The following is a 55,009-nucleotide window of genomic DNA, read 5'->3' on the forward strand; positions in this document are numbered from 1 at the left end:
CCGGCACCATCTTCTTTTGCGCGAAAGCCGGGCAAAAACCGAACAATATCTTGACGTTCCAAGCCCTGTTTCGCATACACCCCGCCAAGGGGTGGAATCCGCGCGCGGCATCCGTCCCCGATCCAACGGCCCAGGGAGGGGTTCTTTTGGGCCAACAATCGAGGAAAATCCGGCAATGACCATCATTACCGCCGTCATCGCCTGCGGCCTGCTGTCAGTTCTGTACGCCATCTGGGCGACACGTTCGGTCCTTGCGTCCGATCAGGGCAATCAGCGCATGCAGGAAATCTCAGCCGCCATCCGCGAAGGCGCCCAGGCTTACCTGGCGCGCCAGTACACGACCATCGCGATCGTCGGCATCGTCGTTCTCCTGCTTGCCTGGTGGCTGCTTTCGATCACCGCCGCCATCGGCTTCCTGATCGGCGCGGTGCTGTCGGGCGCCGCCGGTTTCATCGGCATGCATGTCTCGGTGCGCGCCAATGTGCGAACCGCGCAAGCCGCTTCGAACAGCCTTGCCGCCGGCCTCGACATCGCCTTCAAGTCGGGTGCCATCACCGGCATGCTGGTCGCGGGCCTGGCGCTGCTTGGCGTCTCGATCTACTACTTCATCCTGACCGGCCCGATGGGCCTGCAGCCGAACGACCGCGTCGTCATCGACTCGCTCGTTGCGCTCGGCTTCGGCGCCTCGCTGATCTCGATCTTCGCCCGTCTCGGCGGCGGCATCTTCACCAAGGGTGCGGATGTCGGCGGCGATCTCGTCGGCAAGGTCGAGGCCGGTATCCCGGAAGACGATCCGCGCAACCCGGCCACCATCGCCGACAATGTCGGCGACAATGTCGGCGACTGTGCCGGCATGGCCGCCGATCTGTTCGAGACCTATGCGGTGACCGTCGTCGCCACCATGGTGCTCGCCGCTATCTTCTTCGGCGGTACCGCGGTGCTGGGGGCCGCGATGCTCTACCCGCTGGCCATCTGCGGCGCCTGCATCCTGACCTCGATCGTCGGCACATTCTTCGTCAAGCTGGGTTCCAACGGCTCGATCATGGGCGCGCTCTACAAGGGCCTGATCGTCACCGGCCTGCTGTCGATCGTCGGCCTCGCCGTCGCTACCTCGGCCACGCTCGGCTGGGGCGAGGTCGGCACCGTCGCCGGCATCGTCATCACCGGCAAGAACCTGTTCACCTGCGGCCTGATCGGCTTGGCTGTGACCGGCTTGATCGTCGTGATCACCGAATACTACACCGGCACCAACAAGCGTCCGGTGAACTCGATCGCTCAGGCGTCGGTGACCGGCCACGGCACCAACGTCATCCAGGGCCTCGCGGTCTCGCTGGAATCGACGGCGCTGCCGGCCATCGTCATCGTCGGCGGCATCATCGCCACCTACCAGCTCGCCGGCCTTTTCGGCACAGCGATCGCCGTCACCACCATGCTCGGGCTAGCCGGCATGATCGTGGCGCTCGACGCCTTCGGCCCGGTCACCGACAATGCCGGCGGCATCGCCGAAATGGCCGGCCTGCCCAAGGAAGTCCGCCACTCGACCGACGCGCTCGACGCGGTCGGCAACACCACCAAGGCGGTGACCAAGGGCTATGCCATCGGCTCGGCCGGCCTCGGCGCGCTGGTGCTGTTCGCCGCCTACTCGAACGATCTCAGGTTCTTTGCCGCCAATGGCGACAAGTACCCCTACTTCCAGGGCATGGGCGAGATCTCGTTCGATCTCTCCAACCCGTATGTCGTCGCCGGCCTCATCTTCGGCGGCCTGATCCCCTATCTGTTCGGCGGTATCGCGATGACCGCGGTCGGTCGCGCCGCAGGCTCGATCGTCGAGGAAGTGCGCAAGCAGTTCCGCGAGGACAAGGGCATCATGGCCGGCACCTCGAAGCCGAACTATGCGCGCGCCGTCGATATCCTGACCAGGGCGGCGATCCGGGAAATGATCATTCCGTCGCTGCTCCCGGTGCTCGCGCCGCTCGTCGTCTATTTCGGCGTGCTTCTGATCTCGGGCTCGAAGGCCTCGGCCTTCGCGGCGCTCGGCGCCTCGCTGCTCGGCGTCATCGTCAACGGCCTCTTCGTCGCCATCTCGATGACCTCCGGCGGCGGCGCCTGGGACAACGCCAAAAAGTCGTTCGAGGATGGCTTTACCGACAAGGACGGCGTCAAGCACCTGAAGGGTTCGGAAGCGCACAAGGCCTCGGTCACCGGCGATACCGTCGGCGATCCCTACAAGGACACCGCCGGCCCGGCCGTCAACCCGGCGATCAAGATCACCAACATCGTCGCGCTGCTTCTGCTCGCCGTGCTCGCGCACGGCTGATTGCGGCTATTCCAGGACAAAGCCCGCGGGATCGCTCCCGCGGGCTTTGTGTTTCGGCATGACATCATGCATTCCGGGGCACTCAACTAGCTTCCGGCCCTTCGCCGCCACGGCGATAGCGGGCCAGCAACGCGTCGGCGTCTGGTTCTCGTTCGGGCATCGGCGGCAAGCCGCGTGTCCGGCGCAACATGGCAATGAACGCGCCGCGGCGATATTGGCGGCGGAAGGACCGCGCCCGCGGATGCATGCCAAGCATGGCCAGAAGCCTGCGTTTGACATAGCGGGAGCGCTTGAGGGGGGCAGGTTCCTCGGCGTTGCCGAGAATCCTGACCCGCAACGCGTCTGGCGCATCCATCGCGTCCATCAGCTCTTCCTGCTCCCGCGCCGTATCTCGCGCATAGCTGCCTTCGCGCTTGCCCGAATGCAGCATGAGCACGGTTAGATGGGGCATTGTCGCAATCACAGCACCCTTGCGCCAGGCACGGAACAGCCAGTCCTGGGAACTCTCGCAAACGCACTGGCTGGCCGGTCGCCATGGCCCAAGCCTTGGCAGCGACGTCCGCCGGACCATTTGCGCGGAACCGAATCCGACTGTGGTTACCGGGTCATAGAAGCCGTCCCGGCCCATCCCGAGGATCATATGCCTGGAGCCTTTGCTCGCGGACGACTCGATGACTGCACCTCGGGCGATCACCACATCGGCACCGGTGGCGTCGATCCAGCCGCACATGGACGCCAGATGGTCGGGAAACCACAGATCGTCATGGTTCAAGATGGCGATGAAGCGGCCGCGGGCCCGGGCAAAACCGATATTGTTGGGACCCGACTGCTCGCCGAAGTTCACCGGAAGATCGATATAGGAGATGCGGGCGTCTTCGAATGCAGCGACCGTGGCCGCGGTGTCAGGGCGGCACCCGTCGCCGACGACTATGGCTTCCCAGTCCTGCAGGGTCTGACCAATGAGGCTCTTCAGCGCCTGATGCAGCACCGCCGGACGGTTGTGCGTGGCTATCACGATCGAGACCAGCGGTTCGATCGGTCCAATTGGCGCGCCTTGACCGCCCTTTTCCACACTACACCAGCTTGTAGGGGATTTGTTCCGTATCGGGCGGCAGGCGCCAATGGTCGGGCGCGTCATAGGCGTAAGCCTTGTCGACGAGGTTGAGCAGCAACGCTGTCTCCGGTCCGAGGGCGACGACACCGTGCCAGACGCCGGGCGGAATGGTGACGATTGCCGGTCGCGAGGCGCCGACGATCTTGTGCCAGACCGTGCCGAAACTGGGCGAGGCCTTGCGCCCGTCGAAAAGCGATATCCGCACGCTGCCGGCGCAGCAGAACAGGCGGTCGAGAGTCGCCGCATGTGCGTGCCAGCCCGTCACCGCGCCCGGATACATGGTGCGCTGAAACACTTGCCCGACCGGCGATTGATCGAGAGCCCATTCCTCGCGAAAGATCTCGGTCAGGTAGCCGTTGGAAGTCGCGACGGGTCTGATTTCCTTGAATGCGACGCCCTCGATCGGCGGCGCATCGACGGCGAGCCAGTCCGGCGTCACCGTCTGTTGGTCAGGCGTGCCGGTCGCCATCCAGCCCTGCGGTACGGTACGATCGTTGTTGCTCATATCCAGCCCCCCGGAAATCGCCAAAGCGTCATACGTGGCTATGCGGGCATAGGCAAGCGCGGTCGGACGGTCGCTGGCAAGCGACGAAAGACCGTCGATCGAAGTCTTTCGTTCAATCAGGTTGCCGGGCGAGCGAACTCAGGGCGTACCGCCGCTACCGCCGCCGGGGATGCCGGGCGCCAGCTTGCTGGCGCCGCTGATGACCTGGCTCAGGAAGTTCTGGTCCTTGCCGCCGGTCGGCGTCGTCCGCGAGATGAAGTCGAAGACCTTGCCGTCCTTGAGACCGTAATTGGCGATCTGGGTAACGCGACCGTCAGCGCCGAAATAGACCGCCAGCACGTGCTGGTCGACGATGCGCGGGTTATCGAAGGCGACGTAGCGCTTGCGCGTTTGCGAGATGTAGTAGAAGGCCTCGTTGTCGAAGGTCGCCGTCGTCGACGGCGTGCCCAGCGCCAGAAGCACCTGCTCGCGGCTCGATCCGACCGGCACCGAATCGATCGCCTGCTGGTCGATGACGTAGCCTTTCGTCAGCGTCTCGCTCGGATGGAGATCTCCGAACATCTTGGACGAATTGCAGGCGGAAAGCGCTGACACCATTACCAGCAGCGAAGCCGCGCCCACTGGGGCGGGCGCAAAGAACGACTTGAATTTCAGCGCACCCAACAACAATTCTCCATCACATCCCCGCAACTTGCGCTGGGCCGCAAAACCGGTAAACCAGCTTGCATGCCGATGCAACAAGGCCAAATCAAACAACAGGTCCCCGGGAGACCGCCCTCAATGTTCCAGCGCCTTTTTGGCCGCGAACGCAATGCCAACCGCGCTATCACCGACGCGCTCTACGCACAAATCGTGGCGGCGGCGCGGCAAACGGTGTTTTATTCCGACTGGAATGTGCCGGATACGCCGCTCGGCCGCTTCGAGATGCTGTCGCTGCACATGTATCTTGTCCAGCACCGGCTGCATGGCGGGCAAGGCGTGGCCGCCGAGGTCGCGCAAGTGCTGATCGACGAGTTCTTCCTCGATGTCGAGCATTCGCTGCGCGAACTTGGCATTGGCGATGTCGGCGTGCCCAAACGCATGAAGAAGCTGGCAAAGATGTTTTACGGCCGTACGGCTGCCTATGACGAAGCGCTCAAGGAAGACGATCGGGTGGCGCTTGCGGCGGCGCTCGCCCGCAACGTCAGGCCGGACTCCGGCCCCTGGCCGCAGGCGCCGCTGCTGGCGGACTATGTCTGCGAGGCCTCGCACAAGCTTGCCGCGCAGCCGACCGAATCGATCGCCGCCGGCACCGCCGCGTTCCCGGCGGCCGGGGCAGCGTGAAGGAGGCCGGCATGAAAGACGCCGAACTGCGCAGCCCGGTATCCTTCGTCGCCAATGTCGCGCGCTTGCCGCAAAAGGGCCTGCCTGTCCTTGTCGAGGCCGACGAGCGCCAGCGCGAGGCGCTTGCTGTCGAATATGATCTGCTTTCGGTCGAGAGCTATCGCGCCGAACTGCTTGTGGCCCCCTGGAAGCGCAATGGCGTCAAGGTCACCGGTCGCGTCGCGGCCGACATCACGCAAGCCTGCATTGTCACCCTGGATCCGGTCGCCGCGCATATCGACGAGCCCGTCGAGGCGCTGCTGCTGCCCGAGCAGTCGAAGCTCGGGCGCGAAGGTTTCGAAGGCGGCGGCGAAATCGTCCTCGACGCCGACGGGCCGGACAGTCCGGAGACATTTTCCGGCGACACCATCGACGTCGGCGGGCTGGCCGAACAGTTTTTCGGTCTGGCTATCGACCCTTATCCGCGCAAGTCGGGAGCCTCGCTCGACGTCGCTGGCGACGATCAGACCGAGGAAAGCGAGTTCCAGAAAAAGCTGCGTTCGCTGCTTGGAAAATCCTGAGGTGGTCCGGATTTTGGAAAAGTTGGTTGTGCGCAGGCACAAAACCGTTATTTTCGCCGAACCTCCGCGAGGCCCCTTACCTCGGCAGGCGTCCGCCGCAAGCCAGGCAAACCGTGAGAAAAGCACTACGTGATCAGGATTTCCATCGATGCCATGGGCGGCGATCACGGACCGAGCGTGGTCATCCCGGCGCTGATGACCGTCGCCATCCGCCGGCCTGACATCCGCTTCGTCGTCTATGGCCGCGAGGACGTGGTGCGTCCTGAACTCGCCAAGTTCCCGAAACTCGCCGAGATAAGCGAGTTCGTCCATTGCGAGATCGCCGTGCGCATGGATGACAAGCCGAGCCAGGCGCTTCGCCACGGCCGCTGGAAGTCGTCGATGTGGAAGGCCGTCGAAGCGGTCAAGAACGGCGGGGCGCAGGCCTGCGTTTCGGCCGGCAACACCGGCGCGCTGATGGCGATGTCGAAATTCTGCCTTCGCACGATGGCCACCATCGACCGTCCGGCGATCGCAGCGCTCTGGCCGACGACGCGCGGCGAAAGCGTGGTGCTCGATGTCGGCGCCACTATCGGCGCGGATGCGCATCAGCTTATCGATTTCGCCATTCTGGGTACCGGCATGGCTCGCTCGGTGTTTGGCGTCGAGCGGCCGAGCGTCGGTCTGCTCAATGTCGGCGTCGAGGAGATCAAGGGCCAGGAAGAGGTCAAGGAAGCCGGCCGCATGTTGCGCGAGGCCAACATGGCCTCGATGAATTATCGCGGCTTCGTCGAGGGCGACGATATCGGCAAGGGCACGGTCGACGTGGTGGTCACCGAGGGCTTCGCCGGCAACATCGCGCTCAAGACCGCCGAGGGCACCGCAAGGCAGATCGCCGGCTATCTGCGCGCCGCCATGAGCCGCACGCTCATGGCCAAGATCGGCTACGTCTTCGCCAAGGGCGCCTTCGACAGGCTGCGCGAGAAGATGGATGTCGGTCGCTCCAATGGTGGCGTCTTCCTGGGGTTGAACGGCATCGTCGTGAAGAGCCATGGCGGCGCCGATTCGGACGGATTCGCGGCCGCCATCGAGCTCGGCTACGATATGGTACGCAACAATCTGCTTGACCGGATCGAGGCCGACCTCGATCTGTTCCATGCGCGCAACCCGACCGCGCAGGCAAACAGGAAGTCCGGCGTCGCCGACGCCGAGGAATAGGAAAGAGCCTTGATCAGATCAGTCGTGCGCGGCAACGGTGCCGCGCTGCCCCGCCGCATCATGAAGAATGCCGACTTCGAAGGCATGGTCGAGACCTCCGACGAGTGGATCGTCCAGCGCACCGGCATTCGCCAGCGCCACGTCGCCGCCGACGACGAGACGACTGCCTCGCTTGGCGAGGATGCGGCGCGCGCCGCGCTCGACAGCGCCGGCATGACGCCCGTCGATATCGATCTCATCATCCTGGCGACCTCGACGCCCAACAACACGTTCCCGGCGACGGCTGTCGAAATCCAGAACCGGCTCGGCATGCATCACGGCTTTGCCTTCGACCTGCAGGCCGTGTGCTCGGGCTTCGTTTACGCCGTCGCCACTGCCGATCTCTATATACGCGGCGGCCTGGCCAAACGCGTCCTGGTGATCGGCTCGGAAACATTCTCGCGCATCCTCGACTGGAGCGACCGCTCGACCTGTGTGCTGTTCGGCGACGGCGCCGGCGCGCTGGTTCTCGAAGCGGAAGACGGAGCCGGCGCGATCACCGATCGCGGCGTGCTGGCCGCAAGCCTGCGCTCCGACGGCGTGCACAAGGACAAGCTCTTCGTCGACGGAGGCCCTTCGACCACGGGAACCGTCGGCCATCTGAGGATGGAAGGCCGTGAAGTGTTCAAGCATGCCGTGGGCATGATCACCGACGTCATCGAGGCGACCTTCAGCGAGGCCGGCATAACGGCCGAGGACCTCGACTGGTTCGTGCCGCATCAGGCCAATAAACGGATTATTGACGCTTCCGCCAAGAAGCTCGGGATCGCCGAAGAGAAAGTGGTGGTCACCGTCGATTTACACGGTAACACCTCGGCTGCTTCGGTGCCGCTCGCCTTGTCGGTGGCCGTCGCCGACGGTCGCATCAAGAAGGGCGACCTGGTTCTTCTCGAGGCGATGGGTGGAGGCTTCACCTGGGGCGCGGTGTTGCTCCGCTGGTAAGTGCCGAACTCGCCGGTTCGGTCCTTGACCTTGCCGGATCAATTACTTAGGCTCAGCCTTTGCCTGTATCGATTTACGTTTTTGCGAGCAGATGGGACGGTCGCATGGGGGGAAAGACACTTACGCGTGCCGACCTTGCTGAAGCCGTTTACCGGAAGGTTGGTTTGTCGCGAACGGAATCGGCGGAACTCGTCGAGGCTGTGCTGGACGAAATCTGCGAAGCCATCGTTCGCGGTGAGACGGTCAAGCTGTCGTCCTTCGCCACCTTCCATGTCCGCTCCAAGAACGAGCGCATCGGCCGCAATCCCAAGACCGGCGAGGAAGTACCGATCTTGCCGCGCCGGGTGATGACGTTCAAGTCCTCGAACGTGCTCAAGAACCGGATCCTGCGTTCGCATCAGAACAGCAAGGGCAAGGGCGGCAAGTAGTTTGCTGGCGAATGCGGTTGAAAACCGCCGGCGGTTTTGACGCTGGGCTTGAATATCGTTTCATAAATCGCTGAAATAGATGCGATTCGGCACCATGCCCGGATCGTGGTCCAGTGTGGAGGATTGGCCCATGGACAAGAGCCCCGATGCTTTCCGCACCATCAGCGAAGTCGCGGAAGATCTTGATCTGCCGCAGCACGTGCTGCGTTTCTGGGAGACCCGCTTCACCCAGATCAAGCCGATGAAGCGTGGCGGTGGCCGGCGCTACTACCGGCCGCAAGACGTCGAGCTCATCAAGGGCATCCGGCATATGCTCTACGATCAGGGCTATACGATCAAAGGCGTGCAGAAGCTGTTGCGCGAGAACGGCAACCATTTCCTGGTCGCCATCGGCAATGGCGACATGGCCGCGGTAGAGGCCATCGCCCAGCGCCGCCAGGCCGAGCAGGTGCCGCTGACGGCGGCCGCGCAGCCGCGGGGCGACGAGGACGCGCTGGTTGGCCAGCCGAAGGTGAAGCCCAGCCGCCGTTTCTTCGGCCTCGGCAAGAGCGACGACGAAGGCCCGGTTCAACCCGACTCGTCGAAATTGTCGCGTGACAATCGCGCCCTGCTGCAGGAGGCGCTGTTCGACTTGCTGGAATGCAAGCGCCTGCTCGACCAGGTTCGTTGAACGGTCATATTCGTTTTAACCGCGCTCGGTCGGTCGGCCGGAACGGGCCCTTCGCCCGTGCGTTAGGCCTTCTCGAAGAGAAGGACAACAAGCATGGCATCGTTTTCGACCCTCTCCGACGGTGATATTGACAAGCAGGTCGCGGCGCTTTCGCGACAACTGCACGACCTGAAGAAGGTTTTGGCCAGGCGCGGTGACGCCTATTACGAGGATGGCCGCGAGGCGGCGTCTGACTATTATTCGCAACTTGCCGATCTCTTCCACGAGGCGCTGCCGACAATAAGGCGCAGGGGCAGGGCGATCGAGCGCACGGCGCGCGATCATCCGGCGACGGCCGCCGCCGTCGGGCTGGTTGTGGTCGGACTGCTTGCCGGCCTCCTTATCAGCCGGCGCTGATCTTTTCGGCACCGCTATGGAAATGGCGGCCGCGTTGCGGCCGGCGATATCGGCGGATTGGGAAAGCCGGGCGCGGCTCTCCTCGGCGCGCCACGCATCCGGCGCGCGGCTCCTCGGCATGGAAGCGGCTCGCTTCGCGATGCCGCCGCCTCAGATAGGCCGAGTCTTCAAGTCGCCAAAGCTGTTCGAGCTGCTTGCTGCCCTCCTCACATCGGCGGCGCGATGCCGTGATTCCCGACAACGACCCGGTTCGCGACCAGCTTGCCGTCGCCGCTGCGCTCGGCATTGACGAACACTGCGATGCCCGGCGTGAGATCTGCCGGCGTGGCGGTGGCGAATGTCACTATCGGTGTCGTCTGCGGGATAGCGATCTGCTTCTTCTGGCCGTTGTCATAGGTAAGCGTGACGGTGCGGCCTTCGATCTCGGCGACGTCGGCGACGGTGCCGTTGGTCATGCGGCTGTTGGGCTGCAGATCCCAGTCGCGATCGCCTTCTCCGGTACCCTTCAGCGCGGCTGGAAAGACCACGACTTCCAGCGCGCCGCTGCCGCCGTCGGCCTTGGATGTCGAGGCGATGCCGAGAAAATCGCCTCGTTTGATATCGGCTGCCGACGCCTTGGCGACGCCAGAAATCTTCCATCCGTTGGCGAGCGTGATCGCATCTGTTTTGCCATCGCGATCCTTCACCGTTAGCGTCGATCCGGCAACGCTGACGACAGTGCCTCGAACACGTATGGCATCTGCGGCCCACGCTTGCGTCGCGCCGATGGCGCTTGAGACTGTGCCAAGCACAATTGCGAACGATTTCAAATTCATGGCATCTGATCCCTCCGAGAAACGTCCGGCGCCGGTCTGTCGGCCACCACCGGTGACGGCAAGCTAACGAACCGAGACGCCGAAAATGCCGGAGGATCCGGCCGCGAACCTTCAAAAGAACTTGATTGAGCGCTCCGCGGTCTTACATATACGCAGCCCGAGACATCAGCCGAAACGCTGCTTCACGATGGCGTGACGCCGTATGGGGTGCTCTTGGCAAATCATTTGTTAACGAGCATTCTCCCGCCCGTCTCAGGCAACACCACATTTCATCCGACCCTGTTTCATCTCAAGGAGTTGCCATGCCCAACACCGTACGAAACGCTGTTTCCAACGACATTATTGCCGCGTCCGGCCTCAACCCGTTCAAAGCCGCGCGCGAAACCAGGGGATACACGATCGAGGAACTCTCTTTGACCTGCGGCCTGGCCGTGGGCGAGATCGTCGACATCGAGGACGGCAAGGATGCCGACCCCGCCAAGCTTCGGCGCATCGCTTCCGCCCTGCAGGTGCCGGAAGAGGAATTGATCAGAGTGCCGGCCGCCGAGAACCGGCCCACGCAGCAATAGGGACGCAAGCAAGCGTCCATGTGAAAGCCCGCCAAGGCATGCCTGGCGGGCTTTTTGATGCATGTCGCTCAACAGTGCGCTGCGGTTTTGGGGAAACGACAGGCACCAAGACAAGGGTGCGCAACGCGCGGCCGTGGCTCTTGTCAATGACCGCGCCGCCATGCGATTCGCGAGCCGGTGTTCGACAGTCTGACGAGGGGTCGCCATGAGTTTGGAATCGGTTCGCGCCTTTTTTGCCGAGCACGCGCCCGACATCGAAGTCATCGTCACCGAGGCAAGTTCCGCAACAGTGGCGCTGGCGGCGGAGGCGCACGGCGTCATGCCGGCGCAGATCGCCAAGACGATCTGCCTGCGCGTGGGCGACGAGGCCATGCTGGTCGTGACCAGCGGCATCGCCAGGCTCGACAACCGCAAATTCAAGGACAGCATGGGCGGCAAGCCGCGCATGCTGGGCGGCGAGGAGGTGCTGGCAATCACCAGCCATCCGCCTGGCGGCGTCTGCCCGTTCGGCCTGCCGTCACCGCTACCCGTCTATTGCGATCTGTCGCTCAAGGCCTTCGATGAGGTCGTTCCCGCAGCCGGCGCCACCAATGCCGCGGTGCGCATCACGCCGGCGCGCATGGCCGATCTGGTCGGCGCCCTCTGGGTCGACGTTTGCCAATAGCAATTGCCGCCTAGATATCTCGTCATGGTTCGTCGCAGGCCGTTGTCCGGCTTTGACCGACATTCGGCGCGGCCCCGCTCGCTTCCATTTGGTTTGATATAGGCATCCGCGCCTTTCGCCGTTGCGCGTCAACCGACTCGAAAAGCGTCGAGGACGGCCAAAGATTTGGACATTAGTCTTGACAGAAATACAGATGTTCAATACGCGTCAAGCAGTCAAACAGCATGCGATGTGGGAGGAATAAGCGGCATGGCTTCCAATATTTCGTTGACGGGCCTTGCCCGTGACCTCGAAGAGCGCGCCAAGTCCGGCAAGCCCATCCGCATCGGCCTGATCGGCTCGGGCGAAATGGGAACCGACATCGTCACCCGCGTCGCCCACATGTCCGGCATTGAGATCGGCGCCATTTCCGAACTCAACCTGCCGGCGGCCGGCAAGGCCGTCGATATCGCCTTCCAGGAAACCGGTCATGCGCGCGAAGTTTCGAGCGCCTCGGCGATGACGTCGGCCATGGAGGCCGGCAAGATCGCCGTCACCAGCGATTCCAGCCTTGTCATCGGCAACGACCTCATCGACGTCGTGATCGACGCGACCGGCGTTCCGGCCGTCGGTGCCGAGATCGGCCTACGCGCCATGGAGCATGGCAAGCATCTGGTGATGATGAATGTCGAGGCCGACGTCACCATTGGCGCCTATCTCAAGAGCGAAGCCGACCGCCTCGGCGTCACCTATTCGCTGGGCGCCGGCGACGAGCCGTCTTCCTGCATGGAGCTGATCGAGTTCGTCTCCGCCATGGGCCACCCGATCGTTGCCGCCGGCAAGGGCAAGAACAACCCGCTCAACATCGACGCCACGCCTCCCGACTATGAGGAGGAGGCCAAGCGCCGGCACATGAACGTGCGCATGCTGGTCGAATTCGTCGATGGTTCGAAGACCATGGTCGAGATGGCGGCGATCGCCAATGCGACCGGGCTGGTTCCCGACAAGCCCGGCATGCACGGTCCGGCGGCGACGCTCGGCGAATTGTCGAAGGTGCTGGTGCCGCAGAAGGACGGCGGCGTGCTGTCGAAGGTCGGCGTCGTCGACTATTCGATCGGCAAGGGTGTGGCGCCCGGCGTCTTCGTCGTCGCCGACATGTCGCATCCGCGCATCTCGGAGCGCATGGAAGACCTGAAGATGGGCAAAGGCCCTTATTTCACCTTCCATCGTCCCTATCACCTCACCTCGCTGGAAGTGCCGCTCACCTGCGCCCGTGTCGTGCTCAACGGCAAGGCGGACATGGTGCCGCTGGCCAAGCCCGTGGCCGAAGTCTGCGCCGTTGCCAAGAAGGATCTGAAGCCCGGCGACAAGCTCGACGCCATCGGCGAATATTGCTACCGCGCCTGGATCATGACGGCGCCGGAAGCCCATGCGGCGCGCGCCATTCCCTGCGGCCTGCTGCAGGGCGGCTCCGTGACTGCGCCCATCAAGAAGGGCGAGCTCATCACCTATGCCAACGCGGCGCCCGCGCCGGGCTCGAAGATCGCCGAGCTGCGTGCCCGCCAGGACAAGCTCGTTTACGGTGCCGTGGAGGCGTGATCATGGCTGGAGCCAGCAAAGCCGCCGTCGTGGACAGCCGGGCCAACCTGCCTTTCGTCTATCGCCAGTACAGCCCGGAGCAGCTGAGGGAGGTGCTTCACAAGATGTACCTCATCCGCCGCTTCGAAGAGGGCGCGGAAGAGTGCTACACGCGCGGCCTCATCCACGGCACCATGCACCTGTCGATCGGCCAGGAAGCCAGCGCCATGGGCATCTGCATGCCGCTCGCCGAGGACGACCAGATCACCTCGACGCATCGCGGCCATGGCCATTGCATCGCCAAGGGCGCCGAAGTCAGCCGGATGTTCGCGGAGTTCTTCGGCAAGACCACCGGTTACTGCAAGGGCCGCGGCGGCTCCATGCATATCGCCGATGTCGCCAAGGGGAATCTCGGCGCCAATGGCATCGTTGCCGGCGGCATTCCGATTGCGGTAGGTGCCGCGCTCTCGTCCAAGATGATGAAGACCGGCAAGGTCGTGGTTTCCTTCTTCGGCGACGGCGCCAACAATGAGGGCGCCTTCCACGAGGCGCTGAACATGGCGGCGGTCTGGAAGCTGCCGGTGATCTTCGTGTGCGAGAACAACGGCTACGGCATGTCGACCTCGACGGCGCGCTCGACCGCGGTGAAGAACATCGCCGAACGCGCGGCCGCCTATTCGATGCCCGGCGTCATCGTCAACGGCAATATCTTCTCCGAGGTCGCCGAGGCGTCCTTCAAGGCGGTGGAGCGGGCGCGGGCCGGCGAAGGGCCGACGCTGATCGAATCCAAGACCTACCGCCATCGCGGCCATTCCAAGAGCGACCGCAACCGCTACCGCACCAAGGAAGAGATCGAGGATTGGATGGCGAACCGCGATCCGATCACGCTTTTCGAGACGGAACTCCGCGATTTCGGCTTCATCGACGACCAGGGCATCCAGGCGATCCGCGACGCGGTCGCCAAGGAGATCGCCGACGGCATCGAGTTCGCCAAGGCGAGCCCGGCGCCCGAGATCGCCACCCTTCAGAACTACGTTTACACGGAGCCTGCGTGATGGACGCCGCGCTGCGTGAACTGAGCTACGCCCAGGCGATCCAGGAAGCCATGGCGATCGCCATGGACATGGACGAACGCGTCTTCCTGATGGGCGAGGATATCGGCGTCTATGGCGGCGCCTTCCAGGTGACTGGCGACCTCGTCGAGCGCTACGGCACCGAGCGGGTGATAGACACGCCTATCTCCGAACTGGGGGGCGCCGGCGTCGCAGTGGGCGCGGCCGTCACCGGCATGCGGCCGATCTTCGAATTCCAGTTCTCGGATTTCGCCACGCTCGGCATGGAACAGATCGTCAACCAGGCGGCCAAGATGCGCTTCATGCTCGGCGGCGAGGTCTCGGTGCCGGTGGTGATGCGTTTCCCCGCGGGCTCGGGCACGGGTGCCGCCGCGCAGCACAGCCAGAGCCTCGAGGCCTGGCTCGGCCATGTGCCTGGCCTGAAGGTCATCCAGCCTGCGACGCCGCACGATGCCAAGGGCATGCTGCTTGCCGCGGTCGCCGATCCGGACCCGGTTATGATCTTCGAGCACAAGCTTCTCTATAAGATGAAGGGCCATGTGCCGGAAGGCCATTACACCGTGCCGATCGGCAAGGCCGAGATCCGCCGCGAAGGCCGCGACCTCACCATCGTCGCCACATCGATCATGGTGCAGAAGGCGCTCGACGCCGCGGCTGTGCTTGAAGGCGAGGGCATCGACATCGAGGTGGTCGATCTGCGCACGATCCGCCCGATCGACAGGCAGACCGTCATCGACAGCGTGAAGAAGACATCGAGATTGCTCTGCGTCTACGAAGCGGTGAAAACGCTCGGCATCGGCGCGGAAGTGAGCGCGCTCGTCGCCGAAAGCGAGGCGTTCGACTATCTCGATGCGCCGATCGTGCGCCTTGGCGGCGCCGAGACGCCGATCCCCTACAATCCGGATCTGGAAAAGGCGACGGTGCCGCAGGTTCCCGACATCATCGCCGCTGCGCGCGACCTCGTGAAAGGGGTCCGCTGAGCGATGCCGACCGAAGTCATTCTTCCCAAGGTCGACATGGATATGGCGACCGGACAGATCTCGCGCTGGTTCGCCGAGGAGGGCGCGCACGTCAAGAAAGGCGACGTGCTCTTCGAGATCGAGACCGACAAGGCGGCGATGGAGATCGATGCGCCGGCCAGCGGCACGCTGCGCGACGTCACCGGCAAGGAGCGCGTCGACATTCCGGTCGGCGAACCGGTGGCATGGATCTATGCCGATGACGAGGTCTATGAATCAGGAACGACGCCGCAGAACGGAGCGCCAATCTCTCCCCAAGCGGGGGAGATGTCGGCGAAGCCGACAGAGGGGGGCGCTGTCCCGCCAACCTCTCGTTCCGTCGCGCCCCCCTCTGGCCTGCCGGCCATCTCCCCCACAAGGGGGGAGATCAGCCAATCGCCGACCGTTGGGCGCGCGACGCCGCTTGCGCGCCGTTTGGCTCGCGAAGCCGGTCTTAAGATAGCCGAAATACAAGGCAGCGGTCCGCGCGGCCGCGTCGTGCGTGCCGACGTTGAGGCCGCAGTCGCCGCAAAAGGCGCTGCCGTCCCTGCTCAACCGGCCGCCGAGATCTCGGCCGCCGCGCCGTCCGCTCCGGCCGCAGCACTCAAGCCGATGTCGGACGACCAGGTGCTTAAGCTGTTCGCCGAAGGCTCCTACGAGCTCGTGCCGCACGACAACATGCGCAAGACCATCGCGCGCCGCCTGGTCGAGGCAAAGTCGACCATTCCGCATTTCTATTTGACGCTGGACTGCGAGCTCGACGCGCTCCTGGCGCTGCGCACGCAGCTCAATGCCGCAGCCCCGATGCGGAAGACCGACAAGGGCGAGGCGCCAGCCTACAAGCTCTCGGTCAACGATATGGTCATCAAGGCCATGGCGATGGCGCTGGTGGCGGTGCCGGATGCCAACGCCTCCTGGACCGAGAGCGCCATGGTCAAGCACAAGCACGCCGATGTCGGCGTGGCCGTGTCGATCCCCGGCGGCCTGATCACGCCGATCATCCGGCATGCGGACGAAAAGACGCTGTCGGTCATCTCCAACGAGATGAAGGACCTGGCCGGCCGTGCCAGAAGCCGCAAGCTGAAGCCGGAAGAATATCAGGGCGGCACGACGGCCGTGTCCAATCTCGGCATGTTCGGCGTCAAGGACTTTGCCGCCGTCATCAACCCGCCGCATGCGACGATCCTGGCGGTCGGCGCCGGCGAGGAGCGGGCGGTGGTCAAGAAGGGCGAGATCAGAATAGCCACCGTGATGTCGGTGACCTTGTCGACCGATCACCGCGCCGTCGACGGTGCGCTTGGCGCGGAGCTGCTCGGCGCCTTCAAGCGCCTGATCGAAAACCCGATGGGCGTGCTGGTGTAAAGCAATCCCTGCAGGGCCTTGATCCAGCTTGCTTACGGCCACAGCCCTCCGATCACCGACTTGTCAGGCCGGCAGCTAGCGCAAATCCCGGCCCGGTGCTTGAAGCCGCCGTCATTTCGTTCCACATCGGGCGCAATGAACGGCAAGATGCGGGAATGGTTTCGGAATTGGCGATGGGCCTTGGCCGCATCGTTATTCCTGCATGCCTTGATCGCAGCGTTCTTGTTCTTCGGCTTGCCGAGACCCGAGCAACAGCCGGACCAACAGGAACAGCCGGTCAATGTCGCGATCGTGCCGCCGCCCGAGCAGCCCAAGCCGAAGCCCGCTCCAAAGCCGCCGGAGCCGAAGCCTGAAAAGCAGGCTGAAAAGCCGCCCGAGCAGGCCGTGCAAAAGCCACCGCCTCCGCAGCCGCCGAAACCCCAGGACATTCCGGTTCTGAAGCGCGTTTTTCAGTATGGCGAGAAGGATACCGGCCCGGAGAAATCTCTCAACGGCGGCAGCGCGCCAGCCAACGCTCCGTCGCCGGCCAAGGATGAACCCGCGAAGCCGCCCGTCTCATCGCAACCCGCGCCCAACCAGCCGGCTCCGCCTGCAACGCCCGAGCAGCAGGCGGACACCAACAAGGCTCAAGAGAAGCCGGTAACCACCGCGCCGGACGAAAAACCCGCGCAAAGCGAGGAGAAGCAGGCAACCGAGGACACTGACAAACAGCAGCAGGACAAGCAGGAGGCAATTCCGCAAACCGCCGACAAGCAAGCTGCCGAAACGCCAAAGCCGTTGACGGCCGATGCCGGCGACAAGCCTGCGCCGGCCGAAAAAGCAAAGCCCAAGCCTTCCAAGGCGATGAAGTTCAAATCCGCAAGAGCTTTGAGAGGGCCGAGCGGGAACCAGGGAAGGTCAAGCCCCGCCGACAGCGAGGTTGCGGGATCGCCGATCTATTCCGGCCTGCCGGGCGTCAGAAAGCTTTACTCGCCGGGTGCGACCGGCAACGCGCTGGCCACAAGCTCGATGGAGAATGTGCCGCGCGATCAGCGCGTAGCCAACCTGTGCGCCAACGTTTTGAACCAGGAATTGCAGAGTGCCGATTACTCGCCCAAATGGCTGCCGACCATTCCCTTGAAACAAGGCAATGTTCTTAACCCTCCGCAGGCTGCCTTCAGCACGACAACCCAGTGGTATGATCTCAGCTTCCGCTGCGAGGTCGACGCCGATGCAACGAGGGTCCTGTCCTTCAACTTCCGCGTGGGGGGATTGGTCCCGCCTGGGGAGTGGACCCGGCGTCGCTTCCCCAGTCTCCGCTAGAGCATGATCCCAAACCGAAGATCAGCGAATGCAAAGAGTGGGAATCGGTTTCCGGAGAAGATCATGCTCCAACAAGAGTTAGCTCAGGCCGGGACACCAAGCCCGGCCAACTGCCGGCTGACGTCGTGCCAGTCGGCGCAGACGAAATCCGCGCCTGCGGCCTTCAGCCGGGCGCCGTGCTCGGGATAGGTATGCCCGCCGCCGGTATAGCCGATCGCGACCATGCCGGCCGCCACCGCGCCCTGGACGCCAAAAGGCGAATCCTCGACCACGATGCAGTCGGCGGGGTTCGCGCCCATTTTCTCGGCGGCGTAGAGGAAGATGTCCGGCGCCGGCTTGCCGTTCTTCACCATCGAGGAGGAAAAGATCGCCTCGCCGAAGAAGCGCGACAGTCCGGTCACCGACAGGCTGTGGTTGATGCGTTCGACTGAAGATGACGAGGCGACACAGCGGTCACCGGCAAGCGCGCTCAGGAACGGCAGGATCCCCGATGTCGGCTTCAGCTCCTCCGAAAAGAGCAGCTTGGTCTCGGCCCAGATGTCGCCGTCGGCGGTGGGCGGGAACTGATGTCCCGTCAGTTCCTTGATTTTGACGATGATGTCGGCCTGCTTCATGCCTATGCATTGCGCGATGATGCCGCCATGGACGCCAGGCATGCCATGCTTCTCGTAGACGCGTTCATAGGCCTTGGCGGCCAGCGGTTCGCTGTCGACGAGAACGCCGTCGCAGTCGAAAATCAGTCTAGGTTGCGCCACGCGCTTCTCCCGGCTCTGTGCCAATACGCACATCGCTATCGATAAAAAGTCAGATGTTCAATAGTTATGCGGATGCATCTCCTGCGCATCAAAGCTGGCGCAGCGCCTCGCTGACCGGCGTGGATCCAAGCGCGCGCTGCATGGCCTGGCGCGACTGCGCGCGGTCGGGTGTGATCCAGTTGGGCTCGGCGCCGAGGAAGCGGTCGAGGAAGGCCACGGCATAGGCGGGCATTTCCGTCGCGTTCTCGCGGTAGGACCACCAAGTGCGCAGGTCGTCGGCGCATTTGTCGATGCTGGGCGCCGTGCCGAACTCCTGCTCGTGCACGGCCAGGATCGCCGACACGCAGTAGTTGGTGTAGAGGAAACCTTCCGGCCAGAAGCGCACGATTTCAGCCGTGCCGGCATTGGCCTCCGTCTCGATCATTTCGGTAAGGCCGGAGACCTCCCGTGCCGGCGCCTGCCGGATCAGCTCGCGCAGCACCAGCCCGGCGGCGAAGACGATGAAGTCCGCGCGGTCGACGGCTGCGAATCGCTTCTGCGCTTCCATGACGTCGATCCAGTCGAGGAAGGCGCGCGTCAGCTTGGCCTCGTCTATCTCGAAACGAACGCCAAAGGTTTCCGACACCACCTTCGCGCTGCTGCGGAAGGTGGCGCGAAACCAGCGCAGCTGCCGCAGCCGGTGACGAAGGTCCGGCATAAGCGCCAGTTCGTGCCTGAAAGGCAGATCCATGTCTCATATCCCGTTTGGCGACAGGCTAGCACAGCGCTGCCGTTGCCGAAATCGGTCAGCCGCCTGTGGAGCGTTACGGCGGCTAATATAATACATGTTGACATTCTAGGAAACAAATGTTCTCACTTTCGGGTCATCTCGCCTCCGTTCAATATGTGCCGGAGGAAGAGAATCGGGAGGAAACCGAAATGGCGATCTGGCAGTGGGCGCTGCTTCTGCTGTTTGTCGTCTGGGCGCTGCAATCGCTCGGCGTCTGGCTGCAGATGCGGCATTATGCGGACGTCTTCAAAGGCGTCACCGGAGAGTTCAAGGACGGCTTTGTCGGAGCCGGCAATTTCCGCGGCCGGCTCGCCAAGGGTACCATCGCGCTCGTCGTCGTGACGCCCGATCTCATCGTGCGCCGCATGATGGTCATGAGCGGCCGTTCGGTGCTCACCAAGTTCAAGCGACATGAAGAATTCGAGGGTATCCCCCTCGATCGACTCCGGTCCAACCCTGCGATCATGGGGGAGGGGGAACCCGGTGTGGCCGAGGCCGTGAAACGGGCGATCGAGCAGATCGACCGCGCGCGGTCGGAGCCGGGGAAGAAGCCGGGCCTGTCCGGTTTGAACGTAGCAAGGGCTTAAGCGACGCCGGCAGCCGGCTGGGAATGACCGGCGGGGTCATAAGGAGGAGAAATGTCTGTAATTTCGTTATTGGCGCAGCATGCCGATCTGGCAGTGCACAACCTGCATGTCGCAGGCACCATGGTCTCGGATGCTGCCTGGCACGGCAAGCTCGGCGTCGAGCACGCCACCGATCATCTCGTGGTCCTGGCGCAGGCGACGACCGACAATGCGCCGGTCACCGCCGATCAGCTGAAGGAACAGCTGAAGAATGTGCAGCAGGAAGAGCAGCTCGGCTGGCTGACGGCGATCGGCAAGTATTTCATCGGCATCTTCCAGAAGGGCGGCGAAGTGTTCGCCGGCTTCGTCACCGGCATCATCCCGACCCTGGTCGTGCTGATGACCGCCTTCTACGCCGTCACCGAACTGGTCGGCGAAGAGCGCGTCCACGGCCTGGCGCGCGGCGCCGGCCGTATCGCGCTGACCCGCTACACCGTGCTGCCGGTCCTGTCGGTGTTCTTCCTCACCAACCCGATGGCCTACACCTTCGGCTCCTTCCTGGAAGAAAAGCACAAGCCTGCCTTCTACGACGCGGCGGTGTCCTATGTGCATCCGCCGCTCGGCCTCTTTCCGCATATCAACCCCGGTGAATATTTCGTCTGGGGCGGCATGCTGGTCGCGCTGCTCGATCTCGAGAAGCGGGGCGTCATCGCCAACGGCTATCACGTCAAGGTAGCCATCTGGTACGCCCTCGTCGGACTCGTCGTCATCCTGCTGAAGGGCATGCTGACCGAGCGCATCACGGCCATCATGGCACGCCGCCAGGGCGTCGAGCTCTAAGGGCGGGAGGACACCATGGCCAAGACATACAAGGCAGTAAAGATCTCGAGGGGCTCCACCGGTTGGGGCGGCCCGCTGGTCATCGAACCGACCGAGCAGCGCAGCAAGGTCGTGTCGGTAACCGGTGGCGGCATTCATCCGGTGGCGCAGCTTATCGCCGATATGACCGGCGCCGAAGCGGTCGACGGCTTCAAGGCGCCGCCGATCGAAAGCGAGATGGCGGTCGTCGTCGTCGACTGCGGCGGCACCGCGCGCTGCGGCGTCTATCCGCGCAAGCGTATCCCGACCGTCAATCTGACACCGGTCGGCCAGGCGGGTCCGCTCGCCCAGTTCATCACGGAAGACATCTACGTTTCGGGCGTGAAGCCGGCCAACGTCACGATGGCGGACGGATCCGAAGCGGTCACCACTGCGGGGGGAGCAGCATCAATGAGTACAAGCAACAACACCACTGCCAGGGCGGCCGAGCCGCTGCCGAACGAGGGCGGGCTTATCGGCCTGATCAGCTCGATCGGCCGTGTCATGGGCCGTGTCGTCGGCATCTTCTTCAACTCCGGCCGCCGCACCATCGATCAGGTTATCCGCAACGTGCTGCCCTTCATGGCCTTCGTGACCATGCTGATCGGCCTGATCCTCTACACCGGCATCGGCGACGTGCTGGCACAGCCGATGGGACCCTTGGCCAACAACATCGTCGGCCTGCTGGTCATCTCGGCCATCTGCGGCCTGCCGTTCCTGTCGCCCATCCTTGGCCCAGGCGCGGTCATCGCCCAGGTCATCGGCGTCGCCATCATCGGCCCGCAGATCGCCAACGGCACCATCTCGCCCGCAATGGCGCTGCCGGCGTTGTTTGCCTACAACACCCAAGTGGGCTGCGACTTCGTTCCCGTCGGTCTGGCGCTCGGTGAGGCCAAGCCGAAGACGATCGAGATCGGCGTGCCGGCGGTGCTCATCAGCCGCCAGATCATGGGCCCGGTCTCCGTGCTGATCGCATGGGTCGTCTCCCTGATCGTGTTCTAAAAACGCGTAACAACGAGGTTCGCCATATGTCGGTTCTTCTCAAGACACGGGTCACAGCTATCGGGCCTGAAGTGGCGGACCTCGCCGAGGGCGGCGTGGTCATCCTGTTCGCGGATGGCTCGCCTCCTGAACTCGCCGAAGTCTCGGTGCTGCACTTGGCAGAGCAGGGGCCCAGTGACGACGCGCCGCAAAAGGGCGCGTCGATCACGCTCGGACCGGTTTCGGCGACGATAACGGCGGTTGGCTCCACGGCGTGGAGCAAGGTGCGCGAGATGGGCCATGTCGTGATCTCCTTCAACGGAGCATCCGAGGCCGAAAGGCCCGGCGAAGTTTGCGCGTCCGAGGTCGACACCGGAGCGCTCGTGGCCGCCCTGACACCGGGCGCTGTCATCACCATCGCCGCCTGATAATATCCGCGCTGTCTGTCGACGGCGCCTAAACCTAGAGTAATTGCAATGGAACGCTCGACCATCGTCAGAGTGCACGAAGGTTTGCACGCCCGTCCCGCCACGCGGTTCGTAAAGCTCGCGAAAGGTTTCGAATCCGACGTAGAGCTGGTCAAGAACGGCAAGGCGGTGAGCGCCAAGAGCTCGGTCAAACTGATGCTCCTGGCGGTCAAGGAGAACCAGGAAGTCACCGTGCGCGCCAACGGCGCCGACGCGATCGAGGCGATCGAGGCGCTGATCGGCTATCTGGAGAACCCGCGCGCCGGTCTCGACGACGAAAACGAGGCGGGTGATGAGGGCTCGCAAACCGCAGCCGCAGCGCCCGCTCGTGAGGCCGCGCAGCCTGCTGCCGCGGCGGTGGATGGAACCCCGAAACTTCAAGGCGTCGCCGCAAGCGAGGGCGTGGCGATCGGGCCGGCCTTCGCCCATTTCCCGCCGGAGATCGCGGGACCGGGCAGGCGCCTGCAGGCCGATGAGATCGATGGCGAGCTCGACCGGTTTCGCAGCGCCGTCGCCAGCGTCCAGTCCCGAATGGACCGCACGCTTGCCGAGAACAACCTCTCCGCCGGCGACCGCGGCATCGTCGCCGCGTTGCGCGACATCGCCGCCGACGACAGCCTGACCGGCGAGGCCGAGAAGCTGATCAAGGAAGGCGATGACGCCGTGTCCGCCGTCATCGGCGCGGCCGCCACCATCGCCGCCGATTTCAGCGCGGTCGACGACCACTATCTCAACGCCCGGGCCGACGACGTCCATGCCGTCGGCCGGCAGATCTGCCTGGTGCTGCTCGGCCAGGACGAAGTCAGCCTGGAAACCATCCCGCAGGGCGCGATCCTCATTGCCGACGACATCGGCGCCTGGGATCTGGCGCGCGCGCCGCTGAAGCGTATCGGCGGCGTGGTCTGCGGCCATGGCGGCGCCACCTCGCACATTGCCATCATCGCCCGCTCGCACGGCATCCCGGCGGTGCTCGGTCTCGGCGACAAGATCAACGAGTTGCGCACCGCCAAAGAGGTGGCGATCGACGGCAATGCCGGGCATGTGGTCGTCGATCCGGACGAGGCTGCGCGGGCTGACTTCACCCGGCGCGTCGAGGCTGCCGCGCAGGAGCGCGCCGGGCTGACAGCGTTCAAGGGCATGACGCCTACCCGTGCGGACGGCACGGTGATCGAGGTCGCGGCCAATATCGGCTCGCTGGAGGAGATCGAGGCGGCGCAGGAAGCAGGCGCCATGGGCGTCGGCCTGTTCCGCACCGAGCTGCTCTTCATGCGCCACATGCATCTGCCGTCGGAGGACATGCAGGCCGAAACCTACAGCGCCCTGGCCAAGGCGTTCGCGCCGCATCCGGTCATCGTGCGCACGCTCGACATCGGCGGCGACAAGCCGATCGCCGGCATCGAATTCCCCGACGAGGAAAATCCCTTCCTCGGCTGGCGCGGCATCCGCATGTGCCTGGACCGCCCCGACATCTTCAAGAAGCAGCTGCGGGCGCTGCTGAGGGCCGCCGTCCACGGCAACATCAAGGTCATGTTGCCGATGGTCTCGGAGATTGCCGAGGTGACGCGCACGCGCGCGCTGGTGGAGGAATGCGCCGACGAACTCAAGGCCGAAGACGTGCCGCATGCCGATTTCGACCTCGGCGTGATGATCGAGACGCCCGCCGCCGTGCTGATCGCGCCGGCACTGGCAAAGGAAGTGGCGTTCTTTTCGATCGGCACCAACGACCTGACCCAGTACATCATGGCCGCCGACCGTCTCAATCCGACGGTCGCCAAGCTCAACGACGTCACCAATCCGGCGGTGATGTCGGCGATCGAGCTGACGGCGAAGGCGGGTGTCGCCGCCGGCATCATGGTTGGCATGTGTGGCGAGGCCGCCGGCCGTCCGGACCTGATCCCGACCTTTATCGGGATGGGCCTGACCGAGCTCAGCATGAGCCCGGCCTCGATCCAGCGCGCCAAGAAGACGATCGCGGCCATGGCGGCCGAACGGTAGCGGATAATTCGCGGCGGTTACGCTAGATGCGCGAGCAGGATGGCGAGAACCGGTGTCAGTTCCTGGACGGCATTGGGCTGGGCGCAGGCCTGCCGGATGCGGTCCTCCCGCACTTCGGCAGCCAGCACCGCGATCTCGAGAATGTCGGGCTCGGGCGTTCCGTCCGCCTTGGTCGCCAGTCCGCAGGCAAGCGCCACGGGCGCAAGGCACCTGATGTCGAGAGACCGGTCGCCGGCTATCGCCGGGCCTGTGCCGATCTCGCCAGGCTGGACAGGACGGTGGTTGAGGCACTCGACGAGCAGAGCCGCGCAGGCCGCCGCGACCTGGTCCGTCGATGCCGCGTCCGCCGTCGCGCCAGCCAGGAAATCCGCGTGGCGCTTGCGCATCGCGACATGCACGGCGGAAAAGCTCGCCTCGTGGACGCGCGGATTGTCGATGCCGTAGCCGGCAAGGACCGCGCGGGTCAGATAATACATGTCGCGCCTGAACTGACGCTCGCCGCCGATCTGCCGGTCTTCATCGCCATGCGGGAAATAGGCCCGCAGGCTTTTGACGGTCGTGCCGTCGACCTTGAGCGGCCGGGAATGCGGCACGAAGGATTCGGCGATCGTCAGCGCCTCGTCGACGGCGCTCGCGGCGTGGCCAAGCAGGCTGCGGCCAGGGAAGGGAGGCAAATTGCCGGCGATATCGTGCGAAGGGTCGCCGGCGCTGTCGTGGCGGTTCTGGCGGATGGCGTCGCGCAGCTCCCGAAGCCGGTCCTTCAGGTTGGCGCGGACATCCTCGGAAATTTGTCGCAGCATCGCCAATTGCCTCGAAATGCTGAAGCCGGTCACGGCTTGGGCGCCAGTCGCCCTCTCTAGATTGTTCGTCTCGCTTGGTAGATCAATAGACGATATTTAACCAGCATGCAGAATCGGCGGGGCGGTGTCATCGCCGGGGTTGGAGGGGAAATTGGGCAGGCGACGGCAGGGCGAACCAGAAAACGGCAGGGCGGCGGCCGAGGCATCCGAGCAGGTCGTCAGCGAAAGCCGGACCGACCGCCTCAGAATCCGCGCCGCCTGGATGTATTTCGTCGAGCAGATGACGCAGAATGAGATCGCCGACGTGCTCGGCGTCGGCCGCGTCACCATCGTGCGCATGCTGGCGGAGGCGAGAGCGCGCAACGAGGTGAAGATCTCCATCGAGAGCGAGCTTTTGGAGATCGTGCGGCTGGAGCGCGCGTTGGAAAGGGCCTTCGGCCTACAGCAGGCGCTGGTCGCGCCGCTCACCGACCCCAACGCCGATCCGATCCCGGCAATCGCCGCCAAGACCGGCATGTTCCTGTCCGATGCGATGAAATCCGGCATGCGGGTCGGCGTCGGCTGGGGCGTCACGCTGTTCAACACCTTGCCCTTCATCAGCGCCAAATCGCTCACCGATTTCAGCGTGATCTCGCTGCTCGGCGGCGTCGGCGTCGCGCGCCGGGTCAACCCGGCCGAGTTCGCCTGGCGCTTCGCCCAGATCTTCCAGGGCGACGGCTATCTGATGCCGACGCCGGCCGTCGTCGACAGCGTCGAGACAAAAATCGCGCTGGTCGAACGCTGCGGCCTGCAGGAGATTTTTGAGATGGCCGATGCGCTCGATGCCGTGCTGCTCAGCGTCGGCGGCATCGCTTCGGCCACCACCTTCTCGCGCGGCGGCTTCCTCAAGGAAGCCGACCGCGAGGCCTTGCTGGCGCGCGGCGCCGTCGGCGACCTTCTGTTTCATTTCTATGATCGCAACGGCGATCTGGTCGACCATCCCGTCAACAGCCATGTGATGTCCGTGGATGTCGACCGCCTGCGCAAGGCGCCGATCCGCATCCTCACCTCCGGCGGCGTGGAAAAGACCGAGGCGCTGCTCGGCGCCATGAACCTGATCGCGCCGACCATCCTGATCACCGACGAGGAAAGCGCGCGCCGCATGCTCTCGGCGCATGGCGTTTGAATCATGCGATGGAAGGGCTCGCCCGCTCCGGAATTGAGCCTCGGAGCAGCCTGCGGGCAGGTTCCTCCACCAGAATGAAGACGACGAGCGAGACGATGATCAGCAAAGGTTGATACAAAAGGCTCCCGACCCAATCCCCATTCTCCAGTAAATATTATCGGAATCCACTTCCGGACCGGGATTTGCAGGATGTAGAGGGCATAGCTTGCATTGCCCAGCAGCACGAGCGGTTTGTACGACAGTGCGCGTCGGGTCTTGCCGTCATTCACGGCGCATGTCGCAATCAGGGCAACAAAGCCGATCACCGCGAATCCTCCTGTCACCGTGTATGTCGAGACAAGCGTGGTTACCGTGAACGCCATGGCCAGAATGGCGGCCAGGTCGCTGCGGAAGCGATTGAAAGCACCAGCGCCGAATAGCAGGGCGCAGACGATGCCGGTCATGAATTCGGGCAGCCTCAGCAGCGGGAGAGGCACCAGCTTCATCCAGTCGAACGCAAGGTAGCCGGTCGGTCCGAGACTCGGCAGACACATAACCATGAAAATCAGCACTGCGATTGCCAGGCTGATCCACAGGGCTCCAGTTGTAAGCCTCGAAAGCGCGGGAAGCAGCAACGGGAACATGAGATAGAAAAAGAACTCGATCGAAAGTGTCCAACCCGGAGAATTCCAGAAGAATCCGAGCATTGACGTCGGTGCGCCCCAGGCTTGAATAAGGCCAAGTGTCGCCAGCGACGCAAGCGGGAGATCAAAAGGCAGGCTTGACAGCGGCAAAGCCACGACAAGAGCAAGGACATAAACCGGATAAATTCTGGCAAATCTCGCTACGGCAAACCGTCGGACGTCGTCCCAATCGGACATCTTGTCGATGTAGGAATGGGTGAGGATGAACCCGGAAAGCAGGAAGAAGAACGAGACGCCGAGATAGCCATTCTGCACGAAATTGGCGATCAGGGGCGGCGCTCCGCCGATGTCTGAGGAATGGTATGCAAGCACATAGAGAGCGGCGAAAAATCGCAAGCTGGTCAGCTGCGCCAGGTTCGATCCGGCTGAAGAAGGCTTCGGTTTCATACAGAGTGCCGTGGCTGTCAGCGCGAAGCGGTGCTCAGAACTGTCGATACTGCTTGGAATCCTATACGCCGAGCCGCATTAACAAACCCATTAACGCTCCACGCCAGTGTCAGCGCTCGGCGCCATGGGGGAAAACCGAGGCGCTGCTCGGCGCCATGCACCTGACTGCGTCGACGATTCTGATCGCCGACGAAGAAGCGCGCCGCATGCTCTACTGGCGGACGGACAACGATCTTCGGCCTCCTGGCCAGATAGATCTTCCGCTCGCGTGACAGCCCCCAAGCTTCTGCCGATAAGTCGCGGAACTACTCTAAAATCAACGAGAAGCTGTTTTTGGACCAAACGGTTGCCCAAAGAGCGGAAGCCTTCGGCTCAACCTAAGAACTTGGGGGGAAGTTCTCTTTCAAATGGTCGGAGTGGCCGGATTCGAACCGACGACCCCTTGACCCCCAGTCAAGTGCGCTACCGGGCTGCGCTACACTCCGGACCGGGTGGCGATGTATCGTGATAAGGCGGTGCGGGTCAACCGAATTCGGTGCCTATCGCGAAGGTGAAATTGCAGGCAGGGATGCAGACCTCGCCAGCCGCAATTCCCGCTGGTGCCGGTACTCCAGCGCGATCGCGCCCCAGATCAGACCGAGCAGCAGGTAGAGATGGCGCCAGTGGTCGATGTCGATGAAGGTGCCCAACCCGATATTGCCGAGATAGGCGACATAGGCGCAAAGCAGATAAGGCTGCCACGGCCGGTCGCGCAGAAGGATGCGGAAGCCGGCGCCGATCGTCCATAGCGTCAGCGTCAGGAACGAGACGAAGCCGAGCCAGCCATAATCCATCAACGCCTTCAGCCAGATGTCGTGCGTGTCCTCGCCATAGATCGTGCCGAAGACCAGCGGGCCGATGCCGAACGGGTGCTCCATCGCCAGTTGAAAGCCGATCGAATAGCGGGCGAAGCGGCCGAGCCGCGCCGAATCGTAGCTCTGCTCAAGCTGCGCGCGCTGTGTGAACATGTCCGACACGCCGGGTAACTGCAGGATGACGATGAGGGCGATGACCAGCAGCGCCGCGGCAGCGATCGTCATCACCACCACGCGAAGCCTGAACTTGCCGCTGGCGCTCTGCAGGAAGAGGCACGCGGTGAGCAGCACCGCCGACACGGCGAACATGCCCCAGGCGCCGCGCGAGAACGAGAAGAAGATGCCGGCAGTGATGATGAGCAGCGGCACCGCCAGAAGCGGCATCCGCGACACCGGGCCGGTCAAGAGCAGATAGAGCAGGTAGGTGCCGGGCAGCACCAGGAACGGCCCGAACACGTTCGGATCCTGGAAGGCACCGGCGGCGCGGTCGTATTTGGTGAACATTTCCGCGCCCGGAAACACATGAAAGTAACCGGCGATGCCGAGCAGCGACGTCGCCACCGCCGACACGACATAGGCGATGAAGATCAGTCGGTAGAGGCTCGGCTGGATCGAGGTCACCGAGGCAAAGAACACCGCGCTGAAGGCCAGAAACAGCGAGACGGCGAGATAGAGCGGCGTGTTGGCGAGGTCGGCCATCTGCGTCATCGCGATCATGCCGCCGATGTTCATTGCCACCAGAAGCACCAGCAACGGCACGATCGCGCGCGAGATTCGAAGCCCGAACAGCGCCCAGACCGCAATCAGCCCGGCCATGTAGATTTCATAGGGCGCCGGCTCGCTGATGACGAAGCCGGAAAGCAGGATGCCGACGCCGATCGCCGCCGACGCAATCAGCGAGATCAGCTTGGCGTTGACCGACCCCGGCGGCAACTGGTTGACAGCCTGCGGCTGCAACTGGCTGACAGCCTGCGGCTGCAACTCATGGGCGACGGCGCTCAATAGGCGTTTTCCGTGTTGAGCAGGCGGATCGGCGTCAGGAACAGGATGCGCAGGTCGAACAGCATCGACCAGTTCTCGATGTAATAGAGGTCGTATTCGGTGCGCATGCGGATCTTTTCATTGGTGTCCATCTCGCCGCGCCAGCCGTTGATCTGCGCCCAGCCGGTGACGCCGGGCTTGACCTTGTGGCGGGCGAAGTAGCCGTCGACCACCTCGTTGTAGAGAAGGTTGTGCGACTGCGCGGCGATGGCATGCGGGCGCGGCCCGACCAGCGAAAGCGAGCCGAGCAGCGAGTTGAAGAACTGCGGCAGCTCGTCGATCGAGGTCTTGCGGATGAAGCGCCCGACGCGCGTGACGCGCGGATCGTTCTTGGTCACCGTCTGCTTGGCGGTCGGATCGGACCGGTCGGTGAACATCGAGCGGAACTTGTAGACTTCGATGATCTCGTTGTTGAAGCCGTGCCGCTTCTGCTTGAACAGCACGGGGCCCTTGCTGTCGAACTTGATGGCGATCGCGGTGGCGAGCATCACCGGCGAGAAGACGATGATCCCGATGAGCGAAAAGACGATATCGAAGGCGCGCTTGGCGACCGAATCCCAGTCGTTGATCGGCTTGTCGAAGATGTCGAGCATCGGCACCGAGCCGATATAGGAATAGGCGCGCGGCCGGAACTGCAGCGCGTTGGAATGCGCCGAGAGCCGGATATCGACCGGCAAAACCCAGAGTTTCTTCAGAAGCTGCAGCACGCGCGATTCGGCGGTCAGCGGCAGCGACACGATCAGCATGTCGATACGCGCGATGCGGGCGAATTCGATGAGCTCGGAGATCGTGCCGAGCTTGGGGTAGCCGGCGACGATCGGCGGCGAGCGCTTGTCGTTGCGGTCGTCGAAGATGCCGCAGATGCGGATGTCGTTGTAGGGCTGCTTCTCGACCGAGCGGATCAGCTGCTCGGCCGCCTTGCCGCCGCCGACAATGAGCGCGCGGCGCTCCATGCGGCCGTCGCGCGCCCAGCGCCGGATGAGGCTCGACATCACCAGTCTCAGGCCGAAGATCAGCGCGAAGCCGGCCACGAACCAGGTGCCGAACAACAGGCGCGAGTAGTCTTCCGACGCCTTGATGGCGAAGGCGGTGAGCGCCATCAGCGCGAAGCTGCCGGCCCAGACCAGCAGCACCCGGCCGAAATTCGCGAGGGGGCGCATCAGCGCCGCGACCTGGTAGCAATCGGTCACGTCGAGCAGCACCACGGCCAGGAACGACGTCGCCGCGATCGCCAGCGGATACTGCCAGGCCAGATAGCTGAAGAAGCCGACATAATAGAAATAGACGCCGAGCCCAGACAGGAACAGCATCGCGAACTCGACCATGCGCAGCACGCCGCTGACCATGATCGGCGACATGGTATCGCGCCGGTATTGCGATGCGACCTGGCGCGCCACATCGTTGATGCCGCCAGGCTTTTCGCCATCGGCGGGAGCATCGTAGTTGCGCACCGCATCCATGGAAAAGCGGTGCGCGGGGTCGATCTCATTCATGGGAACTGTCCGCGAGCTTCGCGCGACTGCATAGCAAAAGAGAGCTAAGAAAGCCTTGAAACAACCGGTGGTTTTGGAGTTGTTGCGCCTCGCGGCCTATTTGTTCAGTGCCGCGACATAGGCCTTCTCGATATCGGCGGCCATGACGTCCGCGCCGAATCGGGCCTTCAGCTCATCGGCTTGCGGCATCAGTTTTCGATAGCCGCCGAAGTCGCTGAGCGCCGAGCCCATTTTGGCGGCGAGCTGGGATGCGTCGGGGCGGATCAGGGCAGGGGAGCCTTCGCCGAAGATTTCCGGAATGCCGCCGACCGCCGTCGCGATCATCGGCATGCCGGCGGCCAAAGCCTCGAGCACGATATAGGGCATCGCCTCCGCGCGGGACGGCACCACGATCAACTCGGCCAGCGCGAAAGCATCTCTTGCCGGCATCGGCGGCAGGAAGCGGACCTGGTTCTTGAGGCTGAGCCGCTCGACCTGCGCGTGGTAGCGCGGCAGGTCGTCGCCATCGCCGACCATCACGGCGCTTAAGGGGCGTCCGAGCTCGTCGCCGGCCAGGGCCAGCGCATCGATGAAGATATCCGGGCCCTTCAGGTCGCGCATCATGCCGATGTACAGGAAATCGGCGGCATTCGCCGCCGTCGTCACCGGTTCGAATTCGGCGGCGCGCAGGCCGTTATAGACAAGCGTGTTGGGTATGGGCGGCTCGCCGACCTTGCGGCGATAGGTGTTGCGCTCGTAGTCGGAAACGAACAGCAGGCAATTGGTGAAGCGCGCCATGAAGCGCTCCAGGCCGAAGAACAGCTTCCCCATCGCCGTCGTTTCGTCATAGTGGAGGGAGCCGCCATGCGGCGAATAGAGGCGGGCAACGCGAAACCTTGATACCCGCAACAGTGAGCCGAACAGCCGGGCATAGGCGCCACCCTTGGCGCCGTGCCCGTGCAGCACGTCCGGCCGCAATTCCTGGATGATTCGATAGGTGCGCCAGGCCGAGGCGAGGTCGCCCGGCCCGACATGACGCTGCATCGGCGTGCGATGGATGCCGAGCGCGAGGCTGTCCTTCATCGCCTCGAACAAGCGCTCCTCATAGTCGCCGCCGGTGGTCGAGTCGCAGACGATTCCCACCGCATGGCCGGCGGCGACCTGCGCCTCGGTCAGGTCGCGCACGTGCCGGAAGATTCCTCCGACAGGTGAGCGAAAGCAGTGCACGATCCTGAGGTTCACCGCCACGACGGGTTTTTCAGAACAGCCGTTCGCGGACGTAGACGGTGTCGCCGGGCAGAAGCGGATCGGATGTCAGCACCCGCCCGGTCATCACCTTGCCGTTGATGTCGCGGGTGATGTCGACGCTCCCCTGATTGGCGCGCGGCGTGAAGCCGCCGGCAATGGCGACCGCCTTCTGCACCGTGAGTCCCGGCACGTAGGAATACTGCCCGGCAGCGCCCACTTCGCCCATGACGAAGATCGGCCGGTAGCGGTCGATTTCGACCGAAACGTCGGGATCGCGCAGATAGCCCTGGCGCAGCTTGTCGGCGATCGCCTTTTCCAACTGCTGCGCGGTGTGGCCGCGCGCCGGCACGGCGCCGACCAGCGGAAAGGACAGATAGCCGGACTGGTCGACGCTGTAGGTGTTGGTCAACCCGTCCTGCTCGAACACCGTGACACGGACGCGATCGCCGGCGCCGAGTCGGTAGGGCTGATCGAGCACTTCGTGAAAGGCGGCGGGTGTCGGGCGGTAGCTCGAGCAGCCGGTGAGCAGCGACAGGGCAAGCAAAGCGCGAAAGAGGGAAGCAGTGCTTTTCATGACCGGCCAGGAACCTTCATCGCTCTTGCCGCAAGCCGCGGCACAACCCCAGGAAAGTGCGACCGTTATCATCCTGTTAGGGTTAATGGGCGGTAAAGGAGCTCGGTCCGGGAGACCGGAGATCGGTAAAAAGCCCAATTGTTCTATTGCTTTCGCGCAATGTTCTTTGAGCGCCCTCTAATAAGCATTCATTCTGATCTTAACGGGTGAGTTACCATAGTTCTTTACGGTCCAGCCTCGACTCAAAGCTCGGAGCAGGATGCATGTCCGTTCAGTCAGCGGCCGCAGACGTCGATGTCGATCTGAGACAGCTCTTTGCCAGCCTGGCGAGGAACTGGCTGCGCATTGTTTTTGTGACGCTTTTGGTCACCGGGCTGGCCTTCGCCTTCGCCTGGCTCGCGACGCCCTATTATAAGGCGACAGCCAAGCTGGAGATCGGGTCGCGCGAATCGGAATACACCCGGCCGCCGGGCACCAACGATGACGACAAGCCGATTCTCGACGAGCAGGGCGTGGCCACCCAGGTCCAGATCATTTCCTCACCCGACATCCTCAAGCAGGTGGCGACCAAGCTCAACCTGGACAAGTTGCCGGAGTTCGACGAAACGCTGAAAATGTCGTCGCTCGGGCGTGTGCTTGTGCTCGTAGGCTTGAAAAGCGATCCCTTCGATATCCCGCCGGACGAGCGTGTGCTGAACGCCATGCACGACAAGCTCAATGTCTACGCCGTTGAAAAGACGCGCGCGATCGCGATCGAGTTCGCCTCGAAGGATCCCAAGCTTGCTGCAGCGGTCGCGAATGGCATTGCCGAGGCCTATATCGCCTCGAAGGGCGACGCCAAGCTCGAATCGAACGCCGCCGCGACCAACTTTCTGGCACCCGAAATCGCCGATCTGCAGAATCGCGTGAGGGATGCCGAGGCCAAGGTCGCGGCGTTCCGCGCCCAGTCCGACCTGCTGATGGGCGGCAACAATTCGGTGCTTCCGACCCAGCAGCTCTCTGAGCTGTCGAGCGAATTGTCGCGCGTGCGCGCCAGCCGCGCCGCCGCTGAGGCGAGCGCCGAGAGCGTGCGCCGGGCGCTGCAGAATGGCGGTTCGCTGGACAGCGTGCCGGAAGTCCTGTCTTCCGAGTTGATCCAGCGTCTGCGCGAGCGCCAGGTGGAGCTGAGGGCCAATATCGCCGATCTTTCCACAACCCTGCTGGACAATCATCCGCGCATCCGGGCGCTGAAGTCGCAACTTGCCGACCTCGACGGCCAGATTCGCAATGAGGCGCAAAAGATCATCCGGGGGCTGTCGGCTCAGGCTCAGACGGCGAAGGCCCGCGAGGATCAGCTGATCGCGGACGTCAACACCTTGAAGGCCGCGTCAGCGCGCGCCGGCGAGCAGCAGGTGCAGCTGGATGCCTTGCAGCGTGACGCGAACGTTCAGCGCCAACAGCTTGAATCCTATATGGCAAGTTACAATGCGGTAGCCTCGCGCAAAGATCGCAGATACTCGCCTGTGGCGGCGAGCCTGATCGCGCAGGCCCAGGTGCCGTCGCAACCTTACTTCCCGAAGATCGGGCCGATCACCGGAGCTGCCGCCGCGGCTTCGCTGCTGCTGATGGCGATCGGCACGCTGCTTGGCGAGCTGTTCTCGGGCCGCGCCATGCGTCCTGCCCCCGGCGCCCGCTTTACCGATATCGAGCAGGTGGCGATGCCAGCGGCGCGTTCCGAGCCGGTCGTAGCCGAAATCGAGGACGACCACGGTCCTTTCGCGCCCTATGAGGCGGCCATGGCCAGCGAGCGACGGCCGGAGAGGCAGGCGCCGATCGCGCAGAATGAGAAATTTGAAGCCGCTACCGTTGCGGCAGGGCAACCAATGCCCGAGCCCGAACCCAAACCGGGTCCGTCCAGGCTCGGCGAGATCGATGTCGACAAGGCTGCCGAGAAGCTGATCGGTTCCGGTGCGGCGCGTGCGATCTTCGTGTCGCCGGAAGGCGATGAAGCGGCCGCGTCCGCCGTGCTCGTGGCGCGTGAAGTATCCGACGCCGGCCTGCGCGTGCTGCTGCTTGACCTCACGGCATCGGGCGCCGCATCGCGGCCGATGCTGGATTCGAGCCTTTTCCCGGGCATCACCAATCTGCTTGCTTCCGAAGCGCAGTTCAGCGACGTCATCCACCCCGATCTTTATTCGGATGCGCATGTCATTCCGGTCGGCACCGCCGACCCTGTCCGCGCCATGCGCGCCGCTGACCGGCTGCCCATCATCATGCAGTCGCTGACCACGGCCTACGATCTCGTCGTGGTCGAATGCGGTCCGGCCGACGCGCAAGGCATCGGCCGCCTGGTCGGCGGCGGCACCGAAGTCTTCCTGTCCATGCTGGAAGCCGACGACCAAGTGACGCAGGCCGCGGTCAAGCTGATCGAGAACGGCTATCCGGACCTCACGCTGGTCACGCCGGTCGGCCATGAGCCGGGAGATCCATTGCCCGGACGCCGGTCGGCTGCATAAGGCTGCGGGCCAATAGGGCTGTTCTGCACACTTACGAACGCCTCTAGATACTGGGAGCAGAGGCCGGGACCGCGACGTATCGAGCACGGTTCAGTGGATGCGGGCATGACAACCCTCGGGCTAGAGGACCGGCCCGGGCATTCTCGGCGGCTCCCGCACTTTACATCGGCGGCAAAGCACCTAGTTCTGATGTTTCGCGCTACGCACCTTCATGCGTGGATGATCGACAGCGGGACCGTGAACCCTAGGCCGGTCCCCCAAACTCCCAAGGATGGCTGTTATGACACAGGCCAAGAACGGCGACACTGTACGCATCAACTACACCGGGCGTCTGGTCGACGGCACCCAATTCGATTCTTCCGGCGGTGAACCGCTGCAGTTTACACTGGGTGAAGGACAGGTAATTCCTGGTCTCGAAACGCATGTGGAGGGCATGGAAGTCGGCACGAAAAGCACCGTCACCGTTCCCGCCAACGCTGCCTATGGCCCCCATCGCCCCGAAGCGGTGGTAACCATCGACCGCGCCAGCGTGCCGGCAAACATCAACGTCGATGTTGGCGCCCGATTGCAGGCCCGCAGCCGCGAGGGCCGTCCCATGCAAGTGACGGTCATCGGCGTGGACGACGCCAGCGTCAAGCTCGACGGCAATCATCCGTTGGCCGGAAAGGACCTGGTGTTCGACGTTGAACTGGTCGAGATCGTTCAGGCGGCGTAGTCAGGGTCGCAGTTAAGTGCGCTGCCAAGAATCTTGCCGTTGAGCACGACGATTCCGTTGACCTCTGGAAAAGGCTTCCCGCACGGCCCTTCGGCGAAGGATCAAAGGGACCGCGCATATCAAGGCGCGCGATCGGTCAAGGCGTTGGCCCCTTCCTGCCCGGCGCAATGCGCGCAGCAATAGATGACATCGCCCTGCTCGACGCCATGCCCCATGATCCGTACCCTGCAATGCGGGCAGGTCGGCGCAAGCTTCTGGACAGCGCACTCGAAGCTGTCAAACGTGTAGGTTTGCCCGCCCAGGCTCACCAGGAATGCCTTGTCATAGTCGTTGCCGCACTGGTCGCACTTAGCCATAGCCATGTCTCCTTCCGAGTGCGAAAACCTCTCGGCACTCGATAGGTTCCGTCGGGTCCTCTGGGTCTCGGCCCGTTTGCCCGCATCGCCTGGGAACGCGACGGCGATTGTGCGACTCTTGCCAGCCTAGAGCGTTTCACCGTTTCACGGAAACGGCGAACCGCTCTATCTCTTTGTTTTTACGCAATTCCGGACGGAAAACCGCTCACACTTTTCCTGGAATTGCTCTAGCTGTCGTCCTCGACCGCGGCGGGCGTCGCCTGTCCGGCAGCCTTGCGGCGCAGCATCTTGGTCAGCTTCCAGACCGTCGGGTTGTTCTTGATGAAGGCCTTCGCGCGCGCGCCTTGCCGCATCGTCGTCGCCAATGCGCGGCCTTTAAGTGTTAGCGGCGCAAGCACCTCGAAATGCTGGACCTCGATGTCGCACCAGAGCCGCTTGTAAGGCTCGTCGCCGACCGAGAAGTCATACACATCGAAGCCGAGCTCGCAGGCTTCCTGGATGTTGTCGAAGAACAGGAAGTCGCCCGGGCTGGTGGACGAGAGATCGTCCTCGGCGATAGCGCCGAACTCGCAGATCAGCCGCTTGCCGGACCGGCTGGAGCCGGTCACCGCGCGCAGCTTGCCCGCCACGTCCAGGCCGTGCAGCAGGAAGGGCGGCTTTTCCTCGGCCAGCGCATCGGCGAAAAGCGCCCGGAAGAAGTCGCGTACTTGCCTGTCGCCGAAGACATTGGCGATGCCCATCTTGGCGAAACGCACCTCCTTCATCTCGAGGAAGGCATCGAGCAGCCTGTCGACCTCCTCGCGGGTGCGGGCCTCGATGCGGCGGAAGGCGCCGACAGCCTCGAACTTGCGCGTCTGCGAGCGGTGCTTCTTGCGTTTGCGCTTGCCGCTCGCGCGCGACAGCAGCGCGTCGAACCCGCCGTCGAGATCGACCGCAAGCGCAAGGTTCGGACTTGGAAAGCCGGGCAGCGCGGCCAGCGGGTTGGCGACGCCGTCGAGGTCTGGCAGCAGCCTTTCCAGCGAGATCAGGTCGATATCCGGCCGCGCCCGCGCGATTGCCTGGAACATCGAGCGGATTGCCCGGCCGTCGATAGCAGGCAGGAAACGCGGGTCGGCGGCGGCGAAATTGCCGTTGGCGTGGCGCCCGCCGGCGAAACGGGCAACATTGAACGGGCCGCTTCGCACGATCTCCAGGGCCAGCGACAGCGCCGGGCGGCCATCGCTGGAGAGCGTCGCGACAACCATGTCGGCGCCGGTCGCGGCCGCCCAGTTGCTCACCCAGGATGCGCTTTGCGCCGGCGCGAACAGCGCCGAGGCGCAGAATTGCACGTAGTCGGCAACGCCGGTGCCGTCGCTTGCGGTCGCAGTCCACCGGTCCTGGTCGGCTAGCACCGGGCGCGCGGAAGCCTCATTGGCCGCGACCCGATTGCCGTCAAATGACGCGGTGGCGTCAACCATCCCTCAATCCTTAAGACGTATTGGTTGCAACCTGGGGTTCGCATAGGCGAATGTCGTGCTTGAATAAGCCTAGGCGCAAAAGGTGAAGGAATGATCGACGGGGGCGATGCAATCCGGAAACTGGCGCTGAATCTTGCCCGCTACTCCGGCCTTGCGCCTCTGGCGCGGCCGTTTGTCGGCGGCATCGGCGCTATCCTGATGCTGCACCGCGTCACCGCGGCACCGGAGAAGCCGAACAGCGTCAATCGGCATCTGAACATCGCTCCCACTTTCCTCGACAGGCTGATCTCGGACATGAAGGGGCGTGGTTATGCCTTTGTTTCCCTTGATGAAGCGATCGAACGCATCAAGACGGGCGGGAAAGGCGGCCAGTTCGCCACGATCACTGCCGACGACGCCTATCGCGACAACATGACCGAGGCGCTTCCGATCCTGGAAAAACACGGCGCGCCGATCGCCATCTACGTCGCCCCCGGCCTGATCGACGGCGCCGTCGATCTCTGGTGGGACGTGATCGAGGACATCGTCGACACCTGCTCACGCCTGACGCTGACGATGGCGGGCAAGTCGACGGCGATCGATTGCTCGACACAAGGCCGAAAGATCCAGGCCGTCGCGCGGCTGAACGCCTGGTTGACCTTGGAAGTCCCCGAGGAAGAGCAGGGCGCTGCGCTGCGCGAGCTCGCCCGTTCGATTGGGTTCAAAATCGGCTCGGGCCGCCCATGCACGTTGATGAACTGGGATGAGCTTCGCATCATGGCCGCGCACCCGTTGGTGACCATCGGTGCGCACACCGTCAACCATCGGAACTTGAAGCGGCTGTCCGAGGCCGATGCGCGCCATGAGATCGGCGACGTCCGCCGCGTCCTCAAGGAAAAGCTCGGCGAGGAGCCGCGTCATCTGGCTTACCCCTATGGCTATGCCAGCGCGGTCGGCTGCCGCGAGGTGGGCTTTGCCCGCGACGCAGGCTATGCCTCGGCGGTGACCACGCGGCATGGCGTGCTGCGCGCCGAGCATGCCGGCTTCCTGCACGCGCTGCCGCGCATTTCCGTCAATGGCCGCTATCAGAGCCTAGCGCATATCCGCACGATGCTGTCCGGCATCACGACGCCGCTGGCCAATGCGGGCAAGATGGTCGTTACGGTCTAGGCCTGCCTAGCGCTTGCCTGACGCCGGTTAGGATCAGCCCTTCGGGCGCGGCTCGATGATCAGCCATTTGATGATGGCCATGGCCGGCAGGACCCAGAGAAAGCCGCTGAGCAGGAAGAACAGGAGATGCGCCGTGGGCCCGTATTCGGCGAGCCTGGTGACCGCGATGGCGGAGGCGATCAGCGCGTAGAAGACGACCAGCGCCACCAGCAATATGGTTCCGATCAGCTTTTTCAGGCGAATGGGCATGTTGCGGTTCCGTTGACTCGCCCCGCTTAGGCCGAATGACAAGAGGGCGCAACCGTCGCGGCCCGGCGCGACGGCGTGCCGCGCTGTCCAGTCTTGCCAGTTGAGCGGCCTTGGTCCACCAATCGCGCGTTTCAACCGCCGGGAAAGCGAAATGGCTGCCATCACCGCCACGGCTCCCTATGCCGCACGCGACCGCGATCTCCACAACCGCGCTTTGGTGCGCGGTTGGCTCTACGTCGTGCTGCTGGTGCTGGTCGCGCTGGTGCTGGTCGGCGGTTCCACGCGTCTCACCGGCTCGGGGCTGTCGATCACCGAGTGGCAGCCGATCCACGGCGTCATCCCGCCGCTCAACGACGCCGAATGGCAGGAAGAGTTCCAGCGCTACCAGCAGATCCCGCAATATGCCGAGATCAACAAGGGCATGAGCGTCGAGGATTTCAAATCGATCTTCTGGTGGGAGTGGGCGCACCGCATCCTGGCGCGCAGCGTCGGGGTGGTCTTTGCCTTGCCGCTGCTGTTCTTCTGGGCGACGCGCCGCATCGAACGCGGCCTCGGGCTGAAGCTCCTCGGCATCCTTCTGCTCGGCGGACTGCAAGGCGCCATCGGCTGGTGGATGGTAGCTTCGGGCCTAGTCGACCGCGTCTCGGTCAGCCAATACCGGCTGGCGACGCATCTGACGCTTGCCGCGCTGATCTTCACGGCGACAATGGTGGTGGCGCGCGGCCTGGCGCCGCATTCCGAGCCGGCCGCCGACCGGTCGACGCAGCGGCTCGCCGGCGTCATCGTGCTGCTGACGCTGATCCAGATCTATCTCGGCGGGCTGGTCGCGGGGCTGCACGCGGGCCTTTCCTACAACACATGGCCGCTGATGGATGGAAAGGTGATCCCCTCCGATCTGCTTCTTCTGAAGCCCGCCTGGCTGAACTTCTTTGAAAACCCGAAGACGGTGCAGTTCGTCCATCGGCTGGGCGCCTATGCGATCTTTGTCGTGGCGCTCTGGCATATGATCGCGACGTGGCGGCGCCAGCCTGGCACCACCCATGCCCGCCGGGCCACGCTTCTGTTCGCGCTGGTGGTCGTCCAGGCCTCGATCGGCATCGGCACGCTATTGATGCAGGTGCCGCTGCACATGGCGTTGACGCATCAGACGATCGCGCTTGTGTTGCTTGGCTTCGCTGCCGCGCATTGGCGCGGCACCAAGGGCGCCTATCCGCTGCCGACCGATATACGCGTCAGAGGCTGAGGCGAACCTTGCGGATCGCCTCGGCGGCAGCAAGCTCCAGGTTTACGACCGCTCAGTGCTTGATGCCGAGCATCAGGTCGAGGTTCTGCACCGCGGCGCCCGACGCGCCCTTGCCGAGATTGTCGTAGACGGCCATCAGCAGCGCCTGCGCCCTCTCGTCATTGGCGAACACATAGACCTTCATCCGGTTGGTGCCGTTATAGATCTCCGGATCGATCTCCGGGATGCGCTCCATATGGGTGTAGGGCGCGACCTCGACTACGCCGCCATCGATCGACGCATAGTGGTCGGCAATCGCCGCGTGAAGCTCGGCGCCGGTCGGCACCCGGTCGAGACCGCCGAGCTGCAGCGGCACCACGGTGATCATGCCCTGCGCGAAATTGCCCACGGCCGGCTGCATGATCGGGTCGTGCGACAGCTTTGCATAGGTGCGGAGTTCTGGCACATGCTTGTGCTGCAGCGTCAGCCCGTAGGGCAGGAACTCGGGCGCGTCCTCGCCTTTTCCGACATAGTCCTCGATCATCGGCCGGCCGCCGCCTGAATAGCCGGAAATGCCGTTGACGGTCACCGGGAAGTCGGCAGGCAGCAGGGCGGCCGCAACCAGCGGCCGCAGCGTCGCGATCGGCCCTTGCGGCCAGCAGCCCGGATTGGCGACGCGTCGCGCGCTGCCGATCTTCTTCGCCTGGTCCTTGTCCATTTCGGCGAAGCCATACTCCCACCCCTCGGCCACGCGATGCGCGGTCGAGGCGTCGATCACCTTGGTTGTATCGTTCGCAATCAGCGACACGCTTTCCTTGGCCGCCGCATCCGGCAGGCAAAGGATCGCGACATCGGCCGCGTTGAGGAACTCGGCGCGGGCGGCAGTCTCCTTGCGGCGTTCCGTCGGGATGGAGATGATCTCCAGGTCGCCACGGTCGGCCAGCAGCGCCCTAATCTGCAGGCCTGTCGTGCCGTGTTCGCCGTCAATGAAGATTTTCGGTTTCATCGCTTGCCAAATTCCTCGCGATTCCAATGTCATATGCCGTAGGCGTGATTTGCCGCGGCATGATTGCCGTTGCTCAGTTCGTCGAGCCGCGCCTTTCGCTCCGCCAGCAGACCGAGATAATGCATGGCGATGATCGATCCGGCGATTGCCGTTATATCGGCATGATCATAGGCCGGCGCAACCTCCACGATGTCGGCCCCGACGATGTCGATCTGGCCGAGTTGGCGCAGCGTCGACAGCATCTTGGCCGAGGAGGGGCCGCCTGCCACCGGTGTGCCGGTGCCGGGCGCGAAGGCCGGGTCGAGACAGTCGATGTCAAAGGTGAGATAAGTCTTCTTGCCACCGGTGCGCTCGACGATCGCATAGGCGATGTCGGAGGCCCGCATCTCCTCGACCTCATGGCCGTAGAGGATCTTGATGCCGAACGTGTCGGGCGCATGCGTGCGGATGCCGACCTGGATCGAGCGATCGGGGTCGATGATGCCCTCCCTCACCGCGCGGGCGACGAAGGAGCCATGATCGATGCGCTTGCCGTCGTCGGGCCAGGTGTCCTGATGCGCGTCGAACTGCACCAGCGCAAGCGGCCCGTGGATCGCGGCATGCGCCTTGAGCAGCGGCCAGGTGACGAAATGGTCGCCGCCCAGCGTCAAAAGGAACGCGCCTGATTTCAGGATTTTGGCCGCCTCGCGCTCGATCGTGCCGGGAGTCTTCTGGTGATTGCCGCTGTCGAGCAGGCAATCGCCATAGTCCACCACTGAAAGATGCTCGAAGAGGTCGCGCGAGAATGGATATTGCGGATCGTTGTCGAGGATCGCCGAGGCGCGGCGGATCGCCTGCGGTCCGAAGCGGGCGCCGGGCCGGTTGGTGACGGCGGCGTCGAAGGGAATGCCCCACACGACCGCGTCCGCGCCCTTCACGTCTTTCGTATATTTGCGCCGCATGAACGACAGCGCGCCGGCATAGGTCGGCTCGAACGACGCGCCCGTCTTGGAGCGGGCGATGAAGGCATGGTCGATCTCATTGTTCGCCATTAGGAATCCTCGGTTTCGTCGGGGCAGCCACAACTACAGAACCGGCACGCAACATGCCAGTCACAGCTTGCGGAAACGAAGCTGCGCTCGGCGAGTGCCACGGCAACACAGGACCTGTATCATTATGGCTGAGACCGCCTTGCTTAATCTTGCATCCGCGCCCGCCGCGACCCGTGTCGGCACGACGGCCGGAGAGCGTTTCCTGGTGCTGGATTCCTGGCGCGGCATCTGCGCGCTGCTGGTGGCGCTGTTCCACTTCCCGACCTCCTCGATAGTGTCGCAGAGCGCCTTTGTCGGCGGCTCTTACCTGTTCGTCGATTTCTTCTTCGTGCTCTCCGGCTTCGTCATTGCCAGCGCCTATGGCGGGCGGCTCGCCGGGCAGGACGACCTTGCACGGTTCGCGCTCGTGCGTTTCGGCCGCATCTATCCGCTGCATCTCCTGATGCTCGCCGCCTTCGCCGGCTTCGAGGCGCTGCGGCTCGTGCTGCCGGCGCTTCACGGAACGGGCCCGGCGCCCTTCACCGCAGGCTTCGACCTGAAGAGCCTGGTCGCCAACCTTTTCCTTCTGCAGGGCATGGGTGTTGAGGATCATCTGAGCTGGAACGCGCCGAGCTGGAGCATCTCGGCCGAGTTCTTCACCTATCTGCTTTTCGCCGCCGTCGTGCTCACCGCCGGCCAGCGTGCCTGGATATGGCTCGTCGCCGCAGCCGTGACGGCGCCGCTTTTCCTGCTCGCGGTCTCGACGCGCCATATGGACGTGTCCTTCGATTTCGGCTTCATCCGCTGTCTTTACGGCTTCTCGCTCGGCGCGCTGCTTGCCTGGTTTCAGCACGATTCCATTGCAGAGGCGCGACAGGCGCTGAGCGGCGGGGCAGGGCGCCTCGCCTGGACGCTGGCCGAGCTGGCGATGATCGTCGTGATCGCGCTGTTCGTTTCGGTGGCGGGAACGAATGACGCCGGCATTGCCGCACCGGTCGTCTTCGCGCTGGCGCTTTATCTCTTTGCCCATGAGGGCGGGTGGGTCAGCTTGGCCTTGCGCAGCCGGCCGATGCTGCTGCTCGGCTCGCTCTCCTATTCGATCTACATGGTCCATATCTTCGTCCAGGCCCGCATGATCAATGTCGGCGGCCTGATCGAACGCAAGCTTGGGCTCGGCATAGTCTGCGACCTGATGCTGCGCGGCGACCATGCGACCGGCTTCGGCACCGGCTCGCCCTGGATCGGCTTCGCGGCTTTGGCCGCGATGTTGATCGCCGTCATCGCCGCGTCATGGTTCACATGGCGCTTCGTCGAAATGCCGGCGCTGGCCTGGTTCCGCCGCCTTTCCAAGCGGATTTGATCCAAAAACTAGCCGGCTTCGTTCACTGCGCTGTCATGGGCATCGCCTAACCGGGTCCCAACCCGGAACGGAGCGATTCCCCGATGCGAACACTCTGGCTGAGCCTTGCCTTTTCCGCCGCCCTTGCCACCGTTGCGGGGCAAAGCTTAGCCGGTGAAAGCCGGGCCAGCCAGATTCTCGACCGCTTCGAGCATGCCAACCAGTGGCGTGACCATGTGATGATCGCCGCGCATCGCGCCGGCAGCATGCAGGCCGGCAAGACGCTTTACGCCGAGAATTCGCTGGCCGCGGTCGAGGGCTCGATCGCGATCGGCGCCGAGATCGTCGAGGTCGACGTCCGGCGCGCGAAAGACGGCGAGTTCGTCATCATGCATGACAGCTGGCTCGACCGCACGACCACGTGCAAGGGCGAGGTGGTGAAATACACGCTGGCCGAGCTTAAGAAATGCCGGCTGGTCGTCGAGGGCACGGGCGCCGTCACCAAAGAGACTGTATCGACACTGCGCGAGATGCTGCTGACGACCAGGGACCGGATCCTGATCAATCTCGACAACAAGCTGGAGGTGACCGACCTGCCTAGCATGGTCGCGGAGGCGCGCGATCTCGGCATGGCCGATCAGGTGATCGTCAAGGAGAATCTCTGGAACCGGCAGCGCATCGATGCCGCGAGCGCGGCGATTACCCAGGCCGGTGGCGGCTTCCAGTTCATGCCGATCCTTGCCGACGACGCCGTGCATGATGCAGTTTTCGCCAGCGAGGTCGACAAGGCCTTCGCGCCGCGCGCCGTCGAATTGATCACTTGGCGCAACGGCGCCGAGACGCTGACATCGACCGGCGGACCGCTGTTCAGCACCCGCATGCGGGCGGAAGCGGCGCGGGGCGACTGGCACCTCTGGGCCGACACCTACGCCGTCGTCAACAAGCCGGGCGGCTTCCTCGCCGGCGGTCGCGGCGACGAGCTTGCCGTCGCCGCCAGCCTGCCGCGCGAAGCCTGGGGTTTCTGGGTCGACCGCGGCGCCACCATCATCCAGACCGACGAGCCGAAAGCGGCGATCGAGTGGCTGGCCGCCAATGGCTATCGCGTGCCTTACACGACGGACATCAAGCAGGCTGAGCCGGCGCATACGGCGAGTATCAATTAGAGCGCGGCGCTGGAGCTGCCAATCTCCCCCCTTGAGGGGGAGATGCCCGGCAGGGCAGAGGGGGGCGCTGTCCCGCCGGCCTATCCAGTGTCTAGGTCAATCGCGCCCGCATTCCCAAGTCATTATCGATCGCAAGCTCGTTAGGGACGGCGTTCCTTCGCGCCCTCCTCTGGCCTGCCGGCCATCTCCCCCACAAGGGGGGAGATCAGCTAATCGTCCATCACGCCGCCTTCGCCACGCCCTCCAACTCGCCGAGCACATCCCCCGACAGCTCGAGCTCCGCCGCCGCCAGATTCTCGCGCAGATGCTCGACCGACGACGTGCCCGGGATCAAGAGGATGTTCGGCGAACGCTGCAGCAGCCACGCCAGCGCCACCTGCATCGGCGTCGCTCCAAGCCGTTCCGCCACCCTCGACAGGGTCGAGGACTGCAGTGGACTGAACCCGCCGAGCGGAAAGAACGGCACATAAGCGATGCCGTCGCGCGCGAGCTCATCGATCAGCGCGTCATCGTTTCGGTGCGCGAGGTTGTACTGGTTCTGCACGCAGACGATCTCGCAGATCTTGCGGCCTTCCGCGATCTGCGCGCGGGTGACGTTGCTCAAGCCGATATGGCGTACCAGGCCGTTGCGCTGAAGCTCGGCAAGCTTGGTGACCTGCGCCTCGATGGAGCCCTCCGCTGGGCCGTGCACCCCGAACATGATGCGCAGATTGACGACGTCCATCACCTCGAGGCCAAGGTTGCGAAGATTATCGTGCACGGCCTGTTCGAGCTCATCAGCTGTAAAAGCCGGCAGCCAGGAGCCGTCTTCCCCACGACGGGCGCCGATCTTGGTGACGATGGTGAGGTCGTCGGGGTAGGGCGATAGCGCCTCCCGGATCAGCTTGTTGGTGACGTACGGACCGTAGTAGTCGCTGGTGTCGATATGGTTCACGCCTTGCGCTATCGCTTCGCGCAGTACGGCGATGGCCGCGTCATGGTCCTTCGGCGGACCGTACACGCCTTTGCCCGCCAGCTGCATGGCGCCATAGCCGAGCCGATGCACCGAGCGGTCGCCGAGTTTATAAATACCGGATTTGTCTACACTGGACATTGTTGCTCTCCTTCGCTGTCGGCGAGGGAGATAAGGGATGGCTGCTGTCCTGATAACCGGGTATAACCAGCACGACCTGTGCGGAAATAAGAACAATGGCGGCTGATCTCAACGACCTCCAGGCATTCATGGCCGTCGCTCGCGCCGGCGGCTTTCGCGAAGCGGCCCGCGTGACCGCAGGCAGCGCGTCAGTGCTTAGCGAAGCCGTCCGCCGTCTGGAAACCCAACTTGGTGTGCGGCTCTTCAATCGTACCACACGCAGTGTTGCGTTGACCGAGGCAGGCGCAAGCCTGCTGGCGCGTCTTGGCCCCGCGCTGGGTGAGGTGGAGGCCGCGCTCGATGTGGTGAACGGCTTTCGCGACCGGCCCGCCGGAACCCTGCGTCTCAACGTGCCGATAAGCGCCTCGCGGCTGGTGCTGCCGAAGATCGTTCCGGGATTTCTCGCTGCATATCCGGCCATCCGGCTGGAGGTGATCGCGGAGGAGAACTTTGTCGACCTGCTGGTGGCCGGCTGCGATGCGGGCATCCGCTATGACGAACGGCTGGAGCAGGACATGATCGCCGTGCCGATCGGGCCGCGCACGCAGCGTTTCACCACCTCGGCCGCGCCAGCCTATCTCGATCGGCACGGCCGGCCGCAACACCCGCGTGACCTGCTTGGGCACGCGTGCGTGCGCGGCCGCTTTCCCAGCGGGGTCATGACGCCCTGGGAATTCGAGCGCGACGGCGAGGTGGTGCGGGTCGATACCACGGGGCCGTTGGTCGTCAGCATCGGCGGCGGCGTCGATCTCGCCATCGATGCGGCGATCGCCGGCGTCGGCATTCTTTGGCTCTTCGAGGACTGGGTGCGCCCGTATTTCGACAACGGCGTCCTGGAACCTGTGCTCGAGCCGTGGTGGCAAAGCTTCTCGGGGCCGTTTCTCTACTATCCCGGGCGGCGGCTGGTGCCGGCGCCGCTGCGCGCCTTTATCGACTACATCAAGACGCCGATAGGGCACTGGTAGCAGAAAACAAAAAGGCCGCCCGGAGGCGGCCTTTTCGAAATGCTCGGACTTCGCGGCGCTTAGCGCTTCGAGAACTTGCCCCCAAGCGCTCCTTAGCGCTTGGAAAACTGGAAAGAGCGGCGGGCCTTCGCCTTGCCGTACTTCTTGCGCTCGACCACGCGGCTGTCGCGGGTCAGGAAGCCACCCTTCTTGAGCACCGAGCGCAGGCCCGGCTCGTAGTAGGTCAGCGCCTTGGAGATGCCGTGACGCACCGCACCCGCCTGGCCGGAGAGGCCGCCGCCGATGACGGTGGCGACGATGTCGTATTGGCCGGCGCGGTTGGCCGCGACGATCGGCTGGTTGAGGATCATCTGCAGCACCGGACGCGCGAAATAGCTCGCGAATTCCTTGTCGTTGACGGTGATCTTGCCGGAGCCCGGCTTCACCCAGACGCGCGCGATGGCGTTCTTGCGCTTGCCGGTGGCATAGGCGCGGCCCGACTTGTCGAGCTTCTGGACATGCACGGACGCGGCCGGCTGCGCGGCGATGGTGCCGAGTTCTGCGAGCGAGGAAAGCTCAGCCATTACGAAGCCCTCTTGTTCTTGGAGTTCAGCTTGGCCACGTCGAGCGTGACGGGCTGCTGGGCGGTGTGCGGATGCTCGGCGCCTGCATAGACGCGGAGATTCTTCATCTGGCGGCGGCCGAGCGGGCCGCGCGGGATCATGCGCTCGACGGCCTTCTCGACGACACGCTCGGGGAAACGGCCCTCGAGCAGCTGGCGCGCGGTGCGCTCCTTGATGCCGCCGGGGTGGCCGGTGTGCCAGTAATAGACCTTGTCGGTGTACTTCTTGCCGGTGAACACCACCTTGTCGGCATTGATGACGATGACATTGTCGCCGTCATCGACATGCGGGGTGAAGGTGGGCTTGTGCTTGCCGCGCAGATGATTGGCGATGACAGTGGCCAGACGACCGACGACGAGACCTTCGGCGTCGATCAGCACCCACTTCTTCACCACATCCGCAGGCTTCTGCGAAAAGGTAGCCATGTTTTGCTCTCAGGTTTGACCTTTCCCGTCCAGGAGGGACAGAGAAGGCGTTTCTTGTTGCTTGGATTGACGGGATGACCGGAGCCGCTCCGCCAATAACAAAACGGCGGCCTTTGCGGGCCGCTGCTTCGGGTCGGCTTATAGGCGAGGGCGCTTGTCGCGTCAAGGTAACGGAAAACGAGTTCGTCCAATAAAATGTGGCAAAAACAATGGATTAGAGGAAAGGTATTATTTTACCGCACGATAAAATCGGCGCTGACGGTCCCCGCTAGTTCCCGACATAGGGATTTTGAAAGGTTTGCGGGTTTGTCTTGGCGTAAGATTTTCCACTCATTTCCGTGTAATCAGCGCAAACGCCGCCCCAACGTCGTCATTCTATGGCGGAGCAAGGAGCGAAGCGACGCCCGCAGACCATAGAATCCATTCCGTGACTTGGAAGTGCCGCTGCGGTGCAGAATTCTGCTCCGTTGCACGCCTCGACGAAGGTAACGGCATGGATTCCAGGGTCTTCGCGACGGAGCTTCGCTCCTGCTCCGCCCTGGAATGACGATCGCGATGGGCGTTTCGGCCAATCTCCAACGCGTGCCACCTGCCAATGCAAAACAGAGTTGACCGAAGCCGACCGGTCAAAATCCTTGTGCAGTGCCACTAGTGCTTGGCTTCGATTTCCTTGCGGGCAGCGCTCGAGAGAAATGCCGATCTGGTAATACCGCGCTCGCGCGCGGCGGCATCGATCGCGCGCAGGACACCGCGTTCGAACGTCACGTTCGCCCTGACCACGGCGCTGTCATTGTCGATCAGCGGCACCGAGACCAAGTAAGCTCCTTCCGACAGTGCGGCACGGATATCGGGAAGCGATACAATCGCCTCGTGGCTGGAGGGCTCAGGCACGGACATATCCTCGGCCCAAAGCTGCAGAGCTTCGACCGCATTCGGCATAATATCCTCAGGTACGTCGGCCGCCGAAAAACAACCCGGAATATCGGGAAAGCGAATACCAAACGCGCTGTCGACATCCTTCTCAACCAGCGCGAAGTAGTTCTTCATTTGTAGTCTCCTGGTTGCGCACGAATTCAGGTCTAGCGAATCCAGCCTGCCTGTTTGGCGATCGCGCGAGCGGTGCCGACTGGCAGATCTTTTTCCGGGTGCGGAACGACAAGCACAATGGCACCTTTTCGGAATTTGTGATGTGAGCCCCGAACTGAGACCAATTCGAAGCCGTCATCCCTTAGCCGCTTTGATGCGGCGACTGTCACGCTCGATCAAATATCACCTATGCGCATATATATACACATCTCGCCGCAGTATCAACTTTGAGAGGACTTACGAGGGATCGAATAGGTGCCGGTGGCGTGCGCGACGGTGTGTCCGTCCGGGCCGGCGACAATATCGATATCGAACACCATCAGGCTCTTGCCGAGCTTCAGGATGCGGCAATGGCCGTCGATCGGACCGGCTTCGGCCTTGCGCATGAAATTGATGTCGAGGTTGACCGTCACCGAAAGCGCGTCGGGGCCGGCGTGGCTGAGCACGCAGACGTAACCGCCGATGTCGGCCAGCGTGAACAGCGCCGGACCGGATACCGTGCCGCCGGGACGCAGATGCCGCTCGTCAGCGTTCAGCCGCACCGTGCAGCCGCCCGGAAAAACGTCGATCGCCTCATAGGAGGTGAAATTGTCGTTGAGCTGCGGATAGACGCTTGCCATCAGTGCATTGACTTCCGCCGCGTTGAGCATTGGCTTCAGATCGCTTTGGGCTGGCATCGGCGCGTCCTATATGAATGAGCAGCTCCGGGCGGTGCGCCTGGACCAAACGGTGCGACGGAGAAAACACGTCTCGCGGCTGTTCTTCAACCGGCAGCGTGCTAGTTCTGTTGCTCCATAAGCATGAGGTTTTTGAAAGTGGCCGAAGTCGTCGCCATCAAGCCCGCCGTCGCCGACGGCCCGGTTCTTGTCAGCCAGGACAAGGATATCTTGCGCCTCACGCTCGCCAGCCCGCCGGCCAATGCGTTGTCGCTGGCGACCATGGCGGCGCTGCAGGCCGAATTCGATCGCGTTAAGACCGACAGATCCGTGCGCGTCATCATCCTGGCGGCGTCGGGAAAAGTGTTCTGTGCCGGTCATGACCTCAAGGAAATGACGGCGCATCGCGCCGAGCCGGATCGGGGCAAGGCCTTTTTCGAAAAGACCTTCGCGGCTTGCGCGAACCTGATGCAGACGATCGTGCGCCACCCGAAACCGGTGATCGCTGAGGTCGACGGCCTCGCCACCGCCGCCGGCCTGCAACTGGTCGCCAGCTGCGACCTTGCCATCGCTTCGCACGAGGCGAGTTTCTGCACGCCTGGCGTCAACATCGGCCTGTTCTGCTCGACGCCGATGGTGGCGCTGTCGCGCAACGTCTCGCGCAAGCAGGCGATGGAAATGCTGCTCACCGGCGAGACGATCGACGCGGCGACCGCCAAGGAGTTCGGGCTGATCAACCGTATCGTGCCGCGCGAATATCTGATTCAGGTTGTCAACAAATACGCGCAAACCATTGCATCCAAATCCTCTTTGGTGATCAAAACCGGCAAGGAGGCTTTCTACGCCCAGGCCGAAATGGGGTTGGCCGACGCTTATGCCCATACCGGCCGCGTGATGGTGGAAAACATGCTGGCGCGCGACGCCGAGGAGGGCATCGGCGCCTTCATCGGCAAGCGCAAGCCCGAATGGACCGACGAGTAGCCGGCTTGAATGGAACCGAGCCATTCCATCGCTGAAGGTTCGACGTGGCTGCCCGCAAGCAACTGATGCGGCTGAAAGCGCCCTACCTCAAGCGCATCCTGCTTGAGCCGTCGCGCGTCGCGGATTGGGACCAATATCCGTGGAACCTGCCGATCTTCCACGGCCGCGAATTCGAATTTGAATTCACAAACGCCATCACCATCATCGTCGGCGAGAACGGCACCGGCAAATCGACACTGCTCGAAGCCATCGGCGCGCTGGCCGGCTATGACGAGGCCGGCGGCGGCAAAGGTTACATGCCGGTCGACCACTCCATTGCCATCGACAAGAGCGGCGCGTCGCTCGCCAACACGCTGCGCGGCCATTGGCTGCCGAAGGTCACAGCCGGCTGGTTCTTTCGGGCCGAATCCTTCTATTCCGTCGCACGCTATCTCGACCGGGCCGCGCTCGAAGATCCGTTCAAGCCGCCGCCGCCCGATTTCCTGTCATGGTCGCATGGCGAGGGCTTTATCCGCTTCTTCGAAGAGCGTTGCCGCAGGCAGGGCATCTACATTCTCGACGAGCCCGAAAGCGCGCTGTCGCCGACGCGCCAGATCGAACTGCTGAAACTGCTTCAACGCATGGAGCAGTCGGGCACCGCACAGGTGATCATGGCAACGCATTCGCCGCTGCTGATGGCTTGCCCGAACGCACGGCTCTTCCGCATCGGCCGCTTCGGCCTCGACCTGCTCGATTTTCAGGACACGGATCATTTTCGCATGATGCGCGACTTCTGCAGCGATCCTGGGATGTTTATGGAGGAGGCGCTGCGGGAAGGCGATGATTAGCGGTGGGCGCGTGAACCGGGAAGATCTCAATTGGGAAGTGGAAGAAGCCTGCCGCGAGGCGTGGCCTGCTGCGCGTGAGACCGTCGCTCTCGGATGGATGTTTCGCCGTTCAGGTGGGCGGATCAGGCGGCCGAATTCCGCCAATCCCATGCGTGGCCAGCGCGGCGCGCCTGAGCGAGTAATCGACGCCGCCGAGGCGTTCTACGCCAGCCATGGCCAGGCCCCGCTGTTTCGCGTTCCCGACATCGCGGCCGAACTGGAACTCGAACTCGACCGTCGGGATTACAGCCGGGAGGGTGGTACGATACACCTCCATGCCCGGATCGACGTGCTTCAGGGAAACAATGATGGCGATATCACGGTCTCAGCGGCGCCGACGGAGAACTGGTTCGAGGCGCGCTTCCGTACTGGCGGCTACGACGAGGCGGAGCGCCGCATCTTTCGCCATATGACGAGCTTGATCGTGGGCGACAGGGCATTCGTGTCGTGTGAGCGTGATGGCCAAATCGCAGCCTTTGCCTTCGGCGTCATCCGCAACGGGCTGCTTGTCGTCGAGGCAGTTGAAACCGACGCCAGATTCAGGCAGCAGGGGCTCGGCCGCAGGACGGTCGGCGGGCTGATCGGCTGGGCCAGGCGGGCGGGCGCCAAGGCCGGCTGCCTGCAAGTGGTCGCCGACAACACGCCCGCACGCGCGCTCTACGCCTCGCTCGGCTTCGATCGCGAGCTCTATCGTTACCATTACCGCAGGAAAACCGTCGCAGCATGAACCACGATACCTACGACAACAGCTACATCGCCGGCATCCTGAATTCGGTGAAGACGATCGCCATGGTCGGCGCCTCGCCCAACGATGTGCGGCCAAGCTACTTCGTGCTGAAATATCTTTTAGCCAAGGGCTTTTCGGTGTTCCCGATCAATCCCGGCCATGCCGGCAAGGAAATCCTTGGCCGGACTGTCTACGCCAGCCTGGCCGACCTGCCGCAGCCGGTCGACATGGTCGACATCTTTCGCGCTTCCTCGGCGGTGCCCGGCATCGTCGATCAGGTGCTGCAGCTCGATCCGCTGCCCAAGGTCGTCTGGATGCAGCTTGGCGTGCGCAACGATGAGGCGGCTGCCCGCGCCGAAGCTGTCGGCATCAAGGTGGTGATGAACCGCTGCCCGAAGATCGAATACGGCAAGCTGTCCGGCGAGATCGGCTGGACCGGCGTCAACTCCGGCGTTCTGTCGTCGAAAAAACCCCTGATGCGCCAGGGATTTCAGAGCTTCGGCGTAAGACAGAAATAAGCGTGCGGTAGTTCGCGCAAAATTATTCCGGGACGAAATGGATTTTCCCGGGCGTTCGTCGTAGATCGCGCCCCGAACGGTATTTTCTTCTTTGCATTCCCGGCCGCGCTTCGCCAAGAATGCCCGGCGATTTTCGAACGTTAAGAGAGGGATTTCGATGACCCGTACGCCTGGTTTCAACACTTTGGCCGTTCATGCGGGCGCAAAGCCCGATCCGGCGACCGGCGCCCGCGCCACGCCGATCTACCAGACCACCTCCTTCGTCTTCGACGATGCCGATCATGCCGCCTCGCTGTTCGGGCTGAAGGCCTTCGGCAACATCTACACGCGCATCATGAATCCGACCCAGGCGGTTCTCGAGGAACGCGTCGCGGCGCTCGAAGGCGGCACCGCGGCACTTGCCGTCGCCTCGGGCCACGCCGCGCAGGTCATCGTCTTCCACAATCTGATGCAGCCGGGCGACAACTTCGTCGCCGCCAACAAGCTTTATGGCGGCTCGATCAACCAGTTCGGCCATGCCTTCAAGAACTTCGGCTGGGAAGTTCGCTGGGCAGAAGCAAACGATCCGGCGACCTTCGAGAGCCAGATCGACGACAGGACCAAGGCGATCTTCATCGAGAGCCTGGCCAATCCCGGCGGCGTCTTCGTCGACATCGAGAAGATCGGCGACATCGCCCGCAAGCACGGCCTGCCGTTGATCGTCGACAACACGCTGGCTTCGCCCTATCTGGTCCGGCCGATCGAGCACGGCGCCGACATCGTCGTGCACTCGCTGACCAAATTCATCGGCGGCCACGGCAATTCGATCGGCGGCGTCATCGTCGATGGCGGCACCTTCGACTGGTCGAAGTCCGGCAAATACCCGATGCTGTCGGAGCCGCGTCCTGAATATGGCGGCCTCGTCCTGCACGAAACTTTCGGCAACTTCGCCTTCGCGATTGCCGCCCGTGTGCTCGGCCTGCGCGACATCGGCCCGGCGATCTCGCCCTTCAACGCTTTCCTGATCCTGACCGGCCTGGAGACGCTGCCGCTGCGCATGCAGCGTCATTGCGACAATGCCGCGAGCGTTGCCGGCTGGCTGTCGAATCATCCGAAGGTAGCCTGGATAAACTATCCTGGGCTGCCAGGCGACAAGAACAACGCGCTGCAGAAGAAATATTCGCCGCAGGGCGCAGGCGCGGTGTTCACCTTCGGCCTCAAGGGCGGCTACGAGGCCGGCATCAAATTCGTCGAGGCGCTCGAACTGTTCTCGCACCTCGCCAATGTCGGCGACACCAAATCGCTGGTCATTCATCCGGCCTCGACCACGCATCGCCAGCTTTCCGACGAGCAGAAGATCAAGGCCGGCGCCGGACCTGACACCGTCCGCCTTTCGGTCGGCATCGAGGACGTCAACGATATCGTTGCCGATCTCGAGCAGGCGCTCGGCAAGGTCTGATATGTCGGCCTTTCTTGCGCTCAACATCGATGCGGTCGAACCTGAGGCCGGCGCGCCGGCCCGGGACCGGGTGATTTCGGGCGATCCCAAATTCCGCACCTGGAATATCGAGGAGCGCGACGGCGGCCTCTATGCCGGCATCTGGGAAGCGACGCCGGGCAAATGGCGCATCGTCTATGACGAATGGGAGTTCTGCCACATCCTGTCCGGCGTCTCGGTGATCGCCGAGGATCGCGGCGAGGCGCGCACGGTCAGGGCCGGCGACAGCTTCGTGCTGCGGCCAGGGTTCAAGGGCACCTGGGAAGTGCTCGAGACGACGCGCAAGGAATATGTGATCAGGCTTTGAGTGGGTTTCCGGTTGGCGAAGGCCTATCGCCTCGTCATTCCATGGCGAAGCAAGGAGCGAAGCGACGCGCGAAGTCGGGCTACGCCTCGCTCAGAAACTGACAGTCACCCGCTCCAGCCCATGAAAATGATAGCTGTCGCGGAAACGCGGTTCCTCGGCCAAATGCAACTCCGGCAGCCGGTCGAATAGCGTTTTCAACGACACCTGCAGCTCCAGCCTGGCCAGCGGCGCGCCGATGCAGAAATGGATGCCGGCGCCGAAGGAGACGTTCTTCTGGTCCATGCGGGCCGGATTGAAGGTGTCGGGCTCGGCAAAAGCCAACGGATCGTGGTTGGCCATGCCGAGCAGCAGCGCGACCATTTCTCCGGCTTCGACCAAAATGCCCGGCGAAACTTCCATCTCTTCATAGGCGTAGCGTAGGAACATATGCAGCGGCGGGTCGTAACGCAGGCATTCCTCGACCGTCGCGACATTCGCCTCCGGTGTCGCAAAGAAGCGGCGCGGATCGCCGCCTTGCGCCAGGATCGAGCGCACCGCGTTGCCGGTCTGGTGCACGGTCGCCTCATGGCCGGCATTGAGTAGCAGGATGGCCGAGGAAACCAGCTCGTCTTCCGAGAGCTTTTGGCCGTTGTCCTGGGCTTCGATCAAGAGCGACAGCAG

General features: G+C 63.6%; 57 protein-coding genes, 1 tRNA gene and 2 pseudogenes (1 of these 60 cut by a window edge). 35 read left to right on the forward strand and 25 right to left on the reverse strand.

The genetic code is table 11. The annotated features are described in order from the left end of the window. Nucleotides 1–175: 175 nt before the first annotated feature. Complete coding sequence (locus FJ980_RS02045) at nucleotides 176–2,317, forward strand: sodium-translocating pyrophosphatase (protein ID WP_140541293.1); 2,142 nt, start codon at nucleotides 176–178, stop codon at nucleotides 2,315–2,317. Nucleotides 2,318–2,399: 82 nt separating this feature from the next. Here FJ980_RS02045 and FJ980_RS02050 read toward each other — a convergent pair whose 3' ends face one another. From FJ980_RS02050 to FJ980_RS02060, 3 genes are all read right to left on the reverse strand, one after another. Next, nucleotides 2,400–3,389: a glycosyltransferase family 2 protein gene (locus FJ980_RS02050; RefSeq protein WP_246676280.1), complete on the reverse strand. Its 990-nt coding sequence runs from the start codon at nucleotides 3,387–3,389 to the stop codon at nucleotides 2,400–2,402. Nucleotide 3,390: 1 nt separating this feature from the next. Continuing rightward, nucleotides 3,391–3,936, reverse strand: coding sequence for a dTDP-4-dehydrorhamnose 3,5-epimerase family protein (locus FJ980_RS02055; RefSeq protein ID WP_246676281.1), 546 nt, complete (start codon nucleotides 3,934–3,936; stop codon nucleotides 3,391–3,393). A gap of 138 nt (nucleotides 3,937–4,074) precedes the next feature. Beyond that, the gene (locus FJ980_RS02060) at nucleotides 4,075–4,599 is read right to left on the reverse strand and encodes an outer membrane protein assembly factor BamE (protein WP_140541295.1); all 525 of its coding nucleotides are present in this window, start codon (nucleotides 4,597–4,599) and stop codon (nucleotides 4,075–4,077) included. 117 nt (nucleotides 4,600–4,716) lie between these two features. On the opposite strand from FJ980_RS02060, the gene FJ980_RS02065 reads away from it, so the two are divergent. From FJ980_RS02065 to FJ980_RS02095, 7 genes are all read left to right on the forward strand, one after another. Continuing rightward, on the forward strand, nucleotides 4,717–5,259 hold the full coding sequence (locus FJ980_RS02065; protein ID WP_140541296.1) for a ubiquinol-cytochrome C chaperone family protein: 543 nt from the start codon (nucleotides 4,717–4,719) through the stop codon (nucleotides 5,257–5,259). An 11-nt stretch (nucleotides 5,260–5,270) separates the two neighbouring features. After that, nucleotides 5,271–5,819: a YceD family protein gene (locus tag FJ980_RS02070; RefSeq protein WP_140541297.1), complete on the forward strand. Its 549-nt coding sequence runs from the start codon at nucleotides 5,271–5,273 to the stop codon at nucleotides 5,817–5,819. Nucleotides 5,820–5,948: 129 nt separating this feature from the next. Beyond that, a complete protein-coding gene (gene plsX, locus FJ980_RS02075) occupies nucleotides 5,949–7,016 on the forward strand; it encodes a phosphate acyltransferase PlsX (protein ID WP_140541298.1) in 1,068 nt (355 codons plus the stop codon). Between the two features lie 9 nt (nucleotides 7,017–7,025). Next, a complete protein-coding gene (locus FJ980_RS02080) occupies nucleotides 7,026–7,997 on the forward strand; it encodes a beta-ketoacyl-ACP synthase III (RefSeq protein ID WP_140541299.1) in 972 nt (323 codons plus the stop codon). Between the two features lie 104 nt (nucleotides 7,998–8,101). Continuing rightward, complete coding sequence (locus FJ980_RS02085) at nucleotides 8,102–8,425, forward strand: integration host factor subunit alpha (protein ID WP_040983242.1); 324 nt, start codon at nucleotides 8,102–8,104, stop codon at nucleotides 8,423–8,425. 130 nt (nucleotides 8,426–8,555) lie between these two features. Further along, nucleotides 8,556–9,095, forward strand: coding sequence for a MerR family transcriptional regulator (locus tag FJ980_RS02090; RefSeq protein ID WP_040983239.1), 540 nt, complete (start codon nucleotides 8,556–8,558; stop codon nucleotides 9,093–9,095). A 93-nt stretch (nucleotides 9,096–9,188) separates the two neighbouring features. Further along, nucleotides 9,189–9,491 carry a DUF883 family protein gene (locus FJ980_RS02095; RefSeq protein WP_140541300.1) on the forward strand — a complete coding sequence of 101 codons (303 nt, stop codon included), beginning with the start codon at nucleotides 9,189–9,191 and terminating at the stop codon, nucleotides 9,489–9,491. A 206-nt stretch (nucleotides 9,492–9,697) separates the two neighbouring features. Here FJ980_RS02095 and FJ980_RS02100 read toward each other — a convergent pair whose 3' ends face one another. Next, a complete protein-coding gene (locus FJ980_RS02100) occupies nucleotides 9,698–10,306 on the reverse strand; it encodes a hypothetical protein (RefSeq protein WP_140541301.1) in 609 nt (202 codons plus the stop codon). 302 nt (nucleotides 10,307–10,608) lie between these two features. Between FJ980_RS02100 and FJ980_RS02105 the strand changes: the two genes are divergently transcribed. The 7 genes from FJ980_RS02105 to FJ980_RS02135 all read left to right on the forward strand — a co-directional run bounded on the left by FJ980_RS02105 (nucleotide 10,609) and on the right by FJ980_RS02135 (nucleotide 17,831). Further along, nucleotides 10,609–10,875 (forward strand): helix-turn-helix transcriptional regulator, encoded by a 267-nt coding sequence (locus tag FJ980_RS02105; RefSeq protein WP_095767666.1) that lies wholly within the window; start codon nucleotides 10,609–10,611, stop codon nucleotides 10,873–10,875. 205 nt (nucleotides 10,876–11,080) lie between these two features. Then, nucleotides 11,081–11,539, forward strand: a complete 459-nt coding sequence (locus FJ980_RS02110; protein WP_140541302.1) for a YbaK/EbsC family protein — start codon at nucleotides 11,081–11,083, stop codon at nucleotides 11,537–11,539. Nucleotides 11,540–11,788: 249 nt separating this feature from the next. Continuing rightward, entirely contained in the window at nucleotides 11,789–13,117 is a 1,329-nt protein-coding gene (locus FJ980_RS02115; protein WP_140541303.1) for an NAD(P)H-dependent oxidoreductase, read from the forward strand. A gap of 2 nt (nucleotides 13,118–13,119) precedes the next feature. Then, nucleotides 13,120–14,151, forward strand: coding sequence for a thiamine pyrophosphate-dependent dehydrogenase E1 component subunit alpha (locus FJ980_RS02120; RefSeq protein WP_140541304.1), 1,032 nt, complete (start codon nucleotides 13,120–13,122; stop codon nucleotides 14,149–14,151). Then, nucleotides 14,151–15,149 (forward strand): alpha-ketoacid dehydrogenase subunit beta, encoded by a 999-nt coding sequence (locus tag FJ980_RS02125; RefSeq protein ID WP_140541305.1) that lies wholly within the window; start codon nucleotides 14,151–14,153, stop codon nucleotides 15,147–15,149. Before FJ980_RS02120 ends, FJ980_RS02125 begins: the two co-directional genes overlap by 1 nt. A 3-nt stretch (nucleotides 15,150–15,152) precedes the next feature. Further along, nucleotides 15,153–16,529 (forward strand): pyruvate dehydrogenase complex dihydrolipoamide acetyltransferase, encoded by a 1,377-nt coding sequence (locus FJ980_RS02130; RefSeq protein ID WP_140541306.1) that lies wholly within the window; start codon nucleotides 15,153–15,155, stop codon nucleotides 16,527–16,529. A 135-nt stretch (nucleotides 16,530–16,664) separates the two neighbouring features. After that, nucleotides 16,665–17,831 carry a DUF930 domain-containing protein gene (locus FJ980_RS02135; RefSeq protein ID WP_140541307.1) on the forward strand — a complete coding sequence of 389 codons (1,167 nt, stop codon included), beginning with the start codon at nucleotides 16,665–16,667 and terminating at the stop codon, nucleotides 17,829–17,831. Between the two features lie 83 nt (nucleotides 17,832–17,914). On the opposite strand, the gene FJ980_RS02140 is transcribed toward FJ980_RS02135, so the two are convergent. Next, nucleotides 17,915–18,586, reverse strand: a complete 672-nt coding sequence (locus FJ980_RS02140; protein ID WP_140541308.1) for an HAD family phosphatase — start codon at nucleotides 18,584–18,586, stop codon at nucleotides 17,915–17,917. 88 nt (nucleotides 18,587–18,674) lie between these two features. Continuing rightward, the gene (locus tag FJ980_RS02145; protein ID WP_140541309.1) at nucleotides 18,675–19,316 is read right to left on the reverse strand and encodes a hypothetical protein; all 642 of its coding nucleotides are present in this window, start codon (nucleotides 19,314–19,316) and stop codon (nucleotides 18,675–18,677) included. Nucleotides 19,317–19,504: 188 nt separating this feature from the next. On the opposite strand from FJ980_RS02145, the gene FJ980_RS02150 reads away from it, so the two are divergent. The 5 genes from FJ980_RS02150 to ptsP are packed head-to-tail and all read left to right on the forward strand — an operon-like array spanning nucleotide 19,505 to nucleotide 24,222. Then, entirely contained in the window at nucleotides 19,505–19,942 is a 438-nt protein-coding gene (locus FJ980_RS02150; protein WP_095767894.1) for a transcriptional regulator GutM, read from the forward strand. Nucleotides 19,943–19,993: 51 nt separating this feature from the next. Beyond that, complete coding sequence (locus FJ980_RS02155; RefSeq protein WP_140541310.1) at nucleotides 19,994–20,761, forward strand: PTS glucitol/sorbitol transporter subunit IIC; 768 nt, start codon at nucleotides 19,994–19,996, stop codon at nucleotides 20,759–20,761. A gap of 15 nt (nucleotides 20,762–20,776) precedes the next feature. Further along, the gene (locus FJ980_RS02160) at nucleotides 20,777–21,781 is read left to right on the forward strand and encodes a PTS glucitol/sorbitol transporter subunit IIB (protein WP_140541311.1); all 1,005 of its coding nucleotides are present in this window, start codon (nucleotides 20,777–20,779) and stop codon (nucleotides 21,779–21,781) included. 26 nt (nucleotides 21,782–21,807) lie between these two features. Further along, nucleotides 21,808–22,188, forward strand: coding sequence for a PTS glucitol/sorbitol transporter subunit IIA (locus tag FJ980_RS02165; protein WP_095767656.1), 381 nt, complete (start codon nucleotides 21,808–21,810; stop codon nucleotides 22,186–22,188). A 48-nt stretch (nucleotides 22,189–22,236) separates the two neighbouring features. Next, the gene (gene ptsP, locus FJ980_RS02170; protein WP_140541312.1) at nucleotides 22,237–24,222 is read left to right on the forward strand and encodes a phosphoenolpyruvate--protein phosphotransferase; all 1,986 of its coding nucleotides are present in this window, start codon (nucleotides 22,237–22,239) and stop codon (nucleotides 24,220–24,222) included. Nucleotides 24,223–24,239: 17 nt separating this feature from the next. Here the strand turns inward: ptsP and FJ980_RS02175 are convergent, their stop codons facing one another. Continuing rightward, nucleotides 24,240–25,022: a hypothetical protein gene (locus FJ980_RS02175; RefSeq protein ID WP_140541313.1), complete on the reverse strand. Its 783-nt coding sequence runs from the start codon at nucleotides 25,020–25,022 to the stop codon at nucleotides 24,240–24,242. A 151-nt stretch (nucleotides 25,023–25,173) separates the two neighbouring features. On the opposite strand from FJ980_RS02175, the gene FJ980_RS02180 reads away from it, so the two are divergent. Further along, nucleotides 25,174–26,187 (forward strand): sugar-binding transcriptional regulator, encoded by a 1,014-nt coding sequence (locus FJ980_RS02180; RefSeq protein WP_140541314.1) that lies wholly within the window; start codon nucleotides 25,174–25,176, stop codon nucleotides 26,185–26,187. Between the two features lie 173 nt (nucleotides 26,188–26,360). Here FJ980_RS02180 and FJ980_RS35240 read toward each other — a convergent pair. Then, nucleotides 26,361–27,257, reverse strand: a pseudogene (locus FJ980_RS35240) (acyltransferase); the annotation flags it as partial. Nucleotides 27,258–27,310: 53 nt separating this feature from the next. On the opposite strand from FJ980_RS35240, the gene FJ980_RS02190 reads away from it, so the two are divergent. Continuing rightward, entirely contained in the window at nucleotides 27,311–27,529 is a 219-nt protein-coding gene (locus FJ980_RS02190) for a hypothetical protein (protein ID WP_140541316.1), read from the forward strand. Nucleotides 27,530–27,665: 136 nt separating this feature from the next. On the opposite strand, the gene FJ980_RS02195 is transcribed toward FJ980_RS02190, so the two are convergent. From FJ980_RS02195 to FJ980_RS02215, 5 genes are all read right to left on the reverse strand, one after another. Continuing rightward, a tRNA-Pro gene (locus FJ980_RS02195) sits at nucleotides 27,666–27,742 on the reverse strand. A gap of 54 nt (nucleotides 27,743–27,796) precedes the next feature. After that, nucleotides 27,797–29,044 (reverse strand): O-antigen ligase family protein, encoded by a 1,248-nt coding sequence (locus tag FJ980_RS02200; protein ID WP_140541375.1) that lies wholly within the window; start codon nucleotides 29,042–29,044, stop codon nucleotides 27,797–27,799. 65 nt (nucleotides 29,045–29,109) lie between these two features. Then, nucleotides 29,110–30,645, reverse strand: a complete 1,536-nt coding sequence (locus tag FJ980_RS02205) for an undecaprenyl-phosphate glucose phosphotransferase (protein ID WP_140541317.1) — start codon at nucleotides 30,643–30,645, stop codon at nucleotides 29,110–29,112. A gap of 96 nt (nucleotides 30,646–30,741) precedes the next feature. Beyond that, nucleotides 30,742–31,872: a glycosyltransferase family 4 protein gene (locus FJ980_RS02210; protein WP_140541318.1), complete on the reverse strand. Its 1,131-nt coding sequence runs from the start codon at nucleotides 31,870–31,872 to the stop codon at nucleotides 30,742–30,744. Nucleotides 31,873–31,882: 10 nt separating this feature from the next. After that, nucleotides 31,883–32,446 (reverse strand): polysaccharide biosynthesis/export family protein, encoded by a 564-nt coding sequence (locus FJ980_RS02215; protein WP_140541319.1) that lies wholly within the window; start codon nucleotides 32,444–32,446, stop codon nucleotides 31,883–31,885. Nucleotides 32,447–32,709: 263 nt separating this feature from the next. Between FJ980_RS02215 and FJ980_RS02220 the strand changes: the two genes are divergently transcribed. Continuing rightward, a complete protein-coding gene (locus FJ980_RS02220; protein WP_140541320.1) occupies nucleotides 32,710–34,941 on the forward strand; it encodes an exopolysaccharide transport family protein in 2,232 nt (743 codons plus the stop codon). A 280-nt stretch (nucleotides 34,942–35,221) separates the two neighbouring features. Then, complete coding sequence (locus tag FJ980_RS02225) at nucleotides 35,222–35,656, forward strand: peptidylprolyl isomerase (RefSeq protein ID WP_140541321.1); 435 nt, start codon at nucleotides 35,222–35,224, stop codon at nucleotides 35,654–35,656. Between the two features lie 119 nt (nucleotides 35,657–35,775). Here FJ980_RS02225 and FJ980_RS02230 read toward each other — a convergent pair whose 3' ends face one another. After that, nucleotides 35,776–36,018: a hypothetical protein gene (locus FJ980_RS02230; RefSeq protein ID WP_246672195.1), complete on the reverse strand. Its 243-nt coding sequence runs from the start codon at nucleotides 36,016–36,018 to the stop codon at nucleotides 35,776–35,778. Between the two features lie 221 nt (nucleotides 36,019–36,239). Beyond that, nucleotides 36,240–37,469 (reverse strand): GNAT family N-acetyltransferase, encoded by a 1,230-nt coding sequence (locus FJ980_RS02235; RefSeq protein ID WP_140541322.1) that lies wholly within the window; start codon nucleotides 37,467–37,469, stop codon nucleotides 36,240–36,242. Nucleotides 37,470–37,559: 90 nt separating this feature from the next. On the opposite strand from FJ980_RS02235, the gene FJ980_RS02240 reads away from it, so the two are divergent. Continuing rightward, the gene (locus FJ980_RS02240) at nucleotides 37,560–38,618 is read left to right on the forward strand and encodes a polysaccharide deacetylase family protein (protein WP_140541323.1); all 1,059 of its coding nucleotides are present in this window, start codon (nucleotides 37,560–37,562) and stop codon (nucleotides 38,616–38,618) included. A 33-nt stretch (nucleotides 38,619–38,651) separates the two neighbouring features. Here FJ980_RS02240 and FJ980_RS02245 read toward each other — a convergent pair whose 3' ends face one another. Then, on the reverse strand, nucleotides 38,652–38,867 hold the full coding sequence (locus FJ980_RS02245; protein WP_140541324.1) for a DUF2842 domain-containing protein: 216 nt from the start codon (nucleotides 38,865–38,867) through the stop codon (nucleotides 38,652–38,654). A 151-nt stretch (nucleotides 38,868–39,018) separates the two neighbouring features. Between FJ980_RS02245 and FJ980_RS02250 the strand changes: the two genes are divergently transcribed. Next, a complete protein-coding gene (locus FJ980_RS02250; RefSeq protein ID WP_140541325.1) occupies nucleotides 39,019–40,110 on the forward strand; it encodes a COX15/CtaA family protein in 1,092 nt (363 codons plus the stop codon). A 52-nt stretch (nucleotides 40,111–40,162) separates the two neighbouring features. Here FJ980_RS02250 and argC read toward each other — a convergent pair whose 3' ends face one another. Then, nucleotides 40,163–41,095 carry an N-acetyl-gamma-glutamyl-phosphate reductase gene (argC, locus tag FJ980_RS02255; protein ID WP_140541326.1) on the reverse strand — a complete coding sequence of 311 codons (933 nt, stop codon included), beginning with the start codon at nucleotides 41,093–41,095 and terminating at the stop codon, nucleotides 40,163–40,165. A gap of 29 nt (nucleotides 41,096–41,124) precedes the next feature. Continuing rightward, nucleotides 41,125–42,126, reverse strand: coding sequence for an agmatinase (gene speB / locus FJ980_RS02260; protein WP_140541327.1), 1,002 nt, complete (start codon nucleotides 42,124–42,126; stop codon nucleotides 41,125–41,127). A 124-nt stretch (nucleotides 42,127–42,250) separates the two neighbouring features. On the opposite strand from speB, the gene FJ980_RS02265 reads away from it, so the two are divergent. Together FJ980_RS02265 and FJ980_RS02270 are read left to right on the forward strand one after the other, a co-directional pair. Beyond that, nucleotides 42,251–43,465, forward strand: coding sequence for an acyltransferase (locus FJ980_RS02265; protein ID WP_140541328.1), 1,215 nt, complete (start codon nucleotides 42,251–42,253; stop codon nucleotides 43,463–43,465). Between the two features lie 83 nt (nucleotides 43,466–43,548). Then, nucleotides 43,549–44,607 (forward strand): glycerophosphodiester phosphodiesterase family protein, encoded by a 1,059-nt coding sequence (locus FJ980_RS02270; protein ID WP_140541329.1) that lies wholly within the window; start codon nucleotides 43,549–43,551, stop codon nucleotides 44,605–44,607. Nucleotides 44,608–44,827: 220 nt separating this feature from the next. On the opposite strand, the gene FJ980_RS02275 is transcribed toward FJ980_RS02270, so the two are convergent. Continuing rightward, nucleotides 44,828–45,700, reverse strand: coding sequence for an aldo/keto reductase family oxidoreductase (locus FJ980_RS02275; protein WP_140541330.1), 873 nt, complete (start codon nucleotides 45,698–45,700; stop codon nucleotides 44,828–44,830). A gap of 95 nt (nucleotides 45,701–45,795) precedes the next feature. Here FJ980_RS02275 and FJ980_RS02280 point away from each other — a divergent pair, with 95 nt between their 5' ends. Then, nucleotides 45,796–46,704 carry a LysR family transcriptional regulator gene (locus FJ980_RS02280; protein ID WP_140541331.1) on the forward strand — a complete coding sequence of 303 codons (909 nt, stop codon included), beginning with the start codon at nucleotides 45,796–45,798 and terminating at the stop codon, nucleotides 46,702–46,704. 92 nt (nucleotides 46,705–46,796) lie between these two features. Here the strand turns inward: FJ980_RS02280 and rpsI are convergent, their stop codons facing one another. The 5 genes and pseudogenes from rpsI to FJ980_RS02305 form a co-directional block, all read right to left on the reverse strand. Next, nucleotides 46,797–47,267, reverse strand: a complete 471-nt coding sequence (gene rpsI, locus FJ980_RS02285) for a 30S ribosomal protein S9 (RefSeq protein ID WP_140541332.1) — start codon at nucleotides 47,265–47,267, stop codon at nucleotides 46,797–46,799. Continuing rightward, nucleotides 47,267–47,731 carry a 50S ribosomal protein L13 gene (gene rplM / locus FJ980_RS02290; RefSeq protein WP_040983169.1) on the reverse strand — a complete coding sequence of 155 codons (465 nt, stop codon included), beginning with the start codon at nucleotides 47,729–47,731 and terminating at the stop codon, nucleotides 47,267–47,269. The genes rpsI and rplM overlap by 1 nt, the downstream gene beginning before the upstream one ends. Before the next feature lie 648 nt (nucleotides 47,732–48,379). Further along, complete coding sequence (locus FJ980_RS02295; protein ID WP_140541333.1) at nucleotides 48,380–48,778, reverse strand: type II toxin-antitoxin system HicB family antitoxin; 399 nt, start codon at nucleotides 48,776–48,778, stop codon at nucleotides 48,380–48,382. A 32-nt stretch (nucleotides 48,779–48,810) separates the two neighbouring features. Further along, nucleotides 48,811–48,994: pseudogene (locus FJ980_RS02300) on the reverse strand (type II toxin-antitoxin system HicA family toxin). A 44-nt stretch (nucleotides 48,995–49,038) separates the two neighbouring features. Beyond that, the gene (locus FJ980_RS02305) at nucleotides 49,039–49,494 is read right to left on the reverse strand and encodes a PaaI family thioesterase (RefSeq protein WP_140541334.1); all 456 of its coding nucleotides are present in this window, start codon (nucleotides 49,492–49,494) and stop codon (nucleotides 49,039–49,041) included. A 138-nt stretch (nucleotides 49,495–49,632) separates the two neighbouring features. Here FJ980_RS02305 and FJ980_RS02310 point away from each other — a divergent pair, with 138 nt between their 5' ends. The 6 genes from FJ980_RS02310 (at nucleotide 49,633) to FJ980_RS02335 (ending at nucleotide 54,349) form a co-directional block, all read left to right on the forward strand. Beyond that, the gene (locus tag FJ980_RS02310) at nucleotides 49,633–50,454 is read left to right on the forward strand and encodes an enoyl-CoA hydratase (RefSeq protein ID WP_140541335.1); all 822 of its coding nucleotides are present in this window, start codon (nucleotides 49,633–49,635) and stop codon (nucleotides 50,452–50,454) included. 44 nt (nucleotides 50,455–50,498) lie between these two features. Next, on the forward strand, nucleotides 50,499–51,281 hold the full coding sequence (locus FJ980_RS02315; RefSeq protein ID WP_140541336.1) for an AAA family ATPase: 783 nt from the start codon (nucleotides 50,499–50,501) through the stop codon (nucleotides 51,279–51,281). Nucleotides 51,282–51,429: 148 nt separating this feature from the next. Next, nucleotides 51,430–52,047: a GNAT family N-acetyltransferase gene (locus FJ980_RS02320; RefSeq protein WP_246676282.1), complete on the forward strand. Its 618-nt coding sequence runs from the start codon at nucleotides 51,430–51,432 to the stop codon at nucleotides 52,045–52,047. After that, nucleotides 52,044–52,565, forward strand: coding sequence for a CoA-binding protein (locus FJ980_RS02325; protein ID WP_140541338.1), 522 nt, complete (start codon nucleotides 52,044–52,046; stop codon nucleotides 52,563–52,565). Before FJ980_RS02320 ends, FJ980_RS02325 begins: the two co-directional genes overlap by 4 nt. Nucleotides 52,566–52,722: 157 nt before the next feature. Further along, entirely contained in the window at nucleotides 52,723–54,003 is a 1,281-nt protein-coding gene (locus FJ980_RS02330; protein ID WP_140541339.1) for an O-acetylhomoserine aminocarboxypropyltransferase, read from the forward strand. 1 nt (nucleotide 54,004) lies between these two features. Next, nucleotides 54,005–54,349, forward strand: a complete 345-nt coding sequence (locus tag FJ980_RS02335; protein ID WP_140541340.1) for a cupin domain-containing protein — start codon at nucleotides 54,005–54,007, stop codon at nucleotides 54,347–54,349. Between the two features lie 90 nt (nucleotides 54,350–54,439). On the opposite strand, the gene FJ980_RS02340 is transcribed toward FJ980_RS02335, so the two are convergent. Then, a protein-coding gene (locus tag FJ980_RS02340) for a cytochrome P450 (RefSeq protein ID WP_140541341.1) crosses the window boundary here: on the reverse strand, nucleotides 54,440–55,009 show its end. Its footprint extends 678 nt past the window's final position; 570 of the gene's 1,248 nt are visible here — the last part of the coding sequence; its start codon lies off the right edge, out of view — the gene reads right to left on this strand; its stop codon occupies nucleotides 54,440–54,442.

It is taken from the genome of Mesorhizobium sp. B1-1-5 (genome assembly GCF_006443065.1).
In the GTDB taxonomy this organism is placed as follows: Bacteria; Pseudomonadota; Alphaproteobacteria; order Rhizobiales; family Rhizobiaceae; genus Mesorhizobium.

Excerpts from the sequence above, each read along its gene's own strand:
- FJ980_RS02155 (WP_140541310.1), top strand. The coding sequence starts at position 19,994 with ATGTCTGTAATTTCGTTATTGGCGCAGCATGCCGATCTGGCAGTGCAC.
- FJ980_RS02055 (WP_246676281.1), bottom strand. The coding sequence starts at position 3,936 with ATGAGCAACAACGATCGTACCGTACCGCAGGGCTGGATGGCGACCGGC.
- FJ980_RS02230 (WP_246672195.1), bottom strand. The coding sequence starts at position 36,018 with ATGGCTATGGCTAAGTGCGACCAGTGCGGCAACGACTATGACAAGGCA.
- FJ980_RS02160 (WP_140541311.1), top strand. The coding sequence starts at position 20,777 with ATGGCCAAGACATACAAGGCAGTAAAGATCTCGAGGGGCTCCACCGGT.
- FJ980_RS02265 (WP_140541328.1), top strand. The coding sequence starts at position 42,251 with ATGGCTGAGACCGCCTTGCTTAATCTTGCATCCGCGCCCGCCGCGACC.
- FJ980_RS02115 (WP_140541303.1), top strand. The coding sequence starts at position 11,789 with ATGGCTTCCAATATTTCGTTGACGGGCCTTGCCCGTGACCTCGAAGAG.
- FJ980_RS02205 (WP_140541317.1), bottom strand. The coding sequence starts at position 30,645 with ATGAATGAGATCGACCCCGCGCACCGCTTTTCCATGGATGCGGTGCGC.
- FJ980_RS02165 (WP_095767656.1), top strand. The coding sequence starts at position 21,808 with ATGTCGGTTCTTCTCAAGACACGGGTCACAGCTATCGGGCCTGAAGTG.
- FJ980_RS02090 (WP_040983239.1), top strand. The coding sequence starts at position 8,556 with ATGGACAAGAGCCCCGATGCTTTCCGCACCATCAGCGAAGTCGCGGAA.
- FJ980_RS02125 (WP_140541305.1), top strand. The coding sequence starts at position 14,151 with ATGGACGCCGCGCTGCGTGAACTGAGCTACGCCCAGGCGATCCAGGAA.
- FJ980_RS02325 (WP_140541338.1), top strand. The coding sequence starts at position 52,044 with ATGAACCACGATACCTACGACAACAGCTACATCGCCGGCATCCTGAAT.
- FJ980_RS02280 (WP_140541331.1), top strand. The coding sequence starts at position 45,796 with ATGGCGGCTGATCTCAACGACCTCCAGGCATTCATGGCCGTCGCTCGC.
- FJ980_RS02215 (WP_140541319.1), bottom strand. The coding sequence starts at position 32,446 with ATGAAAAGCACTGCTTCCCTCTTTCGCGCTTTGCTTGCCCTGTCGCTG.
- FJ980_RS02220 (WP_140541320.1), top strand. The coding sequence starts at position 32,710 with ATGTCCGTTCAGTCAGCGGCCGCAGACGTCGATGTCGATCTGAGACAG.
- FJ980_RS02335 (WP_140541340.1), top strand. The coding sequence starts at position 54,005 with ATGTCGGCCTTTCTTGCGCTCAACATCGATGCGGTCGAACCTGAGGCC.
- FJ980_RS02065 (WP_140541296.1), top strand. The coding sequence starts at position 4,717 with ATGTTCCAGCGCCTTTTTGGCCGCGAACGCAATGCCAACCGCGCTATC.
- ptsP (WP_140541312.1), top strand. The coding sequence starts at position 22,237 with ATGGAACGCTCGACCATCGTCAGAGTGCACGAAGGTTTGCACGCCCGT.
- FJ980_RS02235 (WP_140541322.1), bottom strand. The coding sequence starts at position 37,469 with ATGGTTGACGCCACCGCGTCATTTGACGGCAATCGGGTCGCGGCCAAT.
- FJ980_RS02145 (WP_140541309.1), bottom strand. The coding sequence starts at position 19,316 with ATGGATCTGCCTTTCAGGCACGAACTGGCGCTTATGCCGGACCTTCGT.
- rpsI (WP_140541332.1), bottom strand. The coding sequence starts at position 47,267 with ATGGCTGAGCTTTCCTCGCTCGCAGAACTCGGCACCATCGCCGCGCAG.
- FJ980_RS02105 (WP_095767666.1), top strand. The coding sequence starts at position 10,609 with ATGCCCAACACCGTACGAAACGCTGTTTCCAACGACATTATTGCCGCG.
- FJ980_RS02270 (WP_140541329.1), top strand. The coding sequence starts at position 43,549 with ATGCGAACACTCTGGCTGAGCCTTGCCTTTTCCGCCGCCCTTGCCACC.
- speB (WP_140541327.1), bottom strand. The coding sequence starts at position 42,126 with ATGGCGAACAATGAGATCGACCATGCCTTCATCGCCCGCTCCAAGACG.
- FJ980_RS02100 (WP_140541301.1), bottom strand. The coding sequence starts at position 10,306 with ATGAATTTGAAATCGTTCGCAATTGTGCTTGGCACAGTCTCAAGCGCC.
- FJ980_RS02295 (WP_140541333.1), bottom strand. The coding sequence starts at position 48,778 with ATGAAGAACTACTTCGCGCTGGTTGAGAAGGATGTCGACAGCGCGTTT.
- FJ980_RS02320 (WP_246676282.1), top strand. The coding sequence starts at position 51,430 with ATGCGTGGCCAGCGCGGCGCGCCTGAGCGAGTAATCGACGCCGCCGAG.
- FJ980_RS02275 (WP_140541330.1), bottom strand. The coding sequence starts at position 45,700 with ATGTCCAGTGTAGACAAATCCGGTATTTATAAACTCGGCGACCGCTCG.
- argC (WP_140541326.1), bottom strand. The coding sequence starts at position 41,095 with ATGAAACCGAAAATCTTCATTGACGGCGAACACGGCACGACAGGCCTG.
- FJ980_RS02095 (WP_140541300.1), top strand. The coding sequence starts at position 9,189 with ATGGCATCGTTTTCGACCCTCTCCGACGGTGATATTGACAAGCAGGTC.
- FJ980_RS02130 (WP_140541306.1), top strand. The coding sequence starts at position 15,153 with ATGCCGACCGAAGTCATTCTTCCCAAGGTCGACATGGATATGGCGACC.
- FJ980_RS02070 (WP_140541297.1), top strand. The coding sequence starts at position 5,271 with ATGAAAGACGCCGAACTGCGCAGCCCGGTATCCTTCGTCGCCAATGTC.
- FJ980_RS02250 (WP_140541325.1), top strand. The coding sequence starts at position 39,019 with ATGGCTGCCATCACCGCCACGGCTCCCTATGCCGCACGCGACCGCGAT.
- FJ980_RS02245 (WP_140541324.1), bottom strand. The coding sequence starts at position 38,867 with ATGCCCATTCGCCTGAAAAAGCTGATCGGAACCATATTGCTGGTGGCG.
- FJ980_RS02175 (WP_140541313.1), bottom strand. The coding sequence starts at position 25,022 with ATGCTGCGACAAATTTCCGAGGATGTCCGCGCCAACCTGAAGGACCGG.
- FJ980_RS02085 (WP_040983242.1), top strand. The coding sequence starts at position 8,102 with ATGGGGGGAAAGACACTTACGCGTGCCGACCTTGCTGAAGCCGTTTAC.
- rplM (WP_040983169.1), bottom strand. The coding sequence starts at position 47,731 with ATGGCTACCTTTTCGCAGAAGCCTGCGGATGTGGTGAAGAAGTGGGTG.
- FJ980_RS02110 (WP_140541302.1), top strand. The coding sequence starts at position 11,081 with ATGAGTTTGGAATCGGTTCGCGCCTTTTTTGCCGAGCACGCGCCCGAC.
- FJ980_RS02305 (WP_140541334.1), bottom strand. The coding sequence starts at position 49,494 with ATGCCAGCCCAAAGCGATCTGAAGCCAATGCTCAACGCGGCGGAAGTC.
- FJ980_RS02330 (WP_140541339.1), top strand. The coding sequence starts at position 52,723 with ATGACCCGTACGCCTGGTTTCAACACTTTGGCCGTTCATGCGGGCGCA.
- FJ980_RS02120 (WP_140541304.1), top strand. The coding sequence starts at position 13,120 with ATGGCTGGAGCCAGCAAAGCCGCCGTCGTGGACAGCCGGGCCAACCTG.
- FJ980_RS02150 (WP_095767894.1), top strand. The coding sequence starts at position 19,505 with ATGGCGATCTGGCAGTGGGCGCTGCTTCTGCTGTTTGTCGTCTGGGCG.
- FJ980_RS02240 (WP_140541323.1), top strand. The coding sequence starts at position 37,560 with ATGATCGACGGGGGCGATGCAATCCGGAAACTGGCGCTGAATCTTGCC.
- FJ980_RS02135 (WP_140541307.1), top strand. The coding sequence starts at position 16,665 with ATGAACGGCAAGATGCGGGAATGGTTTCGGAATTGGCGATGGGCCTTG.
- FJ980_RS02045 (WP_140541293.1), top strand. The coding sequence starts at position 176 with ATGACCATCATTACCGCCGTCATCGCCTGCGGCCTGCTGTCAGTTCTG.
- FJ980_RS02225 (WP_140541321.1), top strand. The coding sequence starts at position 35,222 with ATGACACAGGCCAAGAACGGCGACACTGTACGCATCAACTACACCGGG.